Below are 46,707 nucleotides of genomic sequence, written 5' to 3'. Positions count from 1 at the left end.
CCCCACAGGCGAAGCGCCGAGGAGGCTCAGCTTCCTCCCCGCGGAAAGCGAGTGTCTGCAGCGCAATGGAACGAACTTGTTTCTTTAAGCTTAACTGAATTTAGATTTATTCGTCTTTTGTATGACTTCTTTAATTATGTCCCAACCTCGCTAACATTAACCTTAAGAAAGCGATAAAAAGCTACTTATCAATGTATTTCTTGTTGATTTTATGAAATTCTTCTCTTATCAAATGATTTGTTTTTATAGTTGGAATAAGAAACATCGTTGCGAAGAAGATACCTAAGAAATTAAATGTTCCTGTTCCTATATGGACATATCCCTGAAGGATATAAATGATAGATAAACCAATGCTAAATGTTAAGTTATCTCTTAGATTTATTTTCTTCCGTTGCTGACGGTCTTTAAAAAACAAAGCAAATTTTTTATTTGTTAAATAAAAGTAAATTCCTAATAAAAGAAATGCAATAAATAATATGAGCAATCTATACTTTTCCCCTAAAAGCTCGAAAGCTAAGATTCCCACGCCTATTAATAACATTATCAAAACATAGGAATAACCAACAGAAAAGGTTGAAAAGTAAATATTTCGTATTTCTTCTTTTTCATCAGGAGTTTTAAATTTTAGGATTGATTGATTAGAAGCGAAGTCATCACACAAATCATCTTTTTCTCTTTTCGTTAGTACCTCTTGATCTATACTAATATTTTGATCACTTAAGGTACTGAGATGTTTAGACATCTTCCACTCTAAATAAACATTCACACACATAAAAATGATACCTATGACAATAAGGTAATACAAAGGAAGAAAAATAAGTTCACTAATTACTAGAAAATTAGTAACTACTACGATACATCTTAATAAAAAATCTACTATAGCGATTTTCCTTAGGTGACCTAACAATTTACCTTTCGTACTCTCAAGAATAGAAGTAGTAAATAGGACAAAAACAAATGGTGAGAAAAAACAAAATGCTGTAAAATCTTTTAGTCCAAAGTTGATTGTAAGAAGAATCAGAATAAAATTATTTAAATAAAAAAGAACATTTAATAACAGTAAATTATTTATCTTACTTCCCATATTTTAAATCCTTCCTTATTTCATCTGGATATCATTCCACGTTTGGATATTTATTCTATTTTATCATTTTTTCTAATGTAAAAGTATACAAGACTCTATACACCCTATCTGTTTACTTAGTAGGAACGTAAAACTTTAAAAACTAAATTACCATCTCCATGATAAAAAGCCAGCATAATTATGCTAGCTTAAGATAGTCATTTATCGATTTAAACAAGTTGTTCTACTTTGGCAAATTTCTTTGCCACTTCTTTAGCCTTCTCTATTGCAGTCATCTTTATTTCTTCTGCTTTATCTGGAGTAAATGCCATTCCTTCAACTGGAATTGATTCAAATTCAGTAATACCCATAAAACTTAAAACAGCCTTAAGATGGCGATCTCCAAATTCCATTTCGGCTGCTGGACCTTCTGAGTAGAATCCTCCACGAGCCTGAATATGTACAGCTTTTTTACCTTCTAATAATCCGACAGGACCATTTTCGGTATATTTAAAGGTTTTACCAGCAATCATTAAAGTATCAATATACGCCTTCACTTTTGGAGGGTAGCTTAAGTTCCACATTGGAGTAACAAACACGTATTTATCAAAATCTTTAAATTCAGCAGTTAATTCATCAATACGACTAACTTTTCCTTGCTCTTCCTTTGTTAAATCTTCAAATGAAATTCCTTGTCCTAGCTTTCCCCATGCTCCCAAAACATCTTCATCTATCTCAGGAATGTAAGAATTAAATAAATCTAGTTCTCTAATTTCATCATTTGGGCTTTCTTGGCGATAGGCTTCTAAGAAAGCTTGCCCTACTGTCAAGCCGAAAGACAAATCGGTAGTTTTAGGATTTGCAGTAATATAAAGTACTTTATTCATTGTATTTTTCTTCCTCTCGATGGTTTTATAGATTAGTATGATGAAAATACTGTAATCTACTATGTACTATATTTCCGTTGGTTACTAATGTCAAATTTTATGTTATTAGAAAAGTTTTTTTAAATCTACAATACTAAAAACAACAATATTGATTGGCATTTTTATATGTTATCATTCCTTCAATTGCTGTGACTGTAGTAGAGGTACCTTCACAATTTCACACAAAAAAAGACATAGCAAATGTCCCCACGTCTTCAAAATTGAAATTGATTAATCCTTTTACCTTACTTATCTCTCGCAGTAATTACATCCCCAGTCATGGCATCAATGTACCTGATCGGCGTTCTTGAATACCTGTCACATGCTTGATAAACAAGAATATAGGATTCTATATCACTGTCATAATCTGTTTCCCACGCTAATTCAAAGTCCAAATGAGTTAAAAATATATCTCTGGCTTCTTTTTTTGTAATGGCTGTTTTCGTTGGAATCTCGTTAATTTTTTCCATATCAAAACTTGGTCCGCTATAATGATCAATATGTCCTGTTTTATTATTAACTGCCACTACTACTATTTCTAACTGAACAGGTATACCTTCACTGTTATACATACGGAAAGTAAATACTTCTTTATTTCTAGCTTCGTCTTGCTCATCTTCTTCGTTCTCTCGAACAATCAATTGCAAATATTTATGGTAATCTGGAAGAATCATTTGAAGAAAGTTAATCGCTTTGTGATAACAATCTTCATGACTAAGTTGGAGATTGCCGCTTCTTTCATTAAACCACGTAAAGCTTCTAACTTTACCAGTTTCCTTTGAGATAAAAGCTTTAACTGTATCTTTCGTTTGCCTCTTAAGATATCCATCAATTGATAAATCTTCTTCGTCCATCTCCCAGTTTCGATCACGCCATACAATGCCCGTTTCTTCTCCCATATTGACTTCTCGAATGATGTCCATTTCCTCTGTTACACCAACTACCTCTGTAATCGATAAATCTTCCTTTATGTCTTTATTATTAGGAGGAGGAAGTGGAACACAAGTCTCTGGAACATCTTCATCATGTATAATGCTCAATGTTGGGGTCAATACATCCGCTTTATACTTCATGAAAGATTCCTCTGGTTCGTAAACAAGACGAAGCCCATCTTCTGCAACATTATATATAATAGTATATAGATTTTTAATCGTCGGCTGAAAATCAAGGCTATTTTGTACATGTTCAATCAGCTTTTCTTTAGAAATCAGCGTTCTAGGTATCTCAGGTATCCTCTTCACAGCTTTATAAGAGAAATGAACAATGTTCCCCGATGGGTCCACATCAATATAACAACCAGCAGAATTAAGCGGTAAATCCATAACAATTTTTTCATAATAGTAACGATAGATATGATTCATTTTTTTCATCTCATAAAGAGTTAAATCTTCTAAAGCACCTGGATAATGACTAAGGAAAAAGTGTTCCGCTCGTTTCTTTCGTTCTTCTATATTTAGCGGCACCTCATTTGAATCTTTATCATTTAAATCAATCGTAAAAGAATTCAAATGACCATCCAGATCAAGATTTATCGTAATTCTTTCATTGCTTTCTTCGTTGATCCATACAAACATAGCCTCGCCTTCTCCGTTCTCCCCCTCAATATATTCTTCTATGATCGCTTGAAAATCAGCAGGAATTTGGACTATTGATAACGCTCGTTTTTTTAATTCTTCTTTTTCCATGTCAGCCACCTCCAAGTTTTTAGTTTTTATCTCTATCCAGCTTATCTTAAGGATCCGTAAAAAGCATTAAGCTCGGATTGTACTAAAGTATTCCTAAACTCTAAACTCAATAATTTTCTGCATTAATTCTTTCAGATGTAGCCTTCTAATTCGCACTCGTTTTTTATAAATATATTCTATTTTACCATTTATTCTCTTTTAAATGGAAGTTGATAAATGATAGATTTAACAACTATAAAGAGTTTGTTTGTTAAGAATAAACAAAAAGTGGTCGACCATATTCGGAAGACCATTAAAGCTTCTATAGACTATCAATCTATTTAAATATAAGGCTACAGTTTGTTTAAGACGTTCCATCTTATTTTACATTCGTTATCCAGTAGAAAAACTTGGCTTCTCTCCAAGTCATAAAGCGAAATCCTTAGTTATTACTATGAACGTATACTCTCTGTTAGTATAAAAAAATGCACCTCATCGATAGCTATCGCTAACAATAAAGATGCATTTTTCAACTGCTTTCTTTATGCTATTTTACTCATATCTATTTTCTTTCCTTCTTTACGCCACTCTTTAAATTCAGCTGCTGCTGTGAAGAGTGCGTCTGTTGAGGAGTTAAGAGCTGTTTCAAACGAATCTTGTAAAACACCGATGATAAATCCTACTCCAACAACTTGCATCGCAACTTCTGCTGGAATTCCAAATAAGCTACATGCTAAAGGAATAAGTAATAACGATCCACCCGCAACCCCAGAAGCTCCACATGCACATACTGCTGAAAGGACACTAAGAATTAGTGCTGTAGCAAAGTCCACTTGAATGTCTAATGTATGAACTGCTGCTAACGTTAAAACAGAAATCGTCACCGCTGCACCAGCCATATTAATTGTTGCACCTAACGGAATGGAAATCGAATAACTATCTTTATTTAAGCCTAGATTTTCACATAATTTCATATTTACAGGGATATTTGCCGCAGAACTTCGTGTAAAGAACGCTGTGATCCCACTTTCTCTTATACACTTAAATACAAGTGGATAAGGATTTTGCTTAATAGCTAAAAATACAAGGATAGGATTAATAACCAAAGCAACAAAAGCCATACAACCAAGTAAAACAGCCAGTAATTTCCCATAACTTAGTAGTGAGTCAATTCCGTTCGTAGATATTGCCTCAAACACTAATCCCAAAATACCTAATGGCGCAAATTTAATGACCCATTTCACAATTTTCGATACTGCTTCCGAAAAGTTAGAAAGTAGCGTTTTTGTTGTATCAGGAGCACTCCTTAAAGCCAGTCCTAGAAGAAGCGCCCAAGCTAAAATACCAATATAGTTTGCGTTAGCAATAGCATTCACCGGATTATCAACAATGTTTAAAAGTAATGTTTTAAGAACCTCTGATACACCACCAGGAGCCGCAAATCCCTCTGGACTATTAGCAAGCGTTAAGCCTACTGGAAAAATGAAACTTGCTACTACCGCTGTTAATCCCGCTAAGAAGGTTCCAATAAGATAGAGGACAACAATGAACTTCATATTTGTCTGTTTCCCTCTCTTATGTTGAGTAATTGCCGACATAACTAAGAAAAATACTAGTATAGGTGCAATACCTTTTAATGCACCTACAAATAAAGAACCTAAAATTGTCACAGGTTGTGCTACATTTGGCATTGTTATAGCTAAAATAATCCCAATAACTAAACCTATTATTATTTGTTTAACCAAACTCAATTGACTCCATGTCTTTAGTATATTTTTCACAAAATATCCCCCTAGATATATTTGACGAATGGACAAACCACCTATAAGTCCACCTCAAACGAACAAATGTCTTTTGTATAAATAGTATTATATGTAGTCTTTTAATATATTACAATACTATTTAATATATTCAGAATAATCTTAATAGTAAAAGCGATTACATACCTCTCTCTTTCAGCGGCAAAATAGTTTTCTTCCGTTTAGTATTTCAATAAAGTACTTTTTTGAAGCACAAACGAAAGACCGGAGCAACAAGGTTACTTCCGGCCTTCATTCTTTCAGCTTTTCAACTTATTCGATAACGGATAAATGAAAACACTTTGGATAACGAGAGATAGAAAAACAACACCAAAAGCAAGTGATATTAATAAATCATTAATACCGACACTAGTTGCTTTTAAGCTTAATATAAACACAATGGACATCGTTCCTTTTAGTCCTGACCATGTTATTAAGGAAATTTCATTTAACGTGAAATACGATAATGGCTTGAAAATGACAGTTAATACAATAAAACGTACGAGAAGTGTTAAGACGAAAATAATTAAACTGAACTCCCAATACGCTAAGCTAAGATGTTGCGTTGCTTGGATGCCAATGACAATAAAAAGAATCGATAAAATTGTAGGTTCAATAACCTCCCAAAAACCGTCCAATGAACGCCTTAGCTCTGTTTCTTTCTCAGATTGTCCTAATTTCCATGAAAAGATAATCCCTGCAGCCACTGAAGCTAATACACCCGAAAAGTGAAAATACTCCGCAATGTAAAAGCTTCCGTAAGCAAGAGTAATGCTTACCATCACTTTGTACTGGAAATGTGATGTTAAATGCAGCCCTTTTAAAATAAACCAACCAAATATAACCCCAATTCCAATTCCACCTAACGATACGACGAAGAACTCGGAGATAAAGTTCATAAATGAAAAAGACTCCCCATTTACAAGCATGCCTAAAATGACTGTAAATAAAACTAAGCCCGTTCCATCATTAAGCATCGATTCGCCCTCTACAACATCAGCTACTTTAGAAGATTTAGAGGATTTTTTCAAGATAGGAACAACGGAAACAGGGTCAGTCGGCATCAAAATGATCGCAAGTAGCAAGCATTCAAGAAATGAAAAACCGGTAAAAAATCCACTAATTCCATAAAGACTGACTCCTAATAACAAGAACATCCCTATAAGCCCTACGGTTCCAAGGATTGTAATCACTTTAAAATATTTTTTAAAATCTGATATCGGAAATTGATAAGCTGATACAAACAATAAAGCCGGTAAAAACCAATCAAAAATGATCTCCTTCGTTATTTGTAAGTCGGAAAAATAAGGAATAAATGAAAAAAAGATTCCTAATAGTAGTAACACCACTGGAACAGGAAACGATTCTTTTTTCTTATCAATCGCAAATACAATATAGCCAATAAAAACAAGTAAGATAATTTGATGAGAACTCATATATGGTTAACCTGCCTTTTGGATAAATTTAAGGATTTTGTATACACACTTCTATCCTTTTACTGTTCTTTCTATATCTATCTATTAGGCAATACCCTCTATTTTAATTAACTTATCAATATAGCTTTAAATTCATTGATTTTATAATTTATAACATCTAAATATAAATTTAATTTTTGAATATAAAAAGCACCTATACCACCATTTAATAGTACAGATGCTTAATCAATCACAGAAATTTCCATTTTACCTCGTGAATCATTTCTATCTTCCTTAACAATAACCAACTAAGAATTCTCTACATCATTTTAAATATTTTCCTATGCAACATACATTATCCAACTATTACTAGCGCATACTATGAATAACCTTCTAGAAAAGTTGGTGTGATATGAGCAATTCTAGTTCCACTGAGATAAGCCAATCATTAACTGAAAATGTAACAACCATATTAGATCAGTTGGGAAATAGCCAAGACATCCAAATACGAAATCAGCAGACAACTGATGCAAAAATAAACTACGCAATAATTTTCATAGATGGCATCAGCAACTCAGAAACGATTGAAGAACAAGTAATCAAACCATTAAAAAACAATAAGACAGATCATAGAGATAGTAGCGACCAAATAAGCTCACTGTCAGAGTTAGTTCAGACAAAAACTGTTAAAATCTCGTCAAAGCTTACAGATATCATTGATGAGCTCATAGTTGGAAATACTGTGATTTTAGTAGATGGTGCTGATAGTAGTATTATTGCCAATACGACAAAATGGCCGGAAAGAAGCTTGGAAACTCCCCAAGCACAGCGTATTCCAAAAGGACCAAATGTTGCTTTTAATGAATCCACCTCTCAAAATCTAGGTCTTATACGTAGGATCTTACGTAATCCTAAACTTCGCGTAGAGACAGATGTTTGTTCTTCCAAAGTAAAAACACAGGTTACACTTCTTTATATTGAAGGGAAGATTCAACCTGAAGTATTACAAGAAATTAAGAAAAAAATGAAGGAAGTTGAAGTAGAGGTACTGTTAGATTCTAGTTATTTAGAGGAAATGATGACAAGTGAAGTATTTACAGATTTTCCACTTACTCTTTCCTCTGATCGACCAGATGTGGTATGTAGTGAACTGCTAGAAGGAAAAGCTTCCATCATTGTTGACGGAAGTCCTTTTGTGATTACTCTTCCAACAGTAATATCACAATTTTTTCAATCTCCTGAAGACTACTATACCTTAACAAAAGGGGTCAGCTTTAAACGTGTTTATCGCATGATCTTTTATGCGGTATCCATCATACTTCCAGGATTATATATATCCTTTACGGTTCACCATCCAGGCCTTGTCCCATCTAAGCTGCTAATCAGTATTGTCGCTCAACGCGAGATTGTTCCTTTTCCAACAGTGCTTGAAGTTCTAATTTTTTTCATTTTAATACAGATAATTACAGAAAGCTCCCTACGCTTACCACAATCTATGGTCCTCACGGTTTCTGTATTTGGAGCGATTATTCTTGGACAATCTGTTGTTGAAGCTAAATTAGTTCAACCTACGACACTGGTCGTAATGAGTGCCAGTTATATATTAGCTAGTGTTATTCCAGTGTATTCTCTAAGACCTGTAGCTAATCGACTAACTTTAAGGTTTATTATTTTATCAGGGTTTCTTGGTCTATATGGAATTATGCTAGGCATTTTATATCTTTTACTTCATTTGACTTCTCTACGTTCATTTGGCGTTCCCTATTTGTCTCCGATCGCTCCTTTCAATATGGCTGATCAAAAGGATAATATCCTGAGGGAGGACCTAGACAATATTATGAATAATCCGAAGAAATTCACCTTAGAAGAACCAACAAAAAAACGCAAATAAGTGGTGTGATATGAAACATAGTAAAATCGTATTTATTATATTGTTTATCAGCTTAATCGCCTTCTTTGTAATCGGTCATACTGTCGAAAGTCAGTTAATAAATAAACTAGCTATTGTCTCCGCGATAGGCGTAGACATGGATGAAGATCAATATGTAGTGAGTGTGCAGGTGATCAGTCCTTCTTCAGATCAAAAAGGGGCATCAGAGGAATTAGGTGCGGTTGTTCATAAAGAAAAAGGGCGAACAATCACAGAAGCATTTCGCAAGCTAAATACATCAATATCGAGAACCTTATTTTTCGATGATACTGATATTTTAATTATACAAGATCAACTATTAGAAACGAAGGGAATCACGGATATTACAGACTATCTAATTATAAACCCAATTGTCTCTTCTAATATAGAAATCCTAGTAAGCAAGGATGTTACAGCCAATACCATATTAAGAACCGTTACACCTGTACAAAAAGTATCCGCAATACGAATTAAAGAAATAGTAGAAAACAACGAGCTTAATGCAGGGACATCATTCAAAATGTATCCATCTAATGTACAGAATGATTTATTAAATAACATTAAACAAACTTCATTACCATATATCACCATTCAAGGAGATATTGAAAAGGGATTAAAAAAGGAAAACATTGAGGAATACAGCCCTTCGACGATCTTCAAATTGAGTGGTATGGCAGTCTTCAAAGAAGATAAACTTATTGATTTTCTTGATGATAAAGAAAGTATGATTTATTCCATGTTCCAAAAGAAAATAAACAGAACGTTACTAACAGTTACATGCCCAAATGAAGAAGATAAATTTGTTGGTCTAAATGTGACAGATTTAGATTCTAAAATTACTTTTGAGGAATCAACAAAACCATCATTTACTGTGGACGTTAGTGTAGAAGGAGAAATAAGAGAAAGTCAGTGTTCTAAATCTGTTGGTTATCCCAATTTAGAAAAAATCCAGAAGCACTACGAAGCTGAAATGAAAAAAGAGATAGAGCAGCTTATCACCAAAAGCAAGGAATTGAATAGTGATTTCATTGGCTTTGGTAAAAGCATCTACTTATCGAAACCAAAAAAATGGAATGAATTAGCAAAGAATTGGGACCAAAAATATAAAGATTCTACTGTAAAGGTAAATGTAGATGTGATTATTCCGTTAACCGGTGACTCGATGTCTAATGTATCTCCGTAAAAGGTGGGTTGAGATGAAAAAACAAATGATTACCCCTTTCCAACTAAATGCTCTACTTTGCTTGTTTCTCCTAGGAAGCACAGTTGTTCTGGGATTAGGATTAGAGGTGGAAGAGAATGCATGGATTGTCACCCTACTCTCTTCTTCAATAGGCATACTCATTCTACTTTTTTATATTTATCTTATTGCAAAGTACGAGTTAAATTTGGCTGAATTACTCATTAAAGGATTTGGAAAATATATAGGGAAATTCTTTGTCTTTTTATACATTTTCTATTTTTTATATATTGCAAGTAGAGTTGTAAAAGATTTCACCTATTTCATTGCTCAAATCCTCTTCTATCAAGTAGAATTTTGGCTGATTTCAATTACATTTATATGCATTGTTGCTTACGGTTCCTCTTTAGGAGTTGAAGCATTAGCTAGAACCTCTGAGATTCTGCTTTTCTTAGTCATATTAATGCTTCTCACGATTATTGCATTTAGTCTTTTATCCGATCCCTTTGATTTGAGTAACCTACTTCCTATCTTTTCAAACAACTGGGGTGCCATTTTTCAGTCCATGTTCCCAGAGCGAATTACTTTTCCCTATGGTGAATTAATTGCCTTCACTCTTATATTTCCATTAATAAATGACAAAAAGGTCTTGGTAAAAAGAACCTGGATTGCGATTCCAATTGTAGCCATCCTGATTCTTGTATTAACAGAGGTCACGATTGCTATGCTTGGAGCTAAGGTAGCAGCACTATATACATTTCCATTAGTAAAAGCCATTGAACAAATCGATATATGGGATTTTATCCAGCACTTAGAGATTTTGTCTGTGTTCACCTTCTTTTTTGTAGGCTTTGTAAAGGTTTCTATCTTTTTTAAAGCAGCCTTATATAGCGCACACTCTTTAGTTAAATTTGATAGGACGAAACTAATCTTACTATTTGCTGGTATCTTATTTTTAATGGCTGTGTTTAACTCTACTAGCTTGCCACTGCATTTTTATATTGGACTGAAGGTGATACCCGAGTATATTCATTTACCTTTTCAGTTTGGCATTCCAATTTTGTTGTTTTTAACTTTACATATTAGGTTAAAGTTAGATGAAAATTAATGTTTAATAAGTATTATCTTCTATCTCCTTCAGAAGCCCCAAAAAAGGACAGCCTATTGGCGGTCCTTTATATAAAGCTTACTTGAATTCTACATTGCCACTTTCTGATACATAATTCACACCATACCATTTCTTACCTACATTAGAATAACGTGTATTCACCATTCTAACTTTACTAGTGCTGCTATCAGTCCGGAAAATTGCCTCGTTCATATCAGTAATGACGGAGCCTTCAATATAAACCTCTGTATGAAAAGTAGAACCACCTAATTGGCGAATCATTTTCCCAGCATTTCTCGCTGTAAAGTTGATAATATCAAATTGTGAAGGTGCGTTGATTTGGAACATTTTATCACTACCATGTTGGGCAGAACCACCACGGATAACAACATGTCCTTCACCTTTAATCGTCATTGCGTCCTCACCAATATCTTCCCAAACCACATTTTCTATTGTAGCATCACCATAGGTATGTACTCCATCAGCTGCTGGTGCACCTAATACGACATTTTTCAATGTTGCTCCATCTTCTAATCGGAAGACCGATTTTTGACCTTCTTTTTGACTGCCATCACCAACCGTTGTAGGATTTGCAACATATCTATTTCCCGCACCGTCAAATACTTCCCCGGCTTTTACTACGATTGTGCTGTTAACAACAATTGTTTCCTTTGGCTTTACTTCAACAAGCTTCCATTGTTGATTCGCTCCACCTAAATCATCATATTGTACAACATTTGCACCATTTTCCTTTGACCACTCGTAAACTTCTAGTGCTTTGTTGCTAAAACGATTAATAATTTTCACGTACCCATTTCCCGCATCAACAATTTTCCATTGTTGACTTTCACCATTCCAGTCCGCCCATTGTGCAATATTTGCACCATTGCCATTATCCCAGTTACTAACTTCCATTGCCTTCCCACTGAATACGTTTACAAACTTATGATAGCCTTGACCAACATCAATGACTGTCCATTGTTGGCTCGTGCCACCCCAATCATCATATTGAGCAATATTCCCACCATTTTCAGCTGACCAACCATAAACCTCTAACGCTTTCCCACTATGGCGATTTACAAGCTTGTACTTTTTACTATGATCGTAGCTTGCTGCAAATGCGGGTTCTGTCACGACTAGCATTGATAATAGTAAACCTAAAACAACAAATACTGAAACAAGTTTCTTCATTCTCCCATCCCTCTCCAAATAAATTGTAAGCTCTACCGGCCAGTTTAGATTACAAATCTATCATATAATAATTATGGGAATTAATGGTTTTCGTAATGTGATCTTCATATAATTATAATATTCTGAAATATTACGATCTAAATTTTCACACAACAAAGCAAAAATTGGCGGGAATGAGTCCGGTTCAATACCGTCCTTCACACCCACCAATTCACATAAACACTAATTCTTTTAGAACTAGTTCACTAGCCTACTATTACCTTGAATGAGAAAACTACTTCTCCTATTCCGCCACTACATCAAAATTCTTAGATTCAAAATGATCAAGCAATGCACGCACTTCATCTGTTGATTTCGTATTCATTAATTGATTTCTTAATTCACCTGCACCTCGGAATCCTTTTACATATATCTTAAAGAAACGATGAAGAGCAGTGAACTTGCGTAGCTCTAAGCCTGAATATTTATCATGAAGATCCATATGCAACCTTAACAGATCAAGTAATTCCTTGCTACTATGATCTTTTGCCTCTTTTTCAAAAGCAAATGGATTATGAAAAATACCGCGCCCAATCATAACCCCATCAATATCATATTCCTCTGCAAGCTTTAATCCAGTTTGATAGTCAGCGATATCTCCATTGATTGTCAGGAGTGTATCTGGTGCTACCTCGTCACGAAGCTTCTTAATTTCTGGAATAAGCTCCCAATGAGCATCTACTTTACTCATTTCATTTCTAGTACGCAGATGAATAGATAGATTCGCAATATCTTGTTTCAGAATGTGAGTCAGCCAGTCGCGCCATTCATCTACTTCTGAGAATCCAAGCCTTGTCTTTACACTTACTGGCAATCCTCCTGCTTTTGCAGCTTGTATTAACTCTGCAGCAACCTCAGGACGAAGGATAAGTCCACTTCCCTTTCCATGCTGTGTCACATTAGGTACAGGACAGCCCATATTAATATCAATTCCCTTAAACCCAAGCTTCGCCATATCTATACTCATTTCACGAAAAAACTCAGGCTTATCTCCCCATATGTGAGCTACAATCGGTTGCTCATCCTCTGTAAAAGTTAAACGCCCACGCACACTTTTCCGCCCCTCTGGATGACAATAACTCTCCGTATTTGTAAACTCTGTAAAAAACACATCAGGTCTCGCTGCCTCACTCACTACATGACGAAAAACAACATCTGTCACTTCTTCCATTGGTGCCAATATAAAAAAAGGTCGTGGTAATTCACGCCAAAAATTTTCTTTCATAATTAAATTCAAATCCTCTCAATATGGGACATCAGTCCAAATACTTGTCCCAAAATTACACAGCAAAATATCTTTGCTTAATTTACTTCTTTTACACTTATACCACGGTTGAGTGCTTTTTATCAAATGGATTGGGGTTGTTTATTTTAACCAAGTCGGAGGTTCTATCAAGAACATTTGTTTTCACTACACAATCTTCTCTCCAATTAACTAGCATTCTAAGCTCAAGTAAACACTAAGATAATAAACCAATTTTTTACTTTAAGTAATTATTTAGGATGCGCAGTAATTATCTTCTAGTATCAAAAGAGTCCCTCTAAAATCTATAATATATGTAGTTGCTTAGTGAATCTAATCTTATAATAAAGAAGGGGCAGACCTCAATTGAGCCCGAGAATCTAATGTCATTTTGCAAAAAAATAAATTCAAGATAGAAAACCTAGTCTAAATCTAGTAAGATATCCACATATGATATTAGAAGATAAGGGGTTAAAAAATGAGCGTATTAAACGTACAAAATTTAAGTCATGGATTCGGTGATCGTGCAATTTTTAATGATGTGTCTTTTCGACTTTTAAAAGGCGAACACGTTGGATTAGTCGGGGCAAATGGTGAGGGTAAGTCTACTTTCATGAATATTATTACTGGTAAGTTGCAACCTGACGACGGGAAAGTGGAGTGGTCACGAAAGGTTCGTGTTGGTTATCTAGATCAGCATGCTGTACTGCAGAAAGGTACGACGATGCGTGACGTTTTGAGCTCTGCTTTTCAATATCTATTTAATGCTGAAGCAGAGATCAATGAACTTTATGCAAAAATGGGTGATGAAGGTGCTGATATCGATGCATTACTTACTGAAGTTGGAGAGTTGCAAGAAACGTTAGATAGTAATAATTTCTATCAAATTAATGCAAAAGTTGAAGAAGTTGCTCGTGGACTTGGATTAGACGATGTTGGACTTGATCGAGATATAGATGATCTTAGCGGTGGACAACGTACGAAAGTTTTACTAGCTAAGCTTTTGCTAGAAAAACCAGAAATCCTATTACTAGACGAGCCTACAAACTATTTGGATGAACAGCATATCGAATGGTTGAAGCGATATTTACAGGAATATGAGAATGCATTTATCTTAATTTCACATGATATTCCATTCTTAAACAGTGTTGTGAACTTGATCTATCACATGGAAAACCAAGAGTTAAATCGCTATGTTGGTGACTATGATAACTTCTTAAAAATACATGAAATGAAGAAGCAACAGCTAGAGTCTGCTTACAAGCGTCAACAACAAGAAATTGCTGATTTGAAAGATTTCGTTGCTCGTAACAAGGCAAGTGTTGCGACTCGTAATATGGCAATGTCTCGTCAAAAGAAGCTCGACAAAATGGAAGTTATCGAATTAGGTAAAGAGAAGCCAAAACCAGAGTTTAACTTCAAAGAAGCTCGCGCAGCTAGTCGTTGGATTTTCGAGACGGAAGATCTTGTTATTGGATACAACGAACCACTTTCTCGTCCACTGAATTTAAAAATGGAACGTGGACAAAAAATTGCATTCGTTGGGGCAAACGGTATTGGAAAATCTACCCTTTTAAAAAGTATCCTTGGGTTGACTAATCCGATTTCGGGTACAGTGGAACGTGGTGAGTATCAACACATCGGGTACTTTGAACAAGAAGTTAAACAGTCCAACTACAACACTTGTATTGAAGAGATCTGGAGCGAGTTCCCAAGCTTGAATCAGGCTGAAGTCCGTGCTGCTCTTGCAAAATGTGGATTAACGACGAAACATATTGAAAGTAAAATCGAAGTCCTTTCTGGTGGCGAAAAAGCCAAAGTTCGATTATGTAAAATTTTAAACACAGAAACGAATTTATTAATTCTAGATGAACCTACCAATCACTTGGATGTAGATGCGAAAGAAGAACTGAAACGTGCATTAAAGGCATACCGCGGAAGTATCTTGATGGTATCACACGAACCTGATTTCTATCGTGAAATTGCGACTGACATTTGGAATTGTGAGGACTGGACGACGAAAGTATTTTAAATTAAGTTTAAGGGGTATCACAGTTGAATTTTACTGGGGTACCCTTTTTCTCTTATTTCAACATGGGGTTTAGCCTCTACGAAAGCACCTTAATTTTCGGGGGATTTTTGATATGTTATTACTTTCCCATGACCATTTGGTACAATGAGAGAAAAACTAGGGGCTATAATGTTTATACTTTCTATCATTGTTATTTCTATAGTGTTTTTCGCATTTATTTCCATTGTATATTCGACCATAAAAAATGGGATTTCACCTATGCCGACATCACCAAAAGTTAAGAAGGTTCTGGTTGTTAATCTCCCTTCTCATTCTGTAACTCAAATCGCTGAGCTTGGTGCGGGATGGGGAACATTAGCTTTTCACCTTACAAAAAAATATCCTAGTGCAACGATTACAGCTTTTGAAAATTCACTCATACCATACACATTTATGGTCATTAGAAAATTTTTATTACCTCAAAACAATCTGATTGTTTCACGAAAAAACTTTTATAAAGCCGATTTTTCAAATTATGACTTAATCGTTTGTTACTTATATCCTGATGCCATGACTCGTTTAGAAAAACAATTTCACAAGCAACTAACCAAAGAAACCATTGTCATTTCACATACCTTTGCTATCCCAAACCGCAAACCTAACAAAACAATTATAGCTAGTGATCTATATCAAACGAAGATTTACTTTTACTACTATTTTTAAAAAGTATTCTCGGCTTAATTGATCTAATTTCGGGTAAAGTTGAACGCAGTGAGTATCAACAAATCGGCTACTTCGAGCAAGAAGTTAATCAGTCCAACTATAGCACTTGCATTGAAGAGATTTGGAGCGAGTTCCCAAGTATGACTCAGGCTGAAGTCCGTGCTGCTCTTGCAAAATGTGAATTAACGAAGAAACATATTGTTTCTTCTGTTTTTAATAAAGTTTCCTCATTATCCCTTTACTAGCCATAAGAATATTGTTCTTTAAAAAGTGATTTGAAATTAGCTATAGCTTATAATAAGAGGAAAGGAGAGATGATATATGAAGTGGCAGGAAGTTAGAGAATTATTCCCAAATCAGTTTGTATTAGTATCAATTCTCAATTTTCATGAGGAGGAGGATAAAAAAATTATTGATGAAGTCGCACCCATTCGGTCCATTCCAGAGGATGATGTAAATAAAGAATTTTTTAATGTAGAACCTGGAAATATTGTTTACCATACATCGAACGAGGAATGTATTGTTCATATTCGTAAAGACCCGTTGATGAGGGTGAGACGAATATAATGAAAATATCATTTGATAGACACCTTATTACAACATCACTTATAGTTACTTTCCGAGGAAGAACGTTAAAAGTCGATGATATGATTATTGATACAGGTTCCTCTCACACTGTAATTAGCCCAGATATATTAGAAGAAATAGGGGTAACGTATGAAAATGGTGACGATATTTATGAAGCCTATGGAATTGGTGGTTCGGTACCATTCTATACAAAGGTAATGGATGAAATTCAGATTGATAAAATTAGTATAAAAAATATTAAAATTGATGTGGGGGTTCTTCCAAAAAATCATACTGGACTACTAGGATTGGATATATTAATGAATTACAAATTTATTGTAGATATGGACAAGTTAGAATTATATCCTTCAAAAAATATGGTCTAGGACAATGTATAATACAACCCAATATCTCTTTACTGTTACTAATTTAACTCTTCAATTCCCACACTATATTTCCACTAGTTTTTAAATTTTCCCCTCAATATAATGAATAGTATTTTTGTACTGTTCAGCAATCAATGTTAAGTCTATCACGTTTTTTAATATATGAATTACTTAAGATTACATTTCTTCAAATAACCTTACTTATGATACAGTTTTTGTGATAATCTAAGTGGCAAAAACGGTATTGAAACTATTTCTTTCAAACTATTTATATAATGGGTCCATAGCTTCTTTGTTTCAGATTCATTCTTTAATATCGTGTTTTTTAAAGCCTTTACAAGTCTGATTTTCCCATTTAAAATATATAAATGTTGTTATTAAAATACTACTAGAAAAGGTGTTAGAATGAATTCAGACCTGAAAAAGCTATTTCTTCTTCAATCGGTTTTTTTATGCATTACCGGATACAGCACGATTTTTATCAGTTATTATTTTTGGGAAAATAGCACCACTCTTGGACCACTGATTGCCTTTAATGGCTTGGCTTATTTTTTATCGTGTTTTGCGTATACAATCGGAACGTATTATCTTTTTAAAAATAAATTAAAATACAGTTATTATCTAAGCGCCATCTCAGCAATTGTACTGTTTATTGTTCTTCTTTTAAGTTCTCACTTAAGTCATATGGCTCTTCTACTTCTTTCAGCAACAAGCTTTGGCTGTGTTTTTGGATTCTTTTTCTCCTCTTCCAATTACGCGTTAAGTGTTCTATCGTCTCGTCCGGAACTGAACATATTCAATTCACGTATTGGATATGTGAAAAACATTTTAATGATTCTACTACCACTAATTAACTCTTTCTTAATTTATTATTTTAGTTTTACGGTTTCATTTGTATTTATGCTTTTTATCTCAATTTTTTATTTTGTTGCTGTTACCAAGCTGCCTTCCATTGAAGCTAAGTTTAAATCGAACTTCTTCCACGATTATAAAACCATTAAAGTATCTAACCAGATGGTGCCATTTGGAATTATTACAGCTGGTGTTATGGAATGTATGGCAAGCCTTCAGGTTATCATTATGGTGGTTCTATCCAAAAATGCGCTTTATGTTTCATATCTGAATGTATTAAATATTGTGGTTTTAACCATCGCCATCATCTTCATATCAAAATGGAAACAATTAAAAATGGAAAAACAGTTTGTGATTTATACTTTAATTAGTATGGGGGTCATATTGCTTGCCGGCTTCGCGCAAATTACACCACTTTATCTTGTGACAATGGTCGGGCTTGTCATTTCTATGTATGTGTACGGCTACACAATGGACAATACCTTTTTCAGATATTTAAATGGTATGCAAAAAGAGATACAAATTGTCATTCTTTTAAAACGTGAATTTTTAATCACACTAGGTCGTTCCATTATGTATGTCGTGTTGTACCTGTTTGTCCAAACAATTCAATCACCCCACCTTCCTTATTTGGCAATTGGAGTGTCGCTAGTACTGGTGTACTCACTATTTAAATTCCGAAAATTTGATCATGAAACTGAAAAGCTTGTAGCGTAATCTTACTAAATCACATTTGAAGAAGATGGTAGTTGTCGACTTCAAAAGGAATATTTTAAAAGGCCCCGGTATCGTAGGCAGAATTTCTCCCTACGGTTACCGGGGCCGAAGTTTTTATTTTTAAAAAGTTAGCCTCAACCTCTTGAGGTTAACTTTCTTATAAATAAGTTGATATATATTCCTTGTTTTATCAAAATTAAAGTTTTTGAAAATTTATCCAAAAAAGAAGGAATTTAGTATTTTATGTAAAATTATACTATTTGATATAAAATACAATTGGAGATTAGGTAGGGACTACTACTACAACATTAGTTTATGATACAAGGTCTTGGTTTATAATGAAACGCCCAGACGGTACTTTTAGTAGAAGTACCTCTTGGACTGTTGTACCAGATTTGTATTCTCACCTGACAAGAACACAAACTGGATATAGTAGTACAAGTAAATCTTCTATTATTAATAATGCAAAATCTGGAGATGTAATACAATTTAAGAAATCAGGATCGGATCGATATTCTCATTCAATGTGGGTTTATGAAAAACAATCTTCAAATCTTATACTTTCTGGTCATACTAGTGACTATTGGGACAGAAGTTTTAATGCTATAACAGGATTTGCAACTTACCGAATTGTGAAGATGTAATGAGGGAGGTTAGGTATTATTAATAAGAAAAAGGTTATATGGATCTCTTCTATATCTATATGCGTTCTTACATTTACGCTTTGGGCAGTTTTTTCTTATGAAGAGTCAGAAGAATTTTATGGTTTCCCAATACCTAAATATGGTGAAGTAATAAATAGCCGCGAAGGTTTTGAATCTTATTCAGGGTCAGCCTTTTCTGAAACAAAGAAAGATGGACTCCCATTTATTTATCGTATGCATATCAAAGCACGTGGTTGGGAAAAAACTGCGCAAGAGGGAACTTTGATAACTTACGAAAAAGGTAATCAAAAAATTGACGTTATTGCGCAAACGAATTATTTATCTATAGCTATTAGTAAAGATTAGTATTTTGGTAATATATAAATCTAATAATTAACTACTTATTAGATTTATACCATATATGGTTTTTAGTTAACATAAAGCCAACTCTCGGAAGTTGTCAATAGAGCTAAACCCATGATATATAAGGGTTTGGCTCTTGTTCTTTTTTACTCGTTTATGCATGGTTTTATACACGGTGATTTATCAAGCTTTTCGGACTACTCACTTACTTTTTGATAGTGAGTATTTTGTATAAAGTTGTGCATAAAAGATTCTCTATTTTAAGGTTTTTGAAGGAATTCTTTTTAATTTAAGGTGCGCTACGCACTTCACATCGCTTGAGTGGTGATAGCAGAACTATTATTGATGTAGTGGTGTTTATCTAAATCAATGAGATACTCAGCCTCGCACTAAAACTGCATCAAATTAAAAAGAGTAGCACTATCCTACCGAACAGTAAGCGCTACTCTTTTAAAATTTAAATTTAGTTGAAGAAATTCTTACCTATTAGTATTATTGTTCTATTTATAATACAAAAATCATTGGAACACAATCTTTTGAGAATTCATCATAGGGCAACATAAGCATATCCTGAAAGTAGTCGAATTTATTACGTAAATAGAAGTTAACAGCTTTGTTAGTTGACCGTAAAACAATTGCTTGTATGCCAATGTGTTCCTCAGCATATTCATATATTTTACCTATGATTGAACCTATTAGAATATCACTATATTTGTAACGATTACCATCTGATGATGATTCATATTCCTCTCCAGACAATGCTTCATTAATAGCAAACAGTTTCAATTCAATTGAAGGTATTCCTAGAAACTCACCTGAGTCATCATCACTATAAACAATAGAGGTAGCAAATAGAGAGTAGTAGCCATATAAATAATCTTCTTCTTTATTAACGAATAGGAATGTTAAAGCTTTCCCTTCAAGTTTATCTTCTGTAGATTTAGATAATACATAGTTATCCATATTAGAGTTAAGGGAAGGATATCTTTGTAATAAACCTGCGAAAGTATCATTATATTGTACTACCTTTATTTCTAATTCATTGATATCCAAAAACCTTTCCAACACTCTCCAACCCTTTTACTTCATCTTATTTATTATTAATTTGAGCAGAAATATTTTTACATCTAGCTTTAAAATCTTCATTTTCTAATTTTTTAGTTTTTAAAAACTCTAAAAATTCCTTGCTTTTATCTTTTTGAATGACGTTAACTTGATTAGATGATTTTGATACTGTTAACAGATCATCATCCCCTTTGGAATTTGAAAATTCTTTATCATCGGATTGATCTTTAGTCATATTTTACCACCTCATTTTTAGAGAAGCAATTCTAATAATACATATATATGTTATTCTTTCTAATAAATTAAAGGTTTAATCAAATCTCAGCTGTTTTCTATAAGGTTGATATTATTTTCTCGTTTCTCGTATAGCTTCTAAGTCTGATTCATTGAAAGATTTTTTTGTAAGACTTATTCATTAATACCCAAATAGAATACGAAAAAACACTTCATTTCTTTATAAAATTTAATGTTCTAAACATAACTCATATCATTGTTTATGATTAATTGGGGTGTATTTATATGACCTATTTCCGCGAAATCAATGTGAAATAAGTCAACAGGCAATGGAATTCTCTCCTTTTAAGAGGAATTGAAACCTGACTTGAAACAGAAATGCGGACAGTTATTGTGTTTCCGTTCAAGATTCTATATGCCTGTATCAACTAGTATAATTTCTTGAAAACTAAAAATGCCTTATCCACAAAAGGATAAGGCTTTATAAGTTGAATCAGTTCCTTTCACGATCTGTTCATCATAATTCTTCTTGTCACCTAAGCGCAATATTCTATTTACAGATATATATGTAGGTCTACTATTGTCGGGAATATGTGGATGCTCTACTATTTTATCAATTTGAATTAAACAATTAATAGTTGTTGTGGTAATATCACAAATCTTGTGCGCTCACGCCTCAATTGTCCAGCATTCTGTTTCAATATTAACAGAGCCATTCCTCACTTTTTTAATCATTAATGGTTTATTCCCTAAATTCCCCTCTCCCTATAAGAAGGACTGTCCAGGTCATTAAAGAGACTACAGATGTCTTATGTTACATTCCCTTTTTGGCTATTATTTGATTAAATGTCCCCTGACATAAGTGGTAAATAATATAGGAAACAGGACTTCCTATAAAAAATATAGCTACTGGGAAGATATAAATTAGGTATCCTCCTATTATAATAATGATTAACAATAATATAGTTAGTACTGGATACATTAACGTAAAGAAAAAAGCATTTCTAATTAAAAACTTCCAACTTAATTCAAAATGAACCATTATTGGAAAAAGATATACTGTTAATGAAACAAATAAAATAGTCCCAACACATAAAATCATATAAAGAAACACCTGAATAAATGATTGCTCCGGATGAATGAGTGAGTAATCCATGTATAAAAAGAAGGCAACTAAAACCCACAGAATGGAGATACCAAAACTTTGTTTAAAATTTTCAATAAATAATTTTATATATTCTTTTATAACTCCGTCAGTTTCTTTTTGTAATTGTCTCTTCCTTACTACCCCAAACAAAGCTGCGGTAGCAGGAAATAAAGTGAATAAGGGGATTGATGCAATAACCCATAATAAATTTAACAAGAAATAATCTACAATGGAGTTCAATATATTCATGAGTTTATTATTCATTGTGTAATCCCCCTATTACAATATTATCTGCTATATTCCCATGTAGATTTTAACATATAAAACTCTAATGAATTAAGGTTAACTTCTCCTCCTATAGAATAAAGGGTTAATTTATTACTACTGGAATCAGGGAATATTAAATCTGTCATCACTAGTTCTCCGTCATTACCAAATACCTCTACTGATGAACAATCAACAAATAGATGAAATTTTATCTTGTTACCTTTTGGCTCTAACTCTGCTTCATGTTTTCCTGCAAATGACTTATGAAAATTGACGTCCCCAGACATTTTACGATCTATAAACATTTTCTTTGTTTCCACGTTATATCCAATGGTTGTTTCTTCATTTTCCGATTGGCAAACCTTTATGCCAAATTCATCTATATTCCCTACTTCGAATTCTGCTATAATTTCAAATGTATTACTCTTTAACTCTTTTAATAAGTTCTCATTTTCCTTAATTACTTTTTTCTTCAATATGATAGATTCTTGTCGAATACTTTCCAATTCTTTCACAGGACTTTGTCGTAACCTAAGACCTACATTTGTTGAAGCTAGAGATAAACTTCTAGGAATAGTCATTGAACTTCGCCATTCTTTTGTAGGGGTTACGTTTGCATATCTCCAATTACTCATCCAACCAAGGTAAATTCGTCTATGATCATCAACTGGAAGATCAGACCAACTAACTCCTGCATAATTATCTCGTCCTCGATCAACCCAAAGAGTTTTATCTGGTGAATTAAGGTTTGTAAATGTTTTTCCATCAAAATCACCTATAAAGTATTGTGTTCGAGATCCCTCTTCAAAGGATGGGTCATCACCAATACTTAAAAACAGTACCCATTTTTTCTTTCTATGGTCTCCATCTATTGATAGCTCAAATAAGTCAGGACACTCCCAAACACCTTGATGTGATCCGTGCTCTTCTCCAAATTCACTAGCAAACTCCCAATCAATTAAATTAGATGAAGTATAAAATCTAACAGATTGACCAGCAGCTATAACCATTATCCAACGGTTTGTTTCTTTATGCCAGAACACTTTCGGATCTCTAAAATCCGTTATTTCCTCATCTGATAATACTGGATTCCCTTCATACTTCTTCCAAGAACGCCCTTGGTCATGACTGTAAGCAATACTTTGCCTTTGTCTTGGTCGCTCTGAATTTGGATACGTATCAGCATGAGTAAAAATAGCGACTAGACCAGATTGACCATTAAAAAATCCAGAGGTATCATTCCGATCAACAACTGCACTTCCGGAAAAAATCATCCCATTTTCATCAGGCTCTAACCCAATGGGCAGATGCTCCCAATGAACAAGATCCTTACTAACAGCATGCCCCCAATGCATCGGTCCCCACGTCGTCCCATTTGGATGGTACTGATAGAACAAGTGATATTCACCTTCATAAAATACCATACCATTTGGATCATTCATCCAATTTACTTCTGGTGTAAAATGGTATTGTGGTCTATATTTTTCTGTATAATATTGATAGCTTATTTCCGGTTGATTCATGTTAGCTAGCTTCCTTCCTTTTCCTGTTTTTCTTTGACGTTTCAATAATAAAGGCCAGAGTGAGAGTATCCGGCCATTTTAGTTAGATATTATAGGTCTTTGTTAAAACGATCTAACCCTGTTTGATAGATTTCCATTAACTCATTTAATCCCATTGATTCCAATTGTGCGACATAGTCATCCCACTCTTCTTCTATACCGCCTTCAATTAACCACTGGGCTTCTTTGAGCTTAACAAATTCTTTTATCTCAGGTTCGATTGTATTGATTTTTTCAAGCTCTTCTGGACTAAAGAATATTTGTGGATAGTTTTCTTCAACCATATGTGGTTTGTAATATTCTTCAAGAATTTCTAAACGTTCTTTTGCTCTAGGTTCCATATCAACAACTGTTCCAAAATGTTCTTTCAATACAACAAATGGACCACCTGGAGCGACTTTTTGTCTTAATTCCCCCATTGCTACACCTTCAGGTAACTCTTTATTGACCAACATTCCATTTTCATCTTCTTCATAAATCTCACCAATTGGTCCCCAGTTTATTTGAGCAGACATTTTTGGTTCATATAATTGATCAGCCCAACGCAGTGTAATCTCTGGATTTTTATTTGCTGAAGTAATGACAAGTGCATCTCTTCCATATTCAGAATGATTAGAGCGCCCAACTCTTATTTTTCCATCCACCCCTTTTAAAGGTGGTAACACCACATAATCATCTACTCGTTCTGTACCGACTACTTCTGTATCTTCCCACCATATAAAGGAGCCTAAAGTCGGATCTTCTGTTTTCCCTTTTGCAAATAATTGAGTAGTATCTTGAGTAACTACCTCTTGGTCGATTAAACCTTCTTTTACCCATTCATGATAGTAAGCAAGTGCATCCTTATATTCTGGTTGAGTTGCTGCGTAGATAACTTTTCCGTCTCTTACTACTCGGTGATCCGCTTCAAACGGACTATCAGGCAGACCAAATAAACCAATTAAGTCTCCTTCATTTCCACACCAGCCGTTAAACCAAAAGGTTAAACCAATTTCATCTTGCTTACCATTTCCGTTTGGATCTTTCTCCTTAAAAGCTTTGAGTACTTCATAGTATTCTTCTAAAGTTGTTGGCATGTTAAGACCAAGCTTATCTAGCCATGTTTTATTTATATACATAATATTCGGCATACCTACTAAGTCCATTTCTTCAGCTCTAGGTAAAGAGTAAATATGACCATCCGGAGCCGAAATCATTTGTTTAAGCTCTGGTCTTTGTTCAAATAACTTAGTTAAGTTTGGCATATACTTTTCAATTAAGTCTTCTAACGGTATGATAGTACCGTTTTGACCATGCTGTACAAGATCTACATCTGTAAAACCTGATGCATAAAAGGCATCTGGTAAATCTCCACTAGCTAGTAACAAGTTCTTCTTTTCTTGATAACCCTCTGATGGGATGTTATTCCACTCAATACTCACATTTGTTGCTTCTTGTAGTCGATCAAAAATAACCATCTCTGAATAGTCTGGAGCCAGCGGTTGTTTTGGTGAAACAAAATTTAAAGTGACCTCTTTCTCCACAATTGGTAAACCAGTTTCATTGAAGGAAATCACTTCTGCGTTCTCAGATTCCTTTCCTGCTTCACTACTTGTACAACCTGTTAAGGCTAATGAGGTACTCAACCCAAATGCCAAAGCCATTACCAATTTCTTTTTGTTTTTTCTCTCCATTTTTCTTTTGATTGACCTAATCATACTTATTCCCCCTATAAGATTTGATTTATTTTGTTACTAAAGTGAGTATAAAGTGGAAAATCCCTCACCCCCTTAAAAAAATTAGTTAGATTATCCTTTGATACCGCCAATCATTACTCCTTTTACAAAATACTTTTGAACAAAAGGATACAAGACAAGTAAAGGAATTGAAGCAACAATGATGACACCATACTTTATTAATTCCGATACTCTCTGTTTAGCTGCTAAAGAATCAATATCACTAATCATTTGAGTGGAAGCCTCATTTTGAATTAAAATATTCCTTAAAATTAATTGAAGTGGATATAAGTCCTCATTGTTTAAATAAATTAATGCGTCAAAATATGAATTCCAATGTCCTACTGCATAAAATAAAACCATGACTGCTACAATAGGTTTCGATAATGGAAGAACAATTTTCCAGAAGAACTTCGCATCTGAACATCCATCTATTTTTGCTGCTTCTAATAACTCATTTGGAATAGTCGATTGAAAAAAGGTTCTTGCCACAATGACATTCCATACTGCTACTGCTTTAGGTAAAATTAAAGCCCACACTGTATTAAGTAATCCTAAGTTCTTCACAACTAAATATGTTGGGATTAATCCACCTGAAAAAAACATCGTAAAGAGAAATAGAAACATAATGACATTTCTTCCATACAAATCTCTTCTTGACAACGCATAGGCTGCCATTAATGTAAATGAAACATTGACAATTGTTCCTACTAACGTGTAGATAACTGAATTTTTATAACCTAGCCAAATCTTGCTATCACTAAAGATCCGCTGATACCCTTCAAACGTAATTTCTTTTGGCAATAACCATACTTTCCCCTCATAAATCATTGTAGGGTTACTTATGGATGCAATAACGATAAAATATAATGGATAAACAACTAAGATGACTGTAATTGCTACTAGGAAAATATTGACGATATCAAATACTTTATCTTCTTTTGTTCTTCTAGTCGTTTTTTTGATTGCTAGTATACTCATAATCTATCTACCTCCTAGTTACCATAAGCCTTGACCGGAAAGTTTTTTCGCAAATTTGTTAACTGCCACTAACAAGATTAAGTTAATTACAGAATTAAACAAACCAACTGCTGCTGCGAAACTATATTGAGCTTGCTGTAAACCTAGCTTATATACGTATGTTGGAATAATCTCTGAAGATGGCTGATTTAAAGGTGTTTGTAATAAATAAGCTTTTTCAAAACCAATGTTCATAATATTTCCTACGTTTAAAATGAGAAGGATAACTGCTGTAGGCATAATAGCAGGAATATCCACGTGCAAAATTCTATGCCACTTACTTGCACCATCCATGATTGCTGCCTCATGAAGTTCTGGACTAACACCTGCGAGTGCTGCTAAATAAATAATGGCTGCCCAACCAGTTTCTTGCCAAACACCTGAACCAATATAAAGTGGTTGAAACCATTCTGGCTTAGCCATAAATTGAATTGTATCTCCCCCAAATAACATGATTAAATGATTAATCAGTCCATTATTTGAGAAAAACACATAAATCATACCTGCTAAAACAACAACTGAAATAAAGTGAGGTGCGTATACGACAGTTTGAACAAACCGCTTATATTTTTCATTTCTAATCTGATTCATCATTAGTGCAAAAATGATTGGTAGTGGAAAACCAATGATTAATTGAAAAACACTAAGCCCAAGAGTATTTTTTATTAAAGTCCAAAATTGAAAGGAGTCAAAAAATCGCTCAAAGTGTTTGAAGCCCACCCATGGACTACCCATAATTCCTTTTGTAGCAACAAAATCCTTAAAAGCAATTAACACACCATACATAGGGAAATAATGAAAAACAATAAAGTAAACAAGTGCTGGTAGCAGAAATAAATATAATTGGTAATTGTTGAGCATTTGCTTATATTTTGATTTCTTATTCAATATTACCGTTTGATCCATTTGCGTAACTGATCTAAAAGCAGCTTTCATATCTTTTCCTCACTTTCTTTCAAAAACATTCATTATTAATCTAGTGAAATTTGTTTGTTTCTAAAATGAAGTAATCGTTTACGTAAGACTGATAATAAGATTATTAAAAAGTACTAAACACTTTATGTAATCCCTTACAAAAATGATTATACGATATAGGTACTAATGTGTCAACCGGATGACATGTTTATTTTCAGAAAATTATTTTATAAGTGGGAAACGCTTTCCCCACTTATTTTTATGTTGTTTCGCTTTCGATTAACTTTACAGGTAGTATAGCTTCTAATTGAATATCTTCATGTTTTCCATCGATTTGAAAATTCAGGATTTCTACTGCTTTTCTCGCAATTTCTTCAACTGGTTGTTCTACTGTCGTTAATTCAGGCAATAATTGACGAGTTGTTTCAGTGCCATCATATCCCACAACCTTTAAATGATCTGGGATGCTAATACCTCTTTTTTTAGCTTCTCTTATGACCTTCGCAGCAATCATATCATCACTTGCAAAAATACCTTCCACATTTGGATGTTCATTAAATAAATCCTTAATTATACCGCTTACAATTTCATCATTTGATTTTAATGGAAATTCATAAGTGATTGGCTTTAATTGGCTTGCTACCATGACATCCTCATAGGCTTTTCTTCTAAGATTTGCAGGTGTTTCGAGAAAATTTGGGCCGTTTATATGAATAATTTTTTTGCAGCCTTTTTCTATCAATAATTGGGTAGCTTGCCTTCCTCCGTCATAATTATCACTCGATACAACAGGTATAGTATCAGAAAGATAACGATCTATTCCAACAACAGGGAGTTTAGGAATATCATATTCTTCAATTCCCCTATTATGAGCTCCTGCAATTATTCCATCAACTTGATTACGTTGAAGCATCTGCAGGTATTGTTTTTCCTTTTGTTCATTATTTTGACTATTACAGAGTAAAACTTTGTAACCTAGTTGAGCATAAATATTTTCCAAATGAAAAATAAGCTGTCCATAAAACGGGTTACTTGTACTAGGAAAAATAAGACCAATTAGATACGTTCTTTTTATAAATAGTGATCTAGCAATTTCATTAGGATAGTAATTAAGCTGTTTCATTGAGTCGTGAACTTTTTTTCTTGTTTTCTCACTTATATAACCTCTATTATTCAACACTCTTGAAACAGTTGTTGGTGAAACACCAGCAAGTTTTGCAACGTCTTCAATTTTGGGCTTCACTTATCAAGCTCCTCCTACAGATTTTTTCTATGAAATTAATACACATTATTGGTATCTTTATATTTTCGTTCTTATCTTATCACATTCTTATTATATTAGGGGGTATATAAACCTTTAGAGTTTCATGTTTTCCTATGAAACATATAGAAAAAACAAATTAAAAATTTAATGTAACCTTTAGCTTTTTAAGACAACAAAGAATCATATAAACCTAAAGAGGGTGGGACATAATTATTTAAACTCATGACAAACCCGACTTATAAGGCGATATTTCAATTAATCATTTGCCTTATAAGTCGGGTTTTTATTTGCTGTCTATAATAGATTTTTTAAAAACTATTTTAAAGAACTTAGTGGAATGGAGCGGAAGACACTCGACTCCTGCGGGTGCAGGGGAAAGGCTGAGACCCCACAGGCGCTTGCGCCGAGGAGGCTCAGCTTCCTCCCCGCGGAAAGCGAGTGTCTGCAGCGCAATGGAACGAACTAGTTTCTTTCAGCTTAACTGAAATGATGTCCCAGCCTCTTTCTAGGTTTCACCATTTAATAAACGGTAAACACATATTATCTTTTCACTAAGAATTCCTCAACTTCTTTTAACGTAGGAAGCGAGGATATGGCACCCAATTTCATAGAAGTAATAGCACCACATGTATTGGAAAAAGCAAGAATTTCTTCAATTTTTTTAGGGTTATTCGGTATACTAAACACATCTTCTCCAGAATTAATCATTCTATTTAACTGGTAAAGCAAACCTCCTACAAATGCATCCCCAGCCCCAGTAGTATCTGCCGCCTTAATGACCATGCTTTTAACATGACCTTCACCATTCTCTGTATAGTAGGTCGCTCCGTATTTTCCTTTTGTTACAATAAACAATATCATTTTATCTGTAAAAAGCTTACCTACTGCTTCCTTTTCATCCTCTATATTTGTAAGAAACTCAAGCTCTTCTTCACTTACTTTTACAATGTGGGCAAATTGTAAATATTCTAACATTACTTCTCTAGCTGTTTCTTCGTTTTCCCATAAAGGAAGTCTTAAATTAGGGTCATAGCTTAATAGACAGCTTTTTCTGCTGGCTTCCAAAATTGCCTGTTTTGTAGCAGAACGAGAAGGCTCACTAATTAACGAAATAGATCCATAATGTAATATATCTCCCTTATTGAACCAAGTTGAATGAATCTCAGTATTGTCAAGAAGCATATCAGCCGAAGGATTTCTATAGAAAGAAAAATCACGGTCTCCATCCTCCTTTAATGATACGAAGGCTAGAGCTGTTTTCGCCTCTTTTGTCTTTACCATGTATTCAGTACTTACTCCATTTGACTTTAATACATCTATTAATAATTCTCCAAAAGCATCATCACCAACTTTTCCGATGAAATGAGATTGACCACCGAGAATTGAAACAGCTGCAGCTACATTAGCAGGTGCCCCACCCGGAACGCGTTCAAATTCTTGTACGTCTTTTAAGGCACAGCCCTTCTGATTTGGTATAAAATCAACTAATGCCTCTCCTATTGTCAATACTTTACTATTTTTCATGTCTTTATCTCCCTTCAATTCTATTTAAACGTTTACGTAATCGTTTAAATAGAATTCTAAATAATAAGCTGATTACATTAGTTAACTAATCAGCCGGTTTTAATATATTAATGATATTACACAGATTGACGGATAATCATATCTGTTACTAAAGTAACCTCGCTGTACACTTTTTCAGGATTGTTAATTCGTTCGATCAACGTTTCTCCTGCAGTTACCCCTAAATCAAAAGCTGGTTGTTTAATGACTGTTAATGGAGGCGTTGTTATCTTCGCCCAATCATAATCATCATAACCAATAACAGCTAATTGATCAGGAATTTTCATTTGTTTTTCTTGTAGAAATGCCATTGCCCCCATTGTCATAACGTTATTTGATACAATTAAGGCCGTTATCTTTTCTTCTTCCATTATTTCTTTTGTTAATTGATAGCCTGAGTCAAAGCTTGGCTTTCCTTCTCTTATATGTTTATCATTTAAAGGGATATTATTTTTTTCTAAAGCTTTTTTATATCCCTGTAGCCTTTCATCAACCGATGATAAACCAAGTGTGCCTGTTAAATATCCAATGTACCGATGACCTTTTTTAACAAGCAATTGTACTGCATCATAAGTTCCTCTAAAGTTATCAACTAGTACAAAATCCCCATTAAATCCTCTAGGCTTACGATCAATAAAAACAACCGGGTATGTGCCACTTAGAGTCTTTTCTAGATAGGAAGAATCTAATCCAGTTGGTGCAATAATTAATCCATCAATTAGTTGAGAATTAAATGACTTAATTTGTTCCTGCTCGTTTTCTATATCTTCATTTGAATTACTTAAAATGAGGTTATAACCATGTTCTTTTAATTTACTCTCAATTCCCTGTGCAATTGACATAAAGAAAAAATTAGATGTATCAGATCCCGTTACTGGAATAAGCAACCCAATTGTTTTAGATTTTGCACTTCTCAAGCTTCGCGCAATCGAGTTTGGTCGATAATCTAACTCTTTCATTGTTTGCATCACTTTTAACTTTGTTTCTTCAGCAACAAAACGTGTTTGATTGATAACATGTGATACAGTTGCAGTTGAAACACCGGCCTTCTCTGCCACATCTTTAATACTTGCAGTGGACTTTTCGCCACTTTTAACGGTTTTCATATCTCTACCTCATACAGTCTTTTTTATTTGATTTATTAGCCCCCTTCGTAACAATTCGTACTCCAGGATATGAATAAAATTGGGTTCTAAATTTAATTTGATGGCTTGATAGTAAGCATCAATTATTATCTTGTTATCTTTTCTTACTAACACCCTACACCCTCCTTGATGAAGGGCCACCAAAAATAATAGTTATGCAAACGATTACCTTAATCGTTTATTTCACTTTATTAAAATTCGATAGCCCTGTCAATATAGTGATCAAATAGCTTTAATGATACTAATGAAGAAATGGTGTGGATAGAATAACAAATTTATTTACGAAGTTGATTGTAAGAGTCGCTTCCCCCTCAAAGATAAGTTTATACAAGTGAACCCTGTCCTTCAGTGGAAAGCAACCTCCAATTATACTAATTTCGTAAAAAGAAACAATACTATAAACTATTTAAAATAGTACTTGATTCTGCTTATAAAGATGCCTATATACCATGTATTGTTCTTCGTAAATAGGACTGTTTTCATTTTGAGGCTCAATACTTTTGTTATCCATTTTAACCATTTCATTCACAGCTTCTTCAAGTGAATTTGCTTTTTTTGTACCAACAGCTGCCATAATAGCCGCTCCTAAGCATGCTGGTTCTTTCGTGATATTTCTATAAATATTCCTTTGAAAAACATCTGCTAAAATTTGCAACCACAACTCACTTCGTAAGATACCACCCGAAGCAATAATTTTTGACATAGGAACCTGTAAAGTATGAAAAATTTCTAGTGAATCACGCAACGAGAAAGCAACACCTTCCATAACTGCTCTAGCTAAGTGATATCGATTATGTTTTAATTGTAGTCCGAAGAATATAGCTTTTGCTTTAGGATCCATATTAGGTGTACGATCGCCATTTAGATAGGGTAAGTAGAGGACCTTTTCACTGCCTGGAGGGATTTTACTTACTTCATCATTTAATCTAGTAAAATCAGGTTCATTTATTACATTTTCCATTAACCATTTTAATGATAGACCTGCACTTAAATTAGCCCCTAATAGGTACCAATTCCTCACATGACAGAAAGTATTTGTCCTAAAATTTTCGTCATATTTTGGTTTGCTTATTGGTGAGAATAACTGCCCACCTGTACCAATTGTACAGGATACAGTTCCAGGTGAAATAATGCCATTTCCTACCGCCTGCATTGGTTGATCTCCACCACCAAAAACAACGGGAGTCTTTATTTTTAGTCCCGTCTCTTTTGCTGCACGACTTGTGACATATCCTGCAATTTCATATGGTTCCCGACAAACTGGAAAGATACTCATATCTAAGTCTAATGCACGTATAATCCCTTTAGCCCAACTCCTCTCAGAAGGATTAAAGATAAGTGTTCCACACCCGTCCGTTGTATCTGTACCAATCTCATTTGTTAATCGATAACGTATAAAATCTTTTGGCAGCATGACTTTGTCTATTCTTTCGTAATGAATTGGCTCGTGTTGTTTAACCCATATTAATGAAGGTAAAAGAAACCCTGGAGAAATAGCGTTTAAGGTTTCTAATCCAATATCTTGTGGTAATGTTTCGTAAAGGAAATTGATTTGATCTTGGCTTCTTTGATCACACCAAATAATTGCTGGTCGAATGACTTCTCCACTTTTATCAACCATAACTAAACCATGCATTTGACCTGATAAACCAATGCCAGTTACTTCTATACTAGTTCGTGCATGAGCTAAACATCCTTGAATCGTCTTTTTTGTGGCAATCCACCATACATCAGGATCTTGTTCTGCCCAATTTGCATTAGGCGTGCTAATTTGATATGGTTCGCTAAATGATGAAAGAACCTTTCCTTTTTGATCAATTAAACAAGTTTTTACACTTGAAGTCCCTAAATCTATTCCGAGAAAATAAGACATAGTTATCCTCCAAACAAACAGCTTTTTAGCTAGAATAATATAGTAAGGCTGCCAGATTGACAGCCTTACTATGATCAACTATTTTTTCACTTTAGCTTTCACATGATTAAACAAACTGGTTGAGTCCCAAACATTTAATCCAAAGTATCCTTCTTTGTAGGTAGAATCATTTTGCTCTATAACTTTCTCTCCATTTAAATGTACTCTTATGTTCTCTCCATTAACATTTACTTTTAAATCATACGTCGTGTTTGTCTGTAATTTTAAATTCCCATCTTTGTTATAGGTAGCTAGTTCCTGACCAACTCCATTAACAAATTTAATTAACTTCACTATGTTATTTTTCACATCTACATTTACAGCATATGAATTTTTTGCTGTTTCATCAGAGCGAAAAACAAGCGCTCCTGCCCCTATGGGATTTCCGATGGTATCTTTTTCTGGATCATTAGGATGGGAATCTGAATCTAAAACCTTAATTTTCGCTTGATAGGTAAAATTCTTTGCTTTTTCATTTGAGACAATAAAGGCATCTCCGTTACTTTGTCCTTGTTTCCCATTCATTGTATCTACCCAGCTTCCACTAACAGTTGTCCATTGTTGAATATTTGTTTTAAATCCACTTTTCTTTTTCCAGCTACTTTTCAGTGGATAAATTTCTAAGGACTTCAATAAAACATTTCCGTCCATACTATAGACCTTAAGATTTTGACTTGATGGATCCTGGAAAATTTGATCTGTTATAACGACTTCCCCGTTGTTCCCAAAAACCTCTACCGATGATCGATCTACTAAAATATGCATTTTAATTGTCTTATCATCCAATCGTAATGGGGCGTTATGATAATCTAGAACTTCATTACCATAATGAAAATCATCCGAATGTGTTCGATCTAGGAACATTTCTTGGTTTTTTACATCATAACCAATTTTTGTTGTTTCTCCTTCTGAACCCTTTTTCACTTCAAAGCCAAATTCTGATGAAGTTGAGTTTGAAATATCAAATTCTGCAATTATCTCATACGTATCTCCGGAGAAGGTTGATAAATAGTCATTATCCACAGTAATTGTTTTATTTTCAAAAGCTACCTTTTCTCGATTGTTTCTGATCGAATTTAAAGATACTGGAGTTTGTTTTAAACGTACTCCATCTTTTGTTTGTGTAAGCTCCATTTTACGTGGTAATGTCATTGAACTTCTCCAAGTCGATGTTGGAGTGTTGTTCGCATACTGCCAATTACTCATCCAACCTAGCCAGTACTTTTCACCGTGTTCTCCTTCGATCCCGCTCCAGTCTACAGCTGCATAGAAGTCTGCACCATAATCAGTCCACAAAATTTGATCGAAGCTATTTTCATTAGTAAACGTCTTACCATCAAAGTTACCAACAAAATATTGGATACCAGAACCACCGGCTGGTGCCCCATCATTTATGCTGACTTGAAGAACCCATTTTGTCTTATTTGGATCTCCATCAATTGGTAATTCCACCAGAGTAGGACACTCCCATATTCCACCATTACTACCATGAGTAGATGGTATCCAATCACCAGAAATAGCAGTCCAGTCAGTAAGAGTTCCATTTAGTATTCCAGAATCATGCTTTTGTGGATCTTTTGCGACTTGGTCTACATCTTCTGGAATTGCACCTTTATTGTATACTTGGAAATCATCAACATTGATATGTCCCCAACCTCCAGTTGCACGATCAACTACTTTCATATAGACAATTTCATCAATAAAATCTGACGCATCCCAGACGTATCTGTTATATTTTTCATCTCTAAATTTTGTATTTGCCTGACGAATTAGCTCTTGATCATCTGAAGCCCTCACTAGGGAGACATAACGGTTGCTTAGGTCATTTCCACCGCCTAATAAAAAGTTTATTTCTCCTGATCCACTTAATTTAAAGTATGAAGAATGTAGTTCACCAGTAGCATTATCACCTTCATGAAGATCTGAAAAGCCCCATAAGTGATAGTTTCCTTGATGTTCAAAGTCTCCGCCCCAGAAGGAAGTGGTATCGGTTACATGATCATCTGTAAAGGCATTACCCTTAATAATTTTCCAGCCTTCTAAATTCCCAGTTTCAAAATCATGATTCTTAATATCTTTTTCAGCTGTTACAATATTTTTACTGTATTGCACGTTTTGGAAATTCGTGGCCGAATTCCAAATGTTTAATCCTAGAAGACCTTCTTTATACGAACCATCATTGAAATCATGTATAAGCTGACCATCTAGATAAACTTTAATATTTTCATTGAGAGTGCTGACTTTTAGATGGTAGGTTTGATTTGGCTGAAGGTCTTTTTCTTTTTCGGCTATTACGGAAATCTGTCCATTCTCCATTTTCATTACCTTCACCGTATCATTCAGAGCATCTATATTAGCAAAGTACCCATTTTTTGCTTCTGCATCAGCACGAAAGACAAGTGCTCCTGCCCCTTTACTTGCGGTTTCTTCTAATACAGTAATATCTGCTTCGTAATGAAAATTAGAGCCTTCCTGACTGCTCATTATAAATCCATCTTGTTCGTCTGACCCTACTTTTCCATTTAATGTATCATTCCAACTCCCACTCACAACCTCCCAATTATAGAGGTTAGAACGAAAGTTCGTCGTCTTTTTAAACTCAACATTTCTAAAACTAGCCGTTGATTTCTCTGCTATTAACCCAAATTGACCATAGTCATACGATGCATCCTGTTTTTCTAAAACTAATTCCTGATTCATGTATACTTTTATTGTATTTTCTATTGCTTCAACCTTAACATGGTAAGGAATTGAAGTAGTTAGCTGAAAAGGTTTACTTGCAATCTCTTGGTTTTCTCCACTTACATTCTTGCTTAACATAATTTCATCATTTCTTGCATCTAACTCTACTAAATATCCATTCTCTGCTTCCTGATTAGCACGAAAGACGAGACCACCTGAACCCTCACGACCATTTTTCTCATTTAGTGTGATATCAGCTTCATAAATAAAGTCCCCAGCTGATTGCTGTGATAGTGCATAAGATAATCGATCAAGACTATTCGCTTGAATTCCACCATCTAGACCAAATTCACTCGCAAACTCCCACGTCTTTAATTAGGGGATGTGTAAAACATAACCTTATCTTTTGCAGTCAAAGACATGATCCATCGATTTGAATCATCATGCCAAAATACTTTAGGATCACGCCAATCAGGTATAGAAGGATTCGGCATGACTGGGTTGCCTTCATATTGTTCCCATGTTCTTCCTTTATCAAGACTATAGGCAATACTTTGAACTTGTCCTTTTTCCCCAGCATGTGTAAAAATAGCAACCATCGCTTCTTTCCCAAATCCTGCTGTGTTGTTCCAGTCAATGACTGCACTTCCTGAAAAGATCTGGCCATTCTCATCAGGCTTAAGGGCTATAGGCAAATGCTCCCAATGAACCAGATCCTCACTGACAGCATGCCCCCAATGCATAGGTCCCCATGTCGTTCCATATGGATGATATTGATAAAACAAATGATATTCACCTTTGTAATAAACCATTCCGTTAGGGTCGTTCATCCAATTTGCCTCAGGTGAAAAATGAAATTGATTACGATAAGATTCATCATAATAACCTGGGTCTACTGCAAAAACACTTTTTAACGGAGAAAATAACATCGTTAAGCAAATAACTAGAAGTCCAATCTTCCTTTTTTGAGACAATTACTTCACACCCTTATAAAAATTTTCATCAAGCTTCTTGGTGTGCTTTTCATTGATGAAAATTACGCAGCACTATCTCCACGTAAGCGATCTAATAATACGGCTGCAACAATTACTCCACCTTTTACAACTAATTGCCAGTAATAATTAACATCCATTAAAGTTAAACCATTACTAATAACTCCCATAATTAAAACCCCAATAATCGTTCCTTGAATCTTTCCTCTACCACCTACTAAGCTTGTTCCTCCAAGAATTACAGCAGCAATGGCATCAAGCTCATACATTTGTCCAGCTGTTGGCTGACCAGAATATAATCTTCCAGCTAAAACAACTCCACCTAATCCAGCTAGTAAACCGCTTATTGAATATACATTTATTAAAGATCTTTCTACTTTAATACCTGTTAAACGTGCAGCCTCTTCATTCCCGCCAATCGCATAAATATGACGACCAAACATTGTATATTTCAATACGAAAAACATCACAACATAAACTAAAAGCATTATATAAATTGGAGTTGGGATTCCTAAAATCGTTCCGCCTCCAATAAACTTAAAGGTTTCATTTGCTAACACGATCGGATAACCACCACTTATAACATAAGCAAGACCTCGTACATATGTGAAGCTACCGAGTGTTACAATGAAAGCAGGTAGTTTCGTCTTAGCTATAAAAAAACCGTTAATTAATCCTACTGTGCACCCTACTGCAGCCCCAGATAACATGGCAATAAAAGGATTTACTCCTAATGATGAGACCATGACCGAAATAACACCTGATAAGGCTACTGTTGACCCTACCGATAGATCAATTCCACCTGTTAAAATTACAATTGTCATCCCTGCAGCTAATATTGCAATAATTGAAACTTGTTTTAATACATTCAAAAGATTTGCAGTATCTAAAAAGTTCGGAGCCGTGAACGAAAGCACAACACATAATAGTAATAAAATCATAATCATTCCTAAACGATTCCATAATCCATGAAGAATATTTCCGACGTTTAGACCTTGAGTTTTGGTAGCAGTTTGTACATTTGCCTTCATAATTGTTACTCCCCTCTTGTAGCTAAGTACATGATCTTCTCTTGTGTAGCTTCTTCTCTCGACAGTTCACCAGTTAATCTTCCTTCACTCATCACAAGGATTCTATCACTTATACCTAATACTTCTGGCAACTCTGAAGAAATCATCAGTACTGCTAAACCTTCATCAGCTAACTTTGATACAATTTTATGAATCTCTGTTTTTGCCCCAATATCAACACCTCTAGTTGGTTCATCGAGTAGTAATACCTTAGGTGAAATGGAAAGCCATCTAGCAATTACAGCTTTTTGTTGATTTCCTCCACTAAGATTTGAGACAGGCTGGTCAGGAGAAGCAATTTTTATACTTAATTCCTTAATATAACGATCGGCAGTAGCATTTACTTCTTTCCAATTAACTACCCCTGATTTAGAGTGACTTTTAAGTTCTGACATTAAGATGTTCTCTTTTACAGACATGGACAAAAACAATCCTTGTTCTTTTCTACTTTCAGGTACGTGCGCGATTCCATTAGCTATAGCATCAATAGGTGAACTGATTTTTACAGATTTTCCTTCAACATAGATTTCTCCACTCGATAATTCAGAAGCACCAAATATGGCTCTTACCAATTCTGTTCTACCTGCACCTACGAGTCCTGCTAAGCCGACAATTTCACCTGGATACACCTTAAATGATACATTTTTCACTAACTTTTTATCGCATACATCTCTCAATTCTAAAACTGGGGAAACATCCTTTTGAAACGACTGATTAGATGAGTTCGTACGATTAAATAAATCTTTTAAGTCGCGTCCTACCATTAACTTCACAAGGTGATCTGGATTTGTTTCTTCAATAGGACCGCTCGCAATCCACTCGCCATCACGTAGTACAGTGAATCGATTTGAAATCTTAAAAATTTCTTCCATTCTGTGAGATATATATACGATGGCTACACCTTGCTTTTTTAGATCATGGATAATTTCGAATAACTTCGTAATCTCTTTATCTGTTAACGAGGCAGTAGGTTCATCCATGATAAGAACCTCTGCCTTAAAGGAAAGAGCACGGGCAATTTCAACCATTTGTTGCTGAGCAACACTAAGAGTTGATACAAGCTGCCGTGGGTTAAGATTAGAGCCCATTGAATCTAACACCTTTTGAGCGAGCTCATGAACCTTATCCCATTGAATCATTCCTAACCCATTTCTAGGAAACTTAGTACCCATTAAAATATTTTCACTGATTGTAAGATTAGGAGAAAGATTCAACTCCTGGTGGATAACACTTATTCCTTTAATTCTTGCATCAATAGGGTCCTTCCACAGAACTGGTTGACCTTTATAATAAATTTCCCCCCCATTATTATCAGGAAGGTGAATTCCTGCAAGAATTTTCATTAAGGTTGACTTTCCTGCACCATTCTCCCCCATTAGTGCATGAACTTCACCTGGATACAACTCAATTTTCACATTATTTATTACGGTGATACTTGAGAAGGTTTTACTTATACCCTGCATATTTAAGACAGGTTGCTTTAAGTTACTGTGCTGTTTTACTGCTTCTTTTACAACCATACCTTTTATCATCCCTTCTTTATTTGAAGAAGGCTGATGAAGGAAATACCATCCTTATCAGCCTAATCATTTTAGAGATTACCACCCTTTGTAAGAATCTAAAGTCTCTTGAGTGACTAATTCAACTGGAACTTTGATTAACTCTTCTACTTCTTCTCCGTCTTTAACTTTCAATCCAATTTCTACAGCTTTTTTCACCATATCACTAGGTGATTGTGCTGAAGTTGCATGAATGGAACTTCCTTCTTTAGACATTGCCTCTGTTGCTTCAGGGGCACCATCTACTCCTACAATAAAGAACTCGTCCTTACGTCCCGCTTGTTCTTGGGCAATTTCTACACCAATTGCTTCTGGGTCATTGATTGCAAATACTGCATCGATTGAACCAGATGGGTTTGCTTGTAAAATGCTTTCCATCACAGTTAATGCTTTTTCACGGCTTCCTTCACCATTTTGTTTCGCTACGACCTTAATATCTGATTTTTTAATCGCATCTTCAAATCCTTGAATACGGTCTGCTACAGCAGAAACAGGAGGTCCATCAATAATGGCAATATTTCCTTTTCCACCCAATTGTTCGATTACATACTCTCCAGCTAATTGACCAGCTTGGTAGTTATCTGAAGTAACCGTTGCATCTACTCCACCTTCAGCATTAACATCGACTGCAATAACAGGAATTCCTGCGTCTTTTGCCTGCTGAACTGCTGCAGCAATTCCTTCAGTATCAACAGCATTAAGTAAAATAACATCTACCTTTTTCGTAATAAAGATTTCGATCTGCGATGTTTGTTTTGCTAAGTCATATTCTGCACTTTCAACAAGTACTTCTGCTCCTAACTCTTTTCCAGCTTCTTCTGCACCTTTACCCATTGCAACGAAGAAAGGGTTTGCTAATGTTCCAACGGATAAAGCAATCGTAAGCTTTTCATCTTTTGAATCACCGCTATCACTTGAGCCACTGTTTGAACTACCTTCACTTGTCGATTCACTCGCTCCACTACATGCCGTCATTAAAGCAAGTACTAACATTAATACCAACAACATCATTTTCTTTAGATTCATTTTCATAATGATCCCCCTTGTTTAATTTGAATTTTTTACGTAAACGATTACGTCATAATGATCTTCTAGGTAAACGATTACGTATGAGGTGTATCGATCTGTCAACGTTGCTAATTAAACGCTTTCATCACCTCCCTTAATGATAGGCATACCTATGAAAACAAGAATCTTCTCCTAATCTCTTTTGGTAACGCTATCATTTCTTAAATATAAAATTTTCTCACAAACTATCTGCTCATAGCTGAACCATTATGTGATCATTAGTGACTGTTTATGACTAGCTTTGATTGATTTTGATTATATTACCTTAGTTAACTTTTGTCAACAAACCCATTATTTGTCATTTAATATACCAATAACTTTAAAATTTATATAATAATTAAGAAAATTTCACTAAAAAAAAACACTCGTTTCTTTCATTATATATATAAATTTATCTCTTTATATGAACTCCATCATTTCGCTTTTCACATGCTCTTACAACCATAAAAATCAAGAGTTTTCACTCATCAGCATTTACCTTTAAACTAAAAAATTACTTTATCACTGATAAATTTCTAAATGAATATGAACTTTTAACGTATCAGGATTTCTTATTTATATTATTTTGTCAAATTGCTATACAAGTAAAATAATCATAAAAAGTAAAAAGATTTTATTTAGAAAATTTAAAATTTTTTCAAACAACAGTCATAAACAATCACCAATATGTATCAACACTTCAATACCAGTCATTTCACAAAAACACAGCTATTTGTAAACATAGTCGTGACATCTATATTTCCTATAATTTTGTTAATCCTCTTCAAGAAAGATGAATAGGCAACTCCCCCCTGTTGGGGTTAGTTGCTTAATTTTAAAATGAGTTGTGCTACGCATTCGACGTGACTTGACAGTAGGTCACAGACACTTTTTCGAAAACAGATGTAGTGGTGTTTACCTATTTTACATTAAATAAATGAAAGTAATATTGTACTTGCATTACAGTTATTATATTTTATCATTTACCAACCGATTTTGTGGCATATAACCATTTTTTAATTATTGAAATAAACCTTTGAGAAAGCAGTGGTTCAAGCCAACGATATGGAGAAGACAGGAAGGTTGGTGTAGAGGCAATAAACCAAGTGGTTGGAGCCGCAAAATACTACAATGTAACTAAAAAATAGTGATAACCACTTGTTATTATACTGATGTTGCGTGTTACATAAAGATAGTGATAAACCCAAAGGTTGAATTATTAAGCTAATCGCTAAGGAGTTAAATTTAAAACCAAGTGGAATTATTGATAAGGATATTCAAAGGTCTTCAAATAGAGGTTATGGATATCACCTAATGCAGAACCTCTATTCAATTTGCAACAAAGTCAATGTATTTAGCAGATGCTAAAGGCTTGTGACGTTGACGTTAATGGGGGAATTAGCAAAAATGGTCCTTTTCCGTTTACTTTTTATATACCCTCCAAATTGCAAGGAGGGTCATATTTGAGTTTCTTCATAAAATTAGAAACTATCAATTTTATCTACATTCCATATTTGTTCAGCAATTTCTTCGTACAAATACTGTCTTTCATTTAAATCATCCTTACCAAAAGTATTATATGGTTTGAATGGTAAGTTGTTATTATTTATGTATCTAGAAAATCCAGGATTACTATTGTAGCAATTCTTATGGAGTGACTTCGCTAATAAGTTTTGACCAAAGTATTGCTGGACTTTTATTGAATATTCCTTGTCCCCGTAACTTTGATTAATACTCCTTGGAAGTAAAAGTAACCCCCCAACATAATTTCGATGCTCTTGAAAATCTGCTTCACTATTAAATTCATTGGAGTAACGTGAATACTTATTTGCCCAAATATGTTCAACTTGGAAAGGGTTTTTTGAATCTTTAGTAACATAGGTTTCGAACTTAGTATCTATCCCGCTTTCTAATTCAATATGATTAGTAAGGCGGGCGAGTAGATAATGCACATATCTTTTATTTTGCTGATGAAGATAAAAATAGCTTAAACTACTTATATTGTTTATTTCATTTGCCTTTTCCTTTAGTATAGTCTTTAGCTCATCCAAATCCTTATCACGAATATCTTTTGTTAAGTTATACATTGTGTATGCTAGTGCAGAATAGCTCAAAGTAGAAAAGCCAATAAAACGATTAACAATTAAAAAATCAATGAAATAGGCAACAAGATTAATTTTACGTTTCACAATATCCTGATTGTCAGTTACTTTTAAAGGTGAGAGAAGTAAGTGATATTGATGTGTAAAGTTATTATGGTTATTGTAATACACATACTCTAAACCATTAGTATATGTCACTGCTGCGTTTAAAATATACAGATATTGTTTGGAATAAAAATCAAATTGTTTAGTAATAAATTCTTCGTATTCCTGACTTGAATTCAATGATAACTTGTCCTTTTTATCCCTTACCCACTTATGATAAGCTGTCGCAACCTTCTCAAAGTCTTTGTTTTCTTTATTTTTACCTCTTTCTCTAATGCTTTGTGCGTACTTTGCCCGGAACCAATGTTTAAAGAAATCTACTTCTTCATCTTTGCCTTTTTCAATTAGTTCTAATATTCGTTTTTTCCATAAAGCATTTGCTCTCTCTTTTGCGCGTTCATCCTTAATGTTAGCCAATAAATAGCCTTTTAGCATATCTGTTGGGTTAAGACTTAATCCTCTATCATTCATGGTTTCAAAGATAGTATAGGCATCCTCATCATTATCAGCTTCAATATGAACTAACATGACCTTATGAAGTAACCAATCAATGAAAAACGGAAGTACGTCCCCTTGTAATTCATCTGGGAAGTAAAGCTTTATATCTTCAAAACGAGCTCCAATTGTACGAACTGACTCTGAAGGATTATCCTCAAAATCAAAATGTTGTTCATTGAACAAAGCTTCCATACAAGAAACGCGTTCTTCAACATTGATGTTAAAGGATTTTACTCCAAATTTTTCTGAGAAGATTAACTCACTGACATTTACCTTTCTAGTAGTAGAGTGCTTCTGTAAGTTGTGTAGAAAAATAAGAATCAATGAAATAGATGTTAGCCTCTGCTGCCCATCGATTATATATTTTTCTCCTTCCTTTTTACTCATTACAATCGAACCTAAAAAGTAATTATCATAATTTTCTACTTCCCTTGGCTCATGTTGTGGGTCAAAATTATTAAGGAACTTATTAGATAAATCTTCAAGTAATTCACGGATATTTTTCGTTTCCCATCTGTATTCCCTTTGATAATAATCAATTCCATATTTAGCATTTCCAAACGTTTCTTGTATATTTCTCGACCGTGCTCCAATTTCACTCAAAATTGTCAATCCTCCTACTACAAATTTACAGTTACGCAATAAAGCTGTGAAAAACTAATTGTTTTTAAAGCTCTCAAGGATTAAAATCATATAAAATAATAAAGAAGAACATTAAATATTCAAACAAAAATTTTTTATTTACCAATTATATCCTTCCAATCATCAATTGAACTAGCATTATTAATTTTCTTTGCTAGAATTCGAAAATTATTACTTATTCTTTTTCTATTACCACTATCTTTTCCACTTAAGTAATCATCTACATGTAAAGATTGACCGGTACTATCCTTAATTAGACTTAAAACTACCGCCCTGGAATGCTGACAAAATTTCTGGAGTGTATCTTTAACTGTCTTAGAAAATGTTTGATTAATTTTGAAAGCCTCAATTGATAATGATTCAATATGATAACCAGAAAGGCGGTTCTTCTTGGGGAATTGGTCGTTAATACTCTTGAAGAGTTTAATCATCGATGTAACCACCACCATTTGACTGATTTACCTTGGATAGCTTTTCAGCAAATTTCTTAGGCTTAATAACGTTACTCCATTAGTTAATACCAGGTTTTGCAGTTTTATAACCAGTAGCAGTGTTAATACTTGGTAACAATTCGTTCCAATAATACAATATAATAGTCAATTGGAATTACATTCCATCTAGTTCTATGATACCAAATATACACAATAAATGTATATTCATATATTTACTTCAATACACTTGATGTATAAAAACTGCCAAATATTAATTAACGGGTTTACTTCAGAGGTGCAAACAACTAAATATCAAGGCAAAGCGCACGGTATTTCATAATAGAATTCACCGTGCGCTTTTTGCTTTTATATCAATGATTATTTACCCCTTTACTCAGAATTCACATATTAAATCACAGGATAATTCTCAGGGCAGAAATAAATATTGGAGTGTATGTGATTTCTGGTGTGATTTAGTATATGAGATATCTTGTGATTGAAAAGTCATTTGGTTATTTATGTTAAAATGATATTAAAAGTATCGAAGGGCTTGTGAAGAAACACTTAAACTAACGGTGCAGGTTAGTGGAATAAGAATACACATTAGGGAATACTAAAATGAGGTGTTTCCAATGAAAAATTCCATTGTCTTACTACTAACGATAATTTGCCTTCTTGTTCCTACCAGTGCAGTGGCAAAAAGTAATCAATATGAAATTGTTTCAAAACTAAGCGAACAAAACATCACCCTATACGCTAAAAAATCAAACGGTTTTTACCACGATTTTAAAATGAATTTTAAGGGTGAGGTTTATTCAAGACCATTTTGGATGAATGTTACAAATCCTACTTATGCTCCTGAACTCTTTTATGAAGACATAAACCAAGACGGAAAAAAGGAACTAATCATAACCTTAACGAAAGGATATGGTTCTGGTGTACGAGATGAAGAAGTTTATGTCTATCGATATACAAACGGATTAACTGATGTACTTGTTGATAACCCTTTAGCAATTATCTATAAAAATGCAAATACAAAACTAACTACGAAAAAAGCCGAGGTCAGCGTAGGTGACAAAAAATATATAGTTGATATAACCCCATTAGAAATAAAACCTGCAAACATTTTTGAGGATATAGCCTTCGGGAGTATTACTGATTACGAAGTAAAAGATAACCATCTGATTGTCAGAGTCAGTGGACAAATATCTCCTGCAAGTTCTATTGGAGAAATTGTCATTGTTTATGAATATTGTGACAAAATGTATCAAGCCAAATCAATTAAATTTCAGCCATACAAATAAAGTTTGTGAATAACTGTACTTAAAGTAACGGGTGCAAGAGTGGAACAAGGAGAGTTGTCGATGCGGCAGCTCCTATTGTGTTAATGGTGCAGTTTTGTGCAGGAACGATATTTAGTGAAACTTTTTTTACTGTATTCGTAATTTTTGAATAAAAGGGGGTTGTACAAGTGAACGACACAATTGGATATAACCTTCAATATGATTTATTCCTTTCAATATTCATAGTAAGTTGAAGTTGTTTAATTAATCAATATGTATAAATCCAAAATTAATCTAATGGGGTTGGAACTTGTGTTAAATAATGTTGACGATTTTATTCAGATGTTAAGTTTAGGTACCGATTCAGAATTAGTATTGAATGCCATGAAAGAAAATAAAGTTGAGTACAGAAAGCAATTAGGAAGATTACTAAGTCAAAGTAGAAAGAAAGCGAAAGAAGAGAAGTGTTTTTATTGTGGTGAAATATGTAGTAGCTTTTGTAATTCACATTCTATACCTGCTTATTTTCTGAGAAACATTGCTGTAGAGGGAGACGTATATAATAATAATAAATTAGTGAGTTTACCATTATTAGATGATGATAATGGTGTAAACCAGTCGGGAACTTTTCAATTAATTTGTCGAGAATGTGATAGTAAAATCTTTAGTGATTATGAGAATTCAGAT

At 34.2% G+C, this 46,707-nt stretch carries 35 protein-coding genes and 4 pseudogenes (1 of these 39 cut by a window edge); 12 read left to right on the top strand and 27 right to left on the bottom strand.

All coding sequences use genetic code 11. The features are described 5' to 3' along the window. Positions 1-181 precede the first annotated feature (181 nt). From LC076_RS19695 to LC076_RS19675, 5 genes are all read right to left on the bottom strand, one after another. Positions 182-1,084, bottom strand: coding sequence for a hypothetical protein (locus tag LC076_RS19695; protein ID WP_226670795.1), 903 nt, complete (start codon positions 1,082-1,084; stop codon positions 182-184). 209 nt (positions 1,085-1,293) lie between these two features. Continuing rightward, a complete protein-coding gene (locus LC076_RS19690) occupies positions 1,294-1,950 on the bottom strand; it encodes an FMN-dependent NADH-azoreductase (protein ID WP_226670794.1) in 657 nt (218 codons plus the stop codon). Positions 1,951-2,234: 284 nt separating this feature from the next. Then, complete coding sequence (locus LC076_RS19685; protein WP_226670793.1) at positions 2,235-3,674, bottom strand: YcdB/YcdC domain-containing protein; 1,440 nt, start codon at positions 3,672-3,674, stop codon at positions 2,235-2,237. Between the two features lie 521 nt (positions 3,675-4,195). Then, positions 4,196-5,434 carry a serine/threonine transporter SstT gene (gene sstT, locus LC076_RS19680; RefSeq protein WP_226670792.1) on the bottom strand — a complete coding sequence of 413 codons (1,239 nt, stop codon included), beginning with the start codon at positions 5,432-5,434 and terminating at the stop codon, positions 4,196-4,198. 278 nt (positions 5,435-5,712) lie between these two features. Beyond that, positions 5,713-6,888, bottom strand: coding sequence for a cation:proton antiporter (locus tag LC076_RS19675; RefSeq protein WP_226670791.1), 1,176 nt, complete (start codon positions 6,886-6,888; stop codon positions 5,713-5,715). Positions 6,889-7,279: 391 nt separating this feature from the next. Here LC076_RS19675 and LC076_RS19670 point away from each other — a divergent pair, with 391 nt between their 5' ends. Genes LC076_RS19670 through LC076_RS19660 form a run of 3 tightly spaced genes read left to right on the top strand, consistent with a single transcriptional unit; the run spans position 7,280 to position 11,064 of the window. Next, positions 7,280-8,758, top strand: coding sequence for a spore germination protein (locus LC076_RS19670; RefSeq protein ID WP_226670790.1), 1,479 nt, complete (start codon positions 7,280-7,282; stop codon positions 8,756-8,758). Between the two features lie 10 nt (positions 8,759-8,768). Continuing rightward, entirely contained in the window at positions 8,769-9,959 is a 1,191-nt protein-coding gene (locus LC076_RS19665) for a Ger(x)C family spore germination protein (protein ID WP_226670789.1), read from the top strand. A 13-nt stretch (positions 9,960-9,972) separates the two neighbouring features. After that, positions 9,973-11,064 (top strand): GerAB/ArcD/ProY family transporter, encoded by a 1,092-nt coding sequence (locus LC076_RS19660; RefSeq protein ID WP_226670788.1) that lies wholly within the window; start codon positions 9,973-9,975, stop codon positions 11,062-11,064. A 78-nt stretch (positions 11,065-11,142) separates the two neighbouring features. Here LC076_RS19660 and LC076_RS24275 read toward each other — a convergent pair whose 3' ends face one another. The 3 genes and pseudogenes from LC076_RS24275 to LC076_RS19650 all read right to left on the bottom strand — a co-directional run bounded on the left by LC076_RS24275 (position 11,143) and on the right by LC076_RS19650 (position 13,519). Then, a complete protein-coding gene (locus tag LC076_RS24275) occupies positions 11,143-11,727 on the bottom strand; it encodes a pectate lyase (RefSeq protein ID WP_319005566.1) in 585 nt (194 codons plus the stop codon). Between the two features lie 9 nt (positions 11,728-11,736). Continuing rightward, positions 11,737-12,207 (bottom strand): annotated as a pseudogene (locus LC076_RS24270) (RICIN domain-containing protein); the annotation flags it as partial. A gap of 331 nt (positions 12,208-12,538) precedes the next feature. Then, positions 12,539-13,519 carry a tRNA dihydrouridine synthase gene (locus LC076_RS19650; protein ID WP_226670787.1) on the bottom strand — a complete coding sequence of 327 codons (981 nt, stop codon included), beginning with the start codon at positions 13,517-13,519 and terminating at the stop codon, positions 12,539-12,541. A 496-nt stretch (positions 13,520-14,015) separates the two neighbouring features. Between LC076_RS19650 and LC076_RS19645 the strand changes: the two genes are divergently transcribed. The 7 genes and pseudogenes from LC076_RS19645 to LC076_RS19615 all read left to right on the top strand — a co-directional run. Next, on the top strand, positions 14,016-15,569 hold the full coding sequence (locus LC076_RS19645; protein ID WP_226670786.1) for an ABC-F family ATP-binding cassette domain-containing protein: 1,554 nt from the start codon (positions 14,016-14,018) through the stop codon (positions 15,567-15,569). A 144-nt stretch (positions 15,570-15,713) separates the two neighbouring features. After that, on the top strand, positions 15,714-16,271 hold the full coding sequence (locus LC076_RS19640) for a methyltransferase (RefSeq protein WP_319005563.1): 558 nt from the start codon (positions 15,714-15,716) through the stop codon (positions 16,269-16,271). Continuing rightward, positions 16,268-16,483: pseudogene (locus LC076_RS19635) on the top strand (ABC transporter ATP-binding protein); the annotation flags it as partial. The gene LC076_RS19640 and the pseudogene LC076_RS19635, both read left to right, overlap by 4 nt. Before the next feature lie 109 nt (positions 16,484-16,592). Then, positions 16,593-16,838: a hypothetical protein gene (locus LC076_RS19630; RefSeq protein WP_226670785.1), complete on the top strand. Its 246-nt coding sequence runs from the start codon at positions 16,593-16,595 to the stop codon at positions 16,836-16,838. Further along, positions 16,838-17,224, top strand: coding sequence for a TIGR02281 family clan AA aspartic protease (locus LC076_RS19625; RefSeq protein ID WP_226670784.1), 387 nt, complete (start codon positions 16,838-16,840; stop codon positions 17,222-17,224). The genes LC076_RS19630 and LC076_RS19625 overlap by 1 nt, the downstream gene beginning before the upstream one ends. Before the next feature lie 405 nt (positions 17,225-17,629). Then, complete coding sequence (locus LC076_RS19620; protein WP_226670783.1) at positions 17,630-18,793, top strand: hypothetical protein; 1,164 nt, start codon at positions 17,630-17,632, stop codon at positions 18,791-18,793. 332 nt (positions 18,794-19,125) lie between these two features. Then, positions 19,126-19,437 (top strand): annotated as a pseudogene (locus LC076_RS19615) (amidase domain-containing protein); the annotation flags it as partial. 867 nt (positions 19,438-20,304) lie between these two features. On the opposite strand, the gene LC076_RS19610 reads toward LC076_RS19615, so the two are convergent. The 19 genes and pseudogenes from LC076_RS19610 to LC076_RS19525 all read right to left on the bottom strand — a co-directional run bounded on the left by LC076_RS19610 (position 20,305) and on the right by LC076_RS19525 (position 44,737). Next, entirely contained in the window at positions 20,305-20,865 is a 561-nt protein-coding gene (locus tag LC076_RS19610) for a hypothetical protein (protein ID WP_226670781.1), read from the bottom strand. Positions 20,866-20,890: 25 nt separating this feature from the next. Then, the gene (locus LC076_RS19605) at positions 20,891-21,100 is read right to left on the bottom strand and encodes a hypothetical protein (RefSeq protein ID WP_226670780.1); all 210 of its coding nucleotides are present in this window, start codon (positions 21,098-21,100) and stop codon (positions 20,891-20,893) included. Positions 21,101-21,913: 813 nt separating this feature from the next. Further along, positions 21,914-22,510 carry a YesL family protein gene (locus LC076_RS19600; protein WP_226670779.1) on the bottom strand — a complete coding sequence of 199 codons (597 nt, stop codon included), beginning with the start codon at positions 22,508-22,510 and terminating at the stop codon, positions 21,914-21,916. 23 nt (positions 22,511-22,533) lie between these two features. Then, the gene (locus tag LC076_RS19595) at positions 22,534-24,036 is read right to left on the bottom strand and encodes a glycoside hydrolase family 32 protein (RefSeq protein WP_226670778.1); all 1,503 of its coding nucleotides are present in this window, start codon (positions 24,034-24,036) and stop codon (positions 22,534-22,536) included. An 89-nt stretch (positions 24,037-24,125) separates the two neighbouring features. Continuing rightward, complete coding sequence (locus tag LC076_RS19590; RefSeq protein ID WP_413466013.1) at positions 24,126-25,748, bottom strand: ABC transporter substrate-binding protein; 1,623 nt, start codon at positions 25,746-25,748, stop codon at positions 24,126-24,128. Between the two features lie 114 nt (positions 25,749-25,862). Beyond that, the gene (locus LC076_RS19585) at positions 25,863-26,771 is read right to left on the bottom strand and encodes a carbohydrate ABC transporter permease (protein WP_226670777.1); all 909 of its coding nucleotides are present in this window, start codon (positions 26,769-26,771) and stop codon (positions 25,863-25,865) included. Positions 26,772-26,789: 18 nt separating this feature from the next. Next, on the bottom strand, positions 26,790-27,716 hold the full coding sequence (locus LC076_RS19580) for an ABC transporter permease (protein ID WP_413466012.1): 927 nt from the start codon (positions 27,714-27,716) through the stop codon (positions 26,790-26,792). Positions 27,717-27,984: 268 nt separating this feature from the next. Then, positions 27,985-28,968, bottom strand: coding sequence for a LacI family DNA-binding transcriptional regulator (locus tag LC076_RS19575; protein ID WP_226670775.1), 984 nt, complete (start codon positions 28,966-28,968; stop codon positions 27,985-27,987). Positions 28,969-29,529: 561 nt separating this feature from the next. Beyond that, positions 29,530-30,513: a PfkB family carbohydrate kinase gene (locus LC076_RS19570; protein ID WP_226670774.1), complete on the bottom strand. Its 984-nt coding sequence runs from the start codon at positions 30,511-30,513 to the stop codon at positions 29,530-29,532. Positions 30,514-30,629: 116 nt separating this feature from the next. Beyond that, positions 30,630-31,658: a LacI family DNA-binding transcriptional regulator gene (locus LC076_RS19565; protein WP_226670773.1), complete on the bottom strand. Its 1,029-nt coding sequence runs from the start codon at positions 31,656-31,658 to the stop codon at positions 30,630-30,632. 9 nt (positions 31,659-31,667) lie between these two features. Continuing rightward, positions 31,668-31,811, bottom strand: a complete 144-nt coding sequence (sda, locus tag LC076_RS24540) for a sporulation histidine kinase inhibitor Sda (protein ID WP_226670772.1) — start codon at positions 31,809-31,811, stop codon at positions 31,668-31,670. Between the two features lie 292 nt (positions 31,812-32,103). Next, complete coding sequence (gene xylB, locus LC076_RS19555) at positions 32,104-33,570, bottom strand: xylulokinase (RefSeq protein ID WP_226670771.1); 1,467 nt, start codon at positions 33,568-33,570, stop codon at positions 32,104-32,106. 78 nt (positions 33,571-33,648) lie between these two features. Then, positions 33,649-36,621 (bottom strand): GH32 C-terminal domain-containing protein, encoded by a 2,973-nt coding sequence (locus LC076_RS19550; RefSeq protein WP_319005564.1) that lies wholly within the window; start codon positions 36,619-36,621, stop codon positions 33,649-33,651. Next, positions 36,622-37,220 (bottom strand): annotated as a pseudogene (locus LC076_RS24425) (glycoside hydrolase family 32 protein); the annotation flags it as partial. 107 nt (positions 37,221-37,327) lie between these two features. Further along, entirely contained in the window at positions 37,328-38,314 is a 987-nt protein-coding gene (locus LC076_RS19545) for an ABC transporter permease (RefSeq protein ID WP_226670770.1), read from the bottom strand. A 5-nt stretch (positions 38,315-38,319) separates the two neighbouring features. Continuing rightward, a complete protein-coding gene (locus LC076_RS19540; protein ID WP_226670769.1) occupies positions 38,320-39,873 on the bottom strand; it encodes a sugar ABC transporter ATP-binding protein in 1,554 nt (517 codons plus the stop codon). Positions 39,874-39,951: 78 nt separating this feature from the next. Continuing rightward, on the bottom strand, positions 39,952-40,944 hold the full coding sequence (locus LC076_RS19535; RefSeq protein WP_226670768.1) for an ABC transporter substrate-binding protein: 993 nt from the start codon (positions 40,942-40,944) through the stop codon (positions 39,952-39,954). Positions 40,945-42,440: 1,496 nt separating this feature from the next. After that, the gene (locus LC076_RS19530) at positions 42,441-44,267 is read right to left on the bottom strand and encodes a DUF262 domain-containing protein (protein ID WP_226670767.1); all 1,827 of its coding nucleotides are present in this window, start codon (positions 44,265-44,267) and stop codon (positions 42,441-42,443) included. 134 nt (positions 44,268-44,401) lie between these two features. Further along, the gene (locus LC076_RS19525) at positions 44,402-44,737 is read right to left on the bottom strand and encodes a hypothetical protein (RefSeq protein WP_226670766.1); all 336 of its coding nucleotides are present in this window, start codon (positions 44,735-44,737) and stop codon (positions 44,402-44,404) included. 632 nt (positions 44,738-45,369) lie between these two features. On the opposite strand from LC076_RS19525, the gene LC076_RS19520 reads away from it, so the two are divergent. After that, the gene (locus LC076_RS19520; RefSeq protein ID WP_226670765.1) at positions 45,370-46,041 is read left to right on the top strand and encodes a hypothetical protein; all 672 of its coding nucleotides are present in this window, start codon (positions 45,370-45,372) and stop codon (positions 46,039-46,041) included. A 291-nt stretch (positions 46,042-46,332) separates the two neighbouring features. Continuing rightward, positions 46,333-46,707 carry the beginning of a hypothetical protein gene (locus LC076_RS19515; RefSeq protein ID WP_226670764.1) on the top strand. 729 nt of this gene lie beyond the right edge of the window, so only the first 375 of its 1,104 coding nucleotides appear in the window; its start codon is at positions 46,333-46,335; the stop codon falls past the right edge of the window.

This window comes from Metabacillus litoralis (assembly GCF_020524045.1).
Classification (GTDB): domain Bacteria; phylum Bacillota; class Bacilli; order Bacillales; family Bacillaceae; genus Metabacillus; species Metabacillus litoralis_C.
This window is presented reverse-complemented; position numbering and strand designations above follow the sequence as displayed.

What these genes read in the sequence shown, in the direction of transcription:
- LC076_RS19545 (WP_226670770.1), bottom strand. Translation starts at nt 38,314, where the DNA reads ATGAAGGCAAATGTACAAACTGCTACCAAAACTCAAGGTCTAAACGTC.
- LC076_RS19690 (WP_226670794.1), bottom strand. Translation starts at nt 1,950, where the DNA reads ATGAATAAAGTACTTTATATTACTGCAAATCCTAAAACTACCGATTTG.
- LC076_RS19625 (WP_226670784.1), top strand. Translation starts at nt 16,838, where the DNA reads ATGAAAATATCATTTGATAGACACCTTATTACAACATCACTTATAGTT.
- LC076_RS19540 (WP_226670769.1), bottom strand. Translation starts at nt 39,873, where the DNA reads ATGGTTGTAAAAGAAGCAGTAAAACAGCACAGTAACTTAAAGCAACCT.
- LC076_RS19595 (WP_226670778.1), bottom strand. Translation starts at nt 24,036, where the DNA reads ATGAATCAACCGGAAATAAGCTATCAATATTATACAGAAAAATATAGA.
- LC076_RS19675 (WP_226670791.1), bottom strand. Translation starts at nt 6,888, where the DNA reads ATGAGTTCTCATCAAATTATCTTACTTGTTTTTATTGGCTATATTGTA.
- LC076_RS19570 (WP_226670774.1), bottom strand. Translation starts at nt 30,513, where the DNA reads ATGAAAAATAGTAAAGTATTGACAATAGGAGAGGCATTAGTTGATTTT.
- LC076_RS19605 (WP_226670780.1), bottom strand. Translation starts at nt 21,100, where the DNA reads ATGACTAAAGATCAATCCGATGATAAAGAATTTTCAAATTCCAAAGGG.
- LC076_RS19685 (WP_226670793.1), bottom strand. Translation starts at nt 3,674, where the DNA reads ATGGAAAAAGAAGAATTAAAAAAACGAGCGTTATCAATAGTCCAAATT.
- xylB (WP_226670771.1), bottom strand. Translation starts at nt 33,570, where the DNA reads ATGTCTTATTTTCTCGGAATAGATTTAGGGACTTCAAGTGTAAAAACT.
- LC076_RS19660 (WP_226670788.1), top strand. Translation starts at nt 9,973, where the DNA reads ATGAAAAAACAAATGATTACCCCTTTCCAACTAAATGCTCTACTTTGC.
- LC076_RS19665 (WP_226670789.1), top strand. Translation starts at nt 8,769, where the DNA reads ATGAAACATAGTAAAATCGTATTTATTATATTGTTTATCAGCTTAATC.
- LC076_RS19630 (WP_226670785.1), top strand. Translation starts at nt 16,593, where the DNA reads ATGAAGTGGCAGGAAGTTAGAGAATTATTCCCAAATCAGTTTGTATTA.
- LC076_RS19600 (WP_226670779.1), bottom strand. Translation starts at nt 22,510, where the DNA reads ATGAATAATAAACTCATGAATATATTGAACTCCATTGTAGATTATTTC.
- LC076_RS19580 (WP_413466012.1), bottom strand. Translation starts at nt 27,716, where the DNA reads ATGGATCAAACGGTAATATTGAATAAGAAATCAAAATATAAGCAAATG.
- LC076_RS19565 (WP_226670773.1), bottom strand. Translation starts at nt 31,658, where the DNA reads ATGAAAACCGTTAAAAGTGGCGAAAAGTCCACTGCAAGTATTAAAGAT.
- LC076_RS19670 (WP_226670790.1), top strand. Translation starts at nt 7,280, where the DNA reads ATGAGCAATTCTAGTTCCACTGAGATAAGCCAATCATTAACTGAAAAT.
- LC076_RS19695 (WP_226670795.1), bottom strand. Translation starts at nt 1,084, where the DNA reads ATGGGAAGTAAGATAAATAATTTACTGTTATTAAATGTTCTTTTTTAT.
- LC076_RS19640 (WP_319005563.1), top strand. Translation starts at nt 15,714, where the DNA reads ATGAGAGAAAAACTAGGGGCTATAATGTTTATACTTTCTATCATTGTT.
- LC076_RS19590 (WP_413466013.1), bottom strand. Translation starts at nt 25,748, where the DNA reads ATGGAGAGAAAAAACAAAAAGAAATTGGTAATGGCTTTGGCATTTGGG.
- LC076_RS19650 (WP_226670787.1), bottom strand. Translation starts at nt 13,519, where the DNA reads ATGAAAGAAAATTTTTGGCGTGAATTACCACGACCTTTTTTTATATTG.
- LC076_RS19620 (WP_226670783.1), top strand. Translation starts at nt 17,630, where the DNA reads ATGAATTCAGACCTGAAAAAGCTATTTCTTCTTCAATCGGTTTTTTTA.
- LC076_RS19525 (WP_226670766.1), bottom strand. Translation starts at nt 44,737, where the DNA reads ATGATTAAACTCTTCAAGAGTATTAACGACCAATTCCCCAAGAAGAAC.
- LC076_RS19645 (WP_226670786.1), top strand. Translation starts at nt 14,016, where the DNA reads ATGAGCGTATTAAACGTACAAAATTTAAGTCATGGATTCGGTGATCGT.
- LC076_RS19535 (WP_226670768.1), bottom strand. Translation starts at nt 40,944, where the DNA reads ATGAAAATGAATCTAAAGAAAATGATGTTGTTGGTATTAATGTTAGTA.
- LC076_RS19585 (WP_226670777.1), bottom strand. Translation starts at nt 26,771, where the DNA reads ATGAGTATACTAGCAATCAAAAAAACGACTAGAAGAACAAAAGAAGAT.
- LC076_RS19520 (WP_226670765.1), top strand. Translation starts at nt 45,370, where the DNA reads ATGAAAAATTCCATTGTCTTACTACTAACGATAATTTGCCTTCTTGTT.